The following is a 43,853-nucleotide window of genomic DNA, read 5'->3' on the forward strand; positions in this document are numbered from 1 at the left end:
GATGTTGCGGTTGGTGACGATTTCTGCCGTACCGGAAAGTGGGTTTGATTCTCGCGACCCTGACCTCAAAGGTGTCTAATCCGGAATGTTGCGCCTCCGCAGGCCGAACAGGCCCGCGGCGGCCAGCACCACGGCCACCCCGACCAGGGTGACCAGCGGTGTCGCCGAGACGTGCACGCCCGGCAGGTGCGGGACGTGGGTGAACGGGGAGATGTCCAGGAACCACTGGCTGAGCTGCAGGGTCGAGCCGACCAGCAGGATCAGCAGGCAGAGCGCCGGAGCCGCCCAGGCCGCCGGCGACCAGCGCGGCCACAGGCCGAACAGCAGCACGGTCACGCCGGAGAGCACCCAGACCGCGGGTAGCTGGATCACCGCGGCACCGACGATGCCGCCGAAACTGCCGTCCGGCGAGACCAGCGCGGTCACCACGCCCTCGGTGAGCAGCGCCACCGCCGGGCCCAGCAGCGAGAACAACAGATGGCTGGCCGCCCAGGCGAACCGCGAGGCGGACGTGGTCAGCACGATCTCGGCGTGGCCGCTCGTCTCCTCGTCGCGCATCCGCAGGGCCGCCTGCACCGCGTAGCAGGAGGCGATCAGCCCGACGATCCCGGCGATGCCGGCGAAATAGCTGTCCACCAACTGGTCGGAACCGCCGCCGAGCCGGGTGAAGATGTCACCCACGCTCTCGCTCTCCTGCGCGAGTTCGACGACGCTGCCGCCGACCCCGCCGAAGATCACGCCGAGCAGGGTGAGCCCCACCGTCCAGCCGATGAACAGGCCGCGGTGCAGCCGCCAGGCCAGCGCGAGCGGGCTGGTCAACGATGAGCTGGCGGCCGGGCCGAGGCGGGACGCGAAGATGCCGTCGCCGAGATCCCGCCGGGAGCGGAGCTCGACCGCCGCGGCCACCCCGGCCACCGCGAACAGGACCGACAGGACGACCGGCCACCAGTTGGTCGCGCCGTACGGGAAGATGTGCGTCGCCCAGCCGAGCGGGGAGATCCAGGAGAGCCAGCTCGGGCCGCCGCTGCCGAGGGCGGCGATGTCGCCGCCGACCCGCAGCGCGTAGGCAACACCCAGCGCCACCACCGCCAGCGACCGTGCACTTCGGGCGCTGCTGGTGAGCTGGGCGGTGATCGCCCCGACCGCCGCGAACATCAGGCCGCTGACCGCGAACTCGGCGCCGAACGCCAGCGAGCCCTCCGCGTCACCGCTCTTGCCCGCCATGCCGGCGAACGTCAGCAGGCCCACGACCAGCAGCGCGCCGCTCGTGGTGATCAGCGCGGCGGCCAGCTGGGCGTGCCGGCCGACCACGGTCGCGCCGATCAGCTCGGTGCGCCCGGCCTCCTCGTCGGTGCGGGTGTGCCGGATGACCGTGAGCAGCGCGGCCAGCCCGATCATGACCGGCACGAAGCCGGCCCGCCAGGTCGTCAGCGCCGCGAACGAATCGCCCTGGAGCAGGCCGTAGAGGGCCACGAACCCGGCATTGTCGGCGCTGACCGTGGCGTACTGAATGCGGTCCGCCTCGGTCGTGAAGAGACCCTCGAACGAGGAGTAGTAGCCGACCGGGAGCAACCCGAACACCAGCACCCAGAGCGGCAGGACGACGCGGTCGCGGCGCAGGATGAGCCGGATGAGCCGGCCGGTGCCGGTCATTCGTCGCCTCGCTGGTACTGCCGGAGGAACAGCTCCTCCAGCGACGGCGGCTGGCTGACCAGGCTGCGCACGCCCACCTTGACCAGGCTCTGCAGGGCCGGCTCGAGCGCGTCGGTGTCGACGTCGAAGCGCACCTTGCCGTTCTCGATGCGGAAGTCGTGCACGCCGGCCATGGTGGCCAGGCCGTCCGGCGGGCCGGTCAGCTCGGCGCGGATCGAGGTGCGGGTCAGGTGACGCATGTCGTCGAGGGTGCCGGTCTCCACCGCCCGGCCGTCCCGGATGATCGTGAGCCGGTCGCAGAGCGCCTCGACCTCGGCGAGGATGTGGCTGGAGAGCAGCACGGTGCGGTCACCGCGCCGTTTCTCCTGCAGGATCACCTCGCGGAAGACCTCCTCCATCAGCGGGTCGAGGCCACTGGTCGGCTCGTCCAGGATGAGCAGCTCCACATCGGAGGCCAGCGCCGCGACCAGCGCGACCTTCTGCCGGTTGCCCTTGGAGTAGGTGCGGCCCTTCTTGCGCGGGTCGAGCTGGAAACGCTCGAGCAGTTCCGCCTTGCGGGCCGGGTCGAGGCCGCCCCGCAGGCGGCCGAGCAGGTCGATGACCTCGCCACCGGTGAGGCTCGGCCACAGCGTGACGTCTCCCGGAACGTACGCCAAGCGCTTGTGCAGTTCGGTCGCTTGCGACCAGGGGTCGCCGCCGAGCAGGCGCACCGTGCCGCCGTCGTGCCGCATCAGGCCCAGCAGGATGCGGATGGTGGTGGTCTTCCCGGCGCCGTTGGGGCCGAGGAAGCCGTGCACCTCGCCGGTGTGGACCTGGAGGTCGAGCTCGTCCAGAGCGGTCACCTTGCCGAACCGCTTGATCAGTCCTTCGGCATCGATTGCCTCGGTCATGGTTGCTCCTCGGGGGTCTGGAACCGGGCAAGTGCACCGCGCAATTGCTCGGCCTGCTCGGGGGTGACCAGCGCGTGCGAGAAGATTTCGAGGGAGGCGGACAGCATCCGGGCCCAGCCCGCGGGCTCGGCGGTGTTGACGCCGAGGACGCGCGACAGCTGCTCACCCATGGTGAACATCGACATCTTCATGACGCAGAGCACCGCGGAGTAGGCCCGCGGGTCGGCCACCTTCAGATCGGTGCTGCGCACCCACTGCTCGCCGTAATCGACCAGCCGGTCGAAGAGGACCTGGGCGGTGGGTGAACCGTCGACCAGCGATCGGATCAGGTAGCGCTGCATGCGCAGCCACTCCGGTTGGATCCGCTCGAGGGACGGGAACTCCAGGAACCGGGTCTGGACGCCGGTGAGCTCGCTGACCACGAACTCGTCGCAGGCGTCGCGCAGACCCTCCTTGGAACCGAAGTGGTGCCGCAGCAGCCCGGAGGAGACGCCGGCCTTCATCGCGATGTCGCGGACGGTGGCACCGTCGATGCCGCGATCGGCGAAGAGCTCGATCGCGGCATCCCGGATGCGGGCTCGCGCGGTCAGATCGTTCGGGCTACTCACGCGTGTAGCGTACTACACACGCGTGTAGCGTCAATCCTGGATAGCGCCGTTGATCGATGCGGCCTTGACCGCGCCGCTGCTCAAATTCCAGCGTTGCAGCAGGTCGGTGTACGCGCCGCTGCTGATCACCCGATCCAGCGCACCCTTCACCGCGTCGCGAAGCTGACTGTTGCCCTTCGCGATCGGGATGCCGATCAGGCCGGGCTCGTACTGCGCGGTCGACGCCAGCTCGTAGTAGTTGCTGGTCCGGGTGTCGGTGGCGAGGAAGGTGGCGGCCGGGAAGTCGTTCAGCACCGCGACCGCCCGCCCGGTGCGCAACTGCAGCAGGGCGTCCGCGTTCGTCTTATACTCGTTGATCTTCATGGGCCGGTCGGCGCAGCCGCTCTGCGACCGGTGCAGCAGATCCGCCTGGATGGTGCCCTTCTCGATCGCCACCACGTTGCCGCACAGGTTGGTCAGGTCGGCGATCGCGTGCGGGTTGCCGCGCTGCACGATGATCGACGTGCCGGCCGAGAAGTAGTCGACGAAGTCGGCCTTCTTCTCCCGGTCCGGGGTGTCGGTCATCGCCGACAACACCCCCTCGTAGGTGCCGTCGGCCACCTTGTCCAGCGCGGTCTGGAACGGGCCGGTCACGATCTGAACCTTGATGCCGAGAACCTGGCCGATCGCGTCGGCAAGATCAGGTTCAAAGCCGATGATCGTACGGCCGTCGGCCGCGAACGACTCCATCGGCGCGTAACTGGCGTCGGTGACGAAGCGGACGTAACCACGATCGCGTACCGCCTGCGGCAGCGAGTCGTGCAGCGCCTGATCGAACGTCACCGTGCCGGTGCTGCTGGCCGTGCTGTCCTTCTTGTCGCCGCAACCCGCCAGCAGGGCGAGCGCGAGCGCCGAGACCATCAGCTTCTTCATCGGATCGCTTCCTCCGGCATCGGTACGGAAATTTGCGCCCACGGCATCGGCCGTGAGTAGTAGTAGCCCTGCGCCTCGTCACAGCCCGCCGCGGCGAGCCAGTCCGCGATCTCCGCGGACTCCACCCCCTCGGCGGTGACCCGGCAGCCGAGACCGCGCGACAGCGCGATCACCGCGTGCACGATCGCCTGGTTCTCCGGCTCGTCGAGCACCGTCGCCACGAACGTCCGGTCGATCTTCAACTCGACCAGCGGCACCCCGCGCAGCCGGTCCAGGCTGGTGTAACCGGTGCCGAAGTCGTCCACCGAGAAACCGACCCCGCCGTCGGCGAGCCGCCGGATCGCGGTCAGCGCGGTCACCTTGTCGTCGACCATCGCCGTCTCGGTGATCTCCAGAATCAGCCGGTCCGGAGCGGTGCCGAACTCGGCCAGCAGCGACTCCACCACCCCGGTAAAATCGGCGGCCTCCACGTTGCGGGCCGACACGTTCACCGACACCGTCCAGTCCCGGCCGGCCGCCGTCCACGCCGCCTGATCGGCCAGCGCCCGCCGCAACACCCACGCGGTCAACGGCTCGATCAGGCCCGACTGCTCGGCCGCCGGCAGGAACTCCGACGGCGGCAACAGCCCGCGCTCCGGGTGCTGCCAGCGCACCAGCGCCTCCACCCCACAGATCGTGCCGTCGGCCAGGCGCACCTTGGGCTGGTAGCACAGCACCAGCTCATCGCGTTCCAGGGCGTGCCGCAGCTCGGCCTGCACCACCAGCCACTGGGTCGGGTGCGCGGTCCGCTCGCCGGTGTAGACGACGATGTCGGCGGTGCCGCGCTTGCCCTGGTACATGGCCGCGTCGGCGTGCCGCAGCAACTCCTCGACGTCGTCACCATGCTCCGGGAAGAGCGCGATGCCGAAACTCGCCTCGATGGTCAACGGCACCCCGTCCAGAACCACCTCGCTGGTCAGCACCGCACGCAGCGACTCGAGCATCTCCCGTACCGCATCGGCGCCCAGCCCCGGCAGGATCAGAGCGAACTCGTCGCCGCCCAGCCGGGCCGCGGTGTCCTGCGGGCGCAGGCCGCCCCGCAACCGCGCGGTGATCACCCGCAGCAGCTCGTCGCCGGCGTGATGGCCCAGGGTGTCGTTGACCTCCTTGAACCGGTTGAGGTCGACGACCACCACCGCTCCGCCGCTCTGGTCCTGCACCGCCGCGGCCGCCCGCTGCCGGAACGCCACCCGGTTCGGCAGGCCGGTCAGCCCGTCGTGCAGGGCCTCGTGCTCCTGCCGCGCGGCGTACCGGCTCAGCGACCGGGTCGTCGACCAGGAGATCAGGCCGAGCGCCAGATAGAGCACGCCCAGGCCGCCACCGAGCCGCCAGTAGGTGACCACCATCTGCTCGTGCAGCCGCTGGTCGATCTTGTCATAGGGCAGGTACAGCTCCAGCACCCCGATCGCCTCACCGGACGCCCGGGCGAACACCGGCTGAAGCACCCGGATGACCTGCCCACCGGCCGCGGTGTCGTCCGCGATCAGGGTGGCCGCCGCCGACCCCACGGTCGCCGAGTGGAAAGCCGGATCCGACACCGGCACCCCACCCGAGGTGGACCCGTCGTCGGAGTAGACGACCTGCCCCGCGAAGTTGCGCAGCCGCATCCGCAGCACCGACCCGTGATACAGCGCCAGGTCGGTCGCCTTGGCCAGCGACTCCCGCTGGTCCTCGGTCAGCCCACGCCCCAGATCGGCATCGTCGAGCGCCGGCGCGACCGCCATCTCGGCGATCACCGCCGCCTGCGCCATGCCCTGGTCCTGCCCCTGCTTGGTGGCGTCGTCGTGCACGCCCTCGAGCAGCAGCGTGGCCAGCGCACCAAGCGGCAACAGACTGGCCACGAGGTACGTCGCGAACAGCCGCGACCCAGACCGCGCCACCCGTCGCCCACCGCCGCGTCCCCACACGGCCCGCTTATCGTCTCGGTTGCCATTCGGTTGAGGAAAAGCTCCCCAACATCCGCGTTCGGAAATCGCCCCTTCTCCGCCGACAGCGGAACAATCGAATTACCCGAACATCTGGCGACGGCCGATCCGGGCAGCTACCGCAGTGCAGCGAGTAGATCCCGGGCCAGCAACGACGTCGACAGAGCCACGGTCGCCGGATCGCCGATTCCCTCTTCAGCACGCCCGGCGGCCCTCATCGCCGCCTCCACACGCGGATCTTCGCCCAGCGTTCGCGGGTCTATCGCCAGGTCACTGTCCTTGGTCGCCTCCGCGAGGGCCACCTGGGCACTACCCGTCCGTAGATAGACCGCTTGCGCTCCGATGACGACCACCGCGGCACGGTGCTCTGCCAAGGCTTCGAGCGCGTCCAGCATCGCGGATCGCGATCTGACCAGCAGGTCCGCGGGACGGTTACCCGGCCCGCCAGGAATCCTCATTATTTCTCATCCATTCCAAGAGTTCCTCGGCCTCCTGAGGATTGCGGCCCGGTCCGGTCATCAGATCCACGACGACTTGTGAGGGGGCAGCAAGCCGAAGGCCAGCGGCATTCGTGACCGTTCGGACGAACGGAACGTCGACCTCGGGCTCCGCCAGCAGCACGTTGGCACCGGCGTCGGCGGCCCGTAGCCCCCAGCCGGCCGCGGCCGATTCGGCGTCCGTGGTGTAGATCGCGGCGGCCCTCGCCGGGGCGTATTCCGCCCATTCGGCCGCGGCAACGGTTCCGGTGATCGCGTAGTCCACCGGCGCGGTCTGCGCCATTCGTTTCAGAAGGGCATCGAGACCACGCGGGGCGATCCATCGGGTAACGCGGCTGTCGCCGGCGAAGCTGTAGTCCTCGCTCCACCTACGCAGGACCTTTTCCCAGTTCGGAACGGCTATCCGTCCGCGCTCTTCTCGAGTGGCGAGCCCGTCCCGCTCGAGGAAGTCGATGACGCGATAGCCGGTCCCGGTCGACACGCCGGCTACTCGGACCAACTCGCGAATGGTCCATTCGCGTGGGATGTCAGCGATCGCCCGCACGATCTGCGCGGCCGGAGCACCCTTGAGCGTGCCGCGTGGCCTGCCCGGTCCACGCCAAGGATCAGCATCCGCGCCGCGGTCGCCGAGATACAGGCCCGGCGTCGGCACCTCGACGCGGATGTTTCCCGTGGCGTCGACGAAAGACACACCGCCACCGACAAGCGCGGCTCGCACCTGAGGCGACAGATAGCGAGCAACGAGGACGCCGTAGCTGTTGTCCACCTGGCGGACATAGGCGGCCAGTTGCTGGACCACACTCTGCACGTCACGGACCTCCATGACGTTCTTCGCCTCGACAATCAGGACGGCGGACCGGCCGTCCGGAGCGGCAAGCTCGAAAACGGCGTCTGCCGCCCGGTCCACGGCGGCATCGGTGCGGGCCGGCCGCAGCGACCAGCCGGCCGGAAGGCGGGTGACCAGAGCGTCGAACGCGCGGCGGATCAGCTCGACGCCGCTGCTCGGCGGGTTGACTTCGATGGTCATCGGCATCCCCGTTCGGGAAAATGGCGTTCTCCGCTGACAGCGGAATACCAGAATAACCCGAACACCCACCAGATGGCGCGGCGTTCCGAAAGGCGTGTTTTCGGAAACTTCCCTGGTGGGACTAGGCACCGCGGGCAGCGCCGAGGGCAGCGATTTGATCCATTCATCCTCGCCGCATCCTGAGCCGGGGGACGAGCGTTAGCCCGGCGTGCGTATCTCACAGCATGTTCGCCGGGTCGCCATCGGCGGCACGGCGGCTCTCGCGGTCTGCGCCGTCGCGCAGCCCGCCGGGGCCGCGGTCGGTCAGACCGCCCGGATGACGCCCTCCTTCAACGGCTCGGTGTACGCGATCGCGTACCGCGGCGATACCGTCTACGTCGGCGGCTCCTTCACCAGCACCACGGTCGGTGGGCGTACCGCCGACCGGGAGCGGCTCGCCGCGTTCGATGTTCGCTCCGGCCGCCTCCTCGACTGGCAGCCGCGCGCCGACGGCATCGTCCGCGCGCTCGCCATCTCCGACAACTCCGTCTTCGCGGCCGGCGACTTCAGCCGGGTCTCCGGTCGCACCCGCGACTCGCTGGCCCGGATCGACGCCGGTTCCGGCGCGGTCAGCTCCTTCCAGCACGGCATCGACGGCAGCCCGCGGGCCCTCGCCGTCGGCAACGGCCGGCTCTACCTGGCCGGCACGATCAGCCGGGTGGACCGGCAGGAGCGGCAGCGACTGGCCGCGTTCTCGCTGGCCACCGGCGAACTCGACGACGACTGGACGCCGACCGCGGACAACACCGTCTACTCGCTCGCCTACCGCGACGCCAAGGTCTACCTGGGTGGCAGCTTCCACCGGGCCGACGACGCCCGGTCCACGCTGCGCCTCGCCGCGGTCGACGCCACCAGCGGCGAGCTGGATTCGTCGTTCCGGCCGTCGGCGCCGGCCGTGGTCTACTCGATCGCGGTCGACGGCAGCGGCGTCTACGCGGCCATGGGTGGGCAGGGCGGCCGGGCCGCCTCCTTCAGCAGCACCGGCCGCACCCGCTGGAGCCGCTCCTTCGACGGGGACGCCCAGGCCGTCGCCGTGCTCGACGGCACCGCGTACGTCGGTGGCCACTTCGACCGGGCCTGCACCACCACCTCGGTCGGCGCGCACGGCACCTGCAGGGAAGGCTCGGTGTCCCGGGTCAAGCTGGCCGCGGTCCGCGGCGACGGCGCTCTCAGCGACTGGGCACCGCAGGCCAACGGCATCGTCGGGGTGCGCACCATCGCGGTCGAAGGTCAGCACGGCACGGTCGCGGTCGGCGGTGACTTCACCACCATCGGCGGCCGCTCCCAGAGGCGATTCGCCTCGTTCGGCTGATGCGGCGCGCCATCCTCTTCGCGGTGGCGCTGGCGGCCGCCGGCATCGCCGGCCCGTCGGCCACCGCGACGACCATCCCGGACGACGTGGTCCGCTACACCTTCGACGGCGACAGCCCGCTGGCCGACGTGACCGGGCACGGGCACGACCTGAGCCCGGTGGCCCGGTACGGCGGCACGTTCAGAACCATCGCCCACGACGGCGGCAATGCCCTCACCTTTCCCCGTCCCTGCCACGACGAGCCGTGCCCGCGGATCGCCCTGCGCACGGGGACCTCGGACCAGCTGAACCCGGGCCGGCGTGACCTCCGGTTCGGGGCCTCGGTGCAGCTCGGCGCCAACGAGACCACCAAGGGCGAGAACGTGCTGCAGAAGGGCTACTCGGCCCGGGGCAGCCAGTACAAGCTGCAGATCGACGGTGCGGCCGGCCGGCCCAGCTGCGTGCTGGTGGACGACCTCAGCCCGGAGATCTACATGGCGATGGGCGCGGTTACCGTCGCCGACGACCGCTGGCACACCCTGGAGTGCCGGCGAGCCGGCCCGTCGCTGACCATCCTGGTCGATGGCAAGCGCTCGGGCCGCACCGCGATCCCGCCCGATCTGTCGATAGCCAACCGCATCCCGCTCAGCGTCGGCGGCAAGGGTTCGTTCACCGACAACGACCAGTTCCAGGGCACGCTGGACGAGGTGTGGGTGCGGATCGATCAGTGAAGGCTCCGCGCCAGGGCCGGAATCATCACCGCCGCGGCGAGGAGGTGCAGCCCCACGAGGGCGACGATGGTGGCGGTGTTCGCCCCGACGAGGAACGGCGGGACCAGCGAGATCGCGGTCAGCGACACCGCCGTCCACACGAATCGCTCGGCGGGGCGAGCGCTCCACCGGCGAAGGGCGACGGCGATGACGATGCCCACGACCGCGAAGAAGCCGGTTACCACGGCGAACCCGGCCAGTGAGATGGTCTCGCCGCCGTCCGGAATCTCGAAGTCCACGCCCACGGCGCGGGCCAGCGCGGCGGCAAGGGTGGTGGCCACTATCGTCGCAAGCGTGGCAAGGACGCGGTTCATGCGGCGGGCAGTCGGGCCGGCAGCCCGAGCCGCGGGAACTGGTCGTCGTGGAACGTGACGATCTCGGTGATCGCCCCGCCGGTGACGCGCAGGACGTCCAGAGTCAACGGCAGGTACGCACTCTCCTGCTCCCGCCAGAGATAGAAGGCGACGGCCGGCTGCCGGTTCACCGCGGTGGGGACCCCACGCAGCCGGCCCAGGTCCGGGAAGCCGTCGGAGATCCAGTCGTTCACCACCGTGTCGCGGCCGACGCACAGGCCCGGTGTGGGCGGCATCGAGCAGCGGACGTCGTCCCGCAGCAGGGCCGCGATCCCGTCGATGTCCTTGGCCACGCTCGCCTCGGTGAAGCGGCGTACCAGCTCGCGCGTCGCGGCGTCCTCCTCGTCGCCGGTCCAGTCCTGCCGTTCGGCGGGCAGGTGCTCCCGCATGCCGGCGCGGGCCCGCTGCAGCGCGCTGTTCACCGAGTTGACGGAGTCCCCGAGGAGTTCCGCGACGTCCTTCGCCGGCCAGCCGAGCACGTCCCGCAGGATCAGCACCGCCCGTGGGCGCGGGGCGAGGTGCTGGACCGCGATCAGGTAGGCCAGCTCGATCGTCTCCCGCGCGACGGCGACGGTCTCCGGCTCGTCCGCGTCGCCGGCCGGCAGTTCGTCGAGCAACCGGTCGGGGTAGGGCTGCAACCAGAGCACCTCACCGCCGGTCGCGGGCTCCGGGCGGCGCTTGGCCAGCAGGTCCAGGCAGGCGTTGGTGGCGATCCGGTACAGCCAGGCCCGGAACGTCGACCGCGCCTCGAAGGTCTCCCGCCGCCGCCAGGCCCGGAGGAACGTCTCCTGCACGGTGTCCTCGGCGTCCTCGAACGAACCGAGCATCCGATAGCAGTGCACATGCAGTTCCCGCCGGTGCCGCTCGGCCATCCCCGAGAAAGCCGGCTCATCCACCTGCGTGTCCGCGCTCATCACGTCATCCTTCCGTCCCGTCGTGTCCCGTCCTAGGTATGACGGGTCCGGGCCCGAGAACTCATCGCGGGCGGACGGAAACGGCTCAGTAGGGCAGCGAGCGCTTGCTGATCACCTGCACCTGGCCGAACCAGGTGGCGATGTCGACCCGGACCTCGGGTGTGCCCGGCACCCGCGGCACCGGCGCGAGCCGCAGGTCGTGACTGGAGAAGACGACGGCGCCGGTCAGGTCGACCTCGACACCCTCCGGCACGATGACGGTGACCTGGCCGAACACGCACAGGCCGCCGATCTCGATCGTGCTCTCGCTGGTCAGCACCTCGCGGAGGTCGAGCTCGGTGGCCCCGAAGAAGGTGCGCAGCCACAGCCGCGGCGACCGGAGCCGCCACCGCCCGCGCCGCTTGCTCTCACTGAAGATCGTGGTGACGCTGTCGATGCTCTGCGCCGACCCGACGATCGGCGTGACGGCCAGCCCCGACGTGGCTTTCTCCAGCTCCTGCCCGCTGTCGGCGGCCCACACGGCGCCGACCCGCACGCTGAACTCCTCGAGCGTCAGCCGCCCGTCCCCGCAGGCCCGCTGCAACAGCTCGGCGGCCCGCTCACGCTCGTTGTCGGACGGCGGCAAGGGTACGGGAGTGCTCACCGGCCCGACCCTAGTCCGGCGGGCAGGCGTTCACTGTCCCGCGAGGATCACGTGCAGGTTGCGGGGGCCGTGCACGCCCTCGACCCGGTTGAGCTCGATGTCACTGGTGGCCGACGGGCCGCTGATCCAGGTCAGCGGGCGGGTCGGGTCCAGCCGGGCCACCGCCTCCGGCACCGAGGCCACCACCTGGTCGGCCCGGAGCACGCAGATGTGCAGGTCGGGGAGCAGCGAGATGATCCGCCGGCCCTGGTCGGGCGAGGCGTCCAGCACGATCGTGCCGGTCTCGACGACGGCGACGGCCGCCGCCGTCACCACCCCGTCGGCGGCCGCGATGCGCTCCGCCGACAGCCCGTCGTCGACCAGCCCGTGGACCCCGTCGGGCAGCCATTCCAGCGGCAGACCCGGTGGCACGACAACGGTTCCGGCGCCGAGAATGCCCGCGATCGCCGCCCGCACGGCGGCCGCCTCGACACCCACCTGCGCGTTCGCCCGGCCCTCAGCCAGATGGTCGAGGTCGTCGAGCGGGCGCGCGCCGCCCACCCCGGCCTGCGGCCCGCTGCCTTCCACGCCGCCGCCGGCCACGGGTTCCCCGGTGTCGGGCTTTTCCGCCGTCAGGCGGTGAACCACCGCCTTGTAGTCGACCAACCTCTCGACCAGCAGGTCCAGGTCCACCTGGGCGGGGCCGCGCCGGTAGTCGCGCGGGATCTCCGGGGTTTCGGCACCGGCGCCGAGGGCCGCGCGTATCCGGTCGAGGATGACGTCCTTCGAGCTCATCGGTTCCGCCACCAGTCGCGGAACGTCTCCTTCGGCGGGGCGGGCAGGTCACGGCTGGCGGACCAGCCGTTCAGCGGCGGCGGCAACCCGCGGCCGCGCCGGCCGGCGATCCGGGACAGCTTGGCGGCACGCTGCGCGGACCGATAAAGGCGCGGATGGTCCATGGTGTACGCCGCGGCCGCCATCACCGCCGCCTCGGTGCGCGGGTGTGGGGCCTGATTGCGCAGGTGCACCAGGATCGACGGAATGTCGATCTTCACCGGGCAGGCGTCGAAGCAGGCACCGCACAGTGACGACGCGTACGGCAGGGACGCGTTGTCCGCCACCCCGGTGAGCTGCGGCGACAGGATCGCGCCGATCGGCCCGGGATAGACCGAGCCGTACGCATGGCCGCCGGTCCGTTCGTAGACCGGGCACACGTTGAGGCACGCCGAGCATCGGATGCAGTGCAGGGCCTGCCGTCCGACCTCGTCGGCGAGCACCGCGGTGCGCCCGTTGTCGAGCAGCACGAGATGGAAGTTCTGCGGGCCGTCGCCCGGCGTCACCCCGGTCCACATCGACGTGTACGGGTTCATCCGCTCCCCGGTCGACGCCCGCGGCAGCAACTGCAGGAACACTTCGAGGTCTTGCCAGGTCGGCACGAGCTTCTCGATGCCCATCACCGTGATCAGGGTTTCCGGCAGGGTCAGGCACATCCGCCCGTTCCCCTCGGACTCCACCACGGCGAGTGTCCCGGTGTCGGCGATCGCGAAGTTGGCGCCCGAGACCGCGACTTTCGTACTCAAAAAGGTTTCCCGGAGATAGCGCCGGGCCGCCCCGGCCAGCACCGGCGGGTCGTCGGTCAGTTTCGGATCGACGCCGGGCATGGCCCGGAGGAAGATCTCGCGGATCTCCGAGCGGTTCCGGTGGATGGCCGGCACCAGGATGTGGCTGGGCTTGTCGTTCCCGAGCTGCACGATCAGCTCGGCGAGGTCGGTCTCGACCGGGGTGATCCCGGCCGCCTCGAGTGCCTCGTTGAGCCCGATCTCCTGGGTGGCCATCGACTTCACCTTGATGACCCGCTGCTCGCCGGCCGCCCGGACGAGGTCGGTGACGATCCGGTCGGCCTCGTTGGCGTCGGCCGCCCAGTGCACCACCCCGCCGGCCGCGGTGACCTTCTCCTCGAGCTGTTCGAGCAGCTCAGGTAGGTGAGCCATGGTGTACGACTTGAGCGCCGACCCGGCCGACCGCAGCTCCTGCCAGTCCGGCAGTTCGGCGATGACCCGGCCGGACTTCCCGCGGATCGTGGTGGTCGCGTGCTGCAGGTTGCGGCGCAGTTGGGAGTCACCCAGCGCGGTCCGGGCGGCGTCCGGGAACGACTCGTCACCACGCAGGTGACCGACGCCGCGCGGCGCGTGGACCGGCATCCCCAGGAATGTGCTCATCAGGCCTCCGTCGATGCCAGGATCTCGGCGAGGTGAACGGTCCGCACTCCGGTGCGCAGCCGGGACAGGCCACCGCCGATGTGCATCAGGCAGGAGGCGTCGCCGGCCGTGCAGACGTCGGCGCCGGTGTCCAGGACGTGGCGCATCTTGTCGGCGAGCATCGCGGTGGACGTGTCGGCGTTCTTGACCGAGAACGTGCCGCCGAAGCCGCAGCATTGCTCGGCGGCCGGCAGCTCGACCAGGTCGAGGCCGCGCACGTTGCGCAGCAGGCGCACCGGCTTGTCGCCGACCCGCAGCACCCGCAACGAATGGCAGGTCGGGTGGTAGGTGACGCGATGCGGGTAGTAGGCGCCGACGTCCTCGACGCCGAGCACGTCGACCAGCAGCTCGGACAACTCGTAGGTGCGGGCGGCGACGGCCGAGGCGCGGGCGGCGAGACCCGCGTCAGCGCCGGCCACCATCGCATGCTGGTGCCGCACCGAACCGACGCAGCTGCCGGACGGCGCGACCACCACGTCGTACGGCTCGAAGGTCTTGACGTGCCGTTTGACCAGCGGCAGCGCGTCCTTCTGGTAACCGGTGTTGATGTGCATCTGGCCGCAGCACGTCTGCTCCTCGGGGAACACGACCTCGTGGCCGAGCCGCTCCAGCAGCAGCACGGTGGCCTTGGCCGCGGCCGGGAACATGGTGTCCGCCAGGCAGGTCACGAACAACGCGATCCGCACCCCACCGCCTCCTTAACCGGAGATCCGTTTGGCCGCCGCCCGCCACGCCGCCGGGTCGCCGCCCGGTTCGTACCGCACGATCTGCTGAGTCTCTCGCAGAACGGCGCGAAGCGCTGCAAGCTCGCCGTCGATCACTCCGGCGGCACGCGCCTGTACGAGCAGGTTACCGAGTGCGGTCGCCTCGACCGGGCCGGCCAGCACCGGCAGGCCGCAGGCGTCCGCGGTGAGCTGGCAGAGCAGCGCGTTGCGGGCGCCGCCGCCGACGATGTGCACGGCGTCGACCGCGCGCCCGGCCAGTTCCTGGGCCTGTTCGACCGCTCGGTGGTGGGCCAGGGCCAGGCTGTCCAGAATGCACCGGGTCAGTGCGGCCGGCTCGGCATCGCGGGACAGCCCGGCGGCCGTGGCGAGGCGCCCGACCATGTCACCCGGCGGCAGAAAGACCGGATCGTCCAAATCAACGACATGCTTCAGCGGTGACTCCCGAGCCGCCCGGCCCAGCAGACCGGAAATATCAGATATCTCCCACTCGCGCATGGCCTCCTGCAGTGGCCACAGCCCCATCACGTTCCGCAGGTAGCGGATGGTCCCGTCGACGCCACCCTCGTTGGTGAAGTTCGCCTTGCGGGACGCCTCGGACAGCACCGGCTGATCGAGTTCGAGCCCGACCAGCGACCACGTTCCACAGGAGATATAGGCGAATCGCTCCCCGGCCGCCGGCACACCCACGACCGCCGAGGCGGTGTCATGCGAGCCGACCGCCACCACCGGCGTACCGTCAAAAACGCCGATCTTCGCGCCGGGCGACCGAACCTCGGGAAAGAGCGAAGGCCGAAGGCCGAGTTCGGAAATCAAGGACGAAGACCAGTTCCGGGTACGCACATCGACGAGCCCCGTGGTCGACGCGTTGGTGTATTCCGCCCCGAGCTCGCCGGTCAGCCAATAGGCCAGCAGGTCGGGAATGAGCAGCAGGTGCTGCGCCGCCGCATATTGGGGCGTCTCCCGGGCCGCCATGAGCTGGTAGATCGTGTTGAACGGCAGCTTCTGCAGCCCGGCGATCTGGTAAAGACGGTCCTCCGGAACGGTGACCGAAACCCCGTCCGTCCGCCCGTCGCGGTAATGCACGGGATTGCCGAGCAGCGCACCCGAGGCGTCGAGAAATCCGTAGTCGACCGCCCACGAATCGATGCCGATGCTGTCCACCGGCCCGGCCTTCCGCAAGCCCTCCAGCACCCCGCGATAAAGGCGCAGGATGTCCCAGTAAAGGGTGCCGCCGGCCCGCACCGGCTCATTGCCGAACCGGTGCGCCTCGGACAGTTCGATCCGGGCGGGCCCGACCCGGCCGACCATGACGCGCCCACTGGACGCGCCGAGGTCGACCGCGGCGAAGGCCTTCATCTCAAGAAGGCCGCTGCGACCCCGGCGTCGACCGGGATGTGCAGGCCGGTGGTGTGGGTCAGGTCCCCGCCGGTCAGCGCGAAGACCGCGTTGGCGACATGCTCCGGCAGGACCTCCCGCTTGAGCAGGGTGCGCTGCGCGTAGTACTCGCCGAGCTTCTCCTCCGGCACGCCGTACACGGCGGCGCGCTTCGCGCCCCAGCCGCCGGCGAAGATCCCGGATCCGCGGACGACGCCGTCGGGGTTGATGCCATTGACGCGTACGCCGTGACCGCCGAGCTCCGCCGCCAGCAGCCGCACCTGATGGGCCTGGTCGGCCTTGGTGGCGCCGTAGGCGACGTTGTTCGGCCCCGCGAAGATCGAGTTCTTGCTGGAGATGTAGATGACGTCGCCACCCATCCCCTGCGGGATCATCACCCGGGCCGCCTCCCGCGACACCAGGAACGAGCCCTTCGCCATCACGTCGTGCTGGAGGTCCCAGTCGGCCTCGGTGGTTTCGAGGAGCGGCTTCGAAATGGACAGTCCGGCGTTGTTGACCACCAGGTCGATCCCGCCGAACGCGAGGACCGCCGCCCTGATCGACGCCGCGACCGCTTCCCCGCTGGTCACGTCGGCCTCGACCGCGATCGCCACGTCGGTGCCGCCGATCTCCGCCGCGACGCCCTCGGCCGCCTCGAAGTCGCGGTCGGCCACGATCACGCAGGCGCCCTCGGCCGCGAGCCGCAGCGCGATCGCCCGCCCGATCCCCGACCCGCCGCCGGTCACGTAGGCGATCCGGGTGGCGAGCGGCTTCGGCTTCGGCATCCGCTGGAGCTTGGCCTCCTCGAGCGCCCAGTACTCGATCCGAAACTTCTCCGACTCGTCGATCGGCGCGTAGGTCGAGACCGACTCGGCCCCACGCATCACGTTGATCGCGTTGACGTAGAACTCGCCGGCCACCCGCGCGGTCTGCTTGTTGGCCCCGAACGAGAACATGCCGACCCCCGGCACCAGCACGATCGCCGGGTCGGCGCCGCGCATCGCGGGTGAGTCGGCGGTCGCGTGCCGCTCGTAGTAGCCGCGGTAGTCGTCCCGGTAGGCCGCGTGCAGCTCCGTGAGCCGGGCCGCCACCTCCTCGATCGGCGCGTCCGGCGCGGTGTCCACGACCAGCGGCTTCACCTTGGTGCGCAGGAAGTGGTCGGGGCAGGAGGTGCCGAGCGCGGCCAGCTCGGGCAGCCGCGCGCTGTTCACGAAGTCGAGCACGACCTCGGAGTCGGTGTAGTGCCCGACCTGCGCCCGGTCGGTGGAGGCGAGCCCGCGCAGGATCGGGAAAAGCTCGGCCGCCCTGGTCTTGCGGGCCTGGTCGTCGAGGGTGCGGTGCACGGCGGCACCGAACGGCTCCGGGCGACCGTGCGCGGCCAGGTAGTCGGCGGCCAGCGAGATGATCTCGCGCGAGTTGGCCTCGGACTCCGCGCTGGTCGCGCCCCAGGCGGTGATCCCGTGCCCGCCCAGGATGACGCCGATGGCCTGCGGGTTGGCGCGCTGCACCGCCGCGATGTCGAGCCCGAGCTGGAAACCCGGCCGCCGCCAGGGCACCCACAGCACCCGGTCGCCGAAGATCTCCTTGGTCAGCGCCGGACCGTCCGCGGCCGTGGCGATCGCGATGCCCGAGTCGGGATGCAGGTGGTCGACGTGCGCGACGTCGACGAGCCCGTGCATGGCGGTGTCGATGCTCGGCGCCGCCCCACCCCGCCCGTGCAGGCAGAAGTCGAACGCGGCGACCATCTCGTCCTCACGGTCCACCCCCGGGTAGACCCCGGTGAGCGCCCGCAGCCGATCGAGCCGCAGCACCGCGAGGCCCTTCTCGGTCAGGGTGCCGAGGTCGCCACCGGACCCCTTGACCCAGAGCAGCTCGGCCGGCTCGCCGGTGACCGGGTCGGTCTCGGTGCCCTTGGCCGAGGTGTTGCCCCCGGCGTAGTTGGTGTTGCGCGCATCGGCACCGAGCCGGTTGCTGCGCTCCAGAAGCTCACGCACTGCGGGGTTAGTCATGGCGTCCTTCAGGCTTCAAGATCTCATGAAACGTTTCACACGTTGCAGGCAGATTACGGTGACGGCCGTTCACGGTCAAGATGCCGATCCTGGGGTTACCACTCGGTAAGTCCATCCGGCGGCCCGATGATCTCGGCGACCGATCGCCCGACCCCCTCCGGGGTCGATCGCCCAGAGGATGTCGATCTTCGGCCTGACCTGCTCCGATTCCGCACTGCTTTCGGCTGCGATTAATTTCGCCGTGGCATCGTGGTCGCCGATCAAGGAGGACACGTGGCGAACATCGAGACGTCCCTGAAGGAAGCCATGACGATCGAGGGCGCCATCGGCGTCGCGCTCGTCGACCACACCAGTGGACTCACCCTCGGCACGATGGGTGGCGGAGCCACCATGGACATGAACATCGCGGCCGCCGGCAACACCGACGTGGTCCGCGCCAAGCTGCGCACCCTCGACATGCTCGGCTTCAGCGACGGCATCGAGGACATCCTTATCACCCTCGACACCCAGTACCACCTGATCCGGCCGCTGAGCGGCGAGTCGCTCTTTCTCTACCTGTCGCTCAACAAGGACCGGGCCAACCTCGGCCTCGCTCGATACCAGCTCCGAAAGATCGAGGCGGACCTCGAGGTATGACGGTGCTCGGCTCCGACCCCGTTCTCGACGAGATGGCGGCCCTGCGACATGAGGTGACCGGCGTGAGCGGCAGCGTCATCGCCGGGGTGGACGGGCTGCTGATCCTGCACGACACGCTGCCGGGCGTAGAGCCGAACGACATCGCGGCGCTGGCCGCCGGCGCGTGCGGGATCAGCCGAACCACCGGCGCTGTCCTCCAGCAGGGCCCGTTCCGCGAGGTGACGATCGGCAACCAGAACGGCTACCTCGCCGTCTACGCGGTCGGCGACCTCGCACTGCTGGCCGTGATCGGCGACGGCGGGCTGAACATCGCCCGCCTGCACCTGGCCGCCCGCCCGGTAACCCAGCGGCTGGCCGCGCTGCTGACGTTCGACCCGACGCACCCCTTCGATCGGCGTTAGATCTTTCCGGTACGGCGGACAACGCCCACAACCGCACCGGCACCCGACCGCCGAGCAGGCGCGATCGGCGTGCAACACCGGCACGTGCCGCGACTCTCGCGCAACCGGGCCGCCCGCCGGAACGCCGCCCGGTTGAAGGCCGGCTTCCTTGATGCGGGGTGCTCCCGCGGCTTTCGGTCGCGTCGATCCACGAAGACCTAGCGCCCTCCGGGCGAATTGCCCTCACCCACCCGCATTCGGGAAACCACGCCCGCTCCTGAACTCCACCCGCGCCGGACCCGACATGCCGCTTATATCCGCGGCGGGACCCTCAGCTCACGGCGAAGTTGTCGATTTGACTCCCCGCCAGTTGACGCGCCTTTCCAAGATCTGCGAGTCGTGGGTGAGACGAGCTTGGGCTCCCTCCGGCCAACACCGGCACGTGCCGCGACTCTCGCGCACCCGGGCCGGCCCGCCCACGGCAGGTGAGTCACACCCGTCGAGGCGCGGTTGAGGGCCGGCCAAGAGTGAGTGTCGCGTTGCGCGAGAGGCGCGGCACGTGCCGGTGTTGCACGCCGCTCGCGCCGGGTAGGCGGTCGGGTGCTGGTGCGGTTGTGGAGGTTGTCCGCCGTACCGGAAAGTCTTTAGCGCGCCCGCGAAGATGCCCGGGCGACCAGCTCGGGGGTGAAGAACAGCTGCTGGTGCTCGTGGTCGGGGTTGGTCGCCTCGTCCAGCACCAGCTGCGCCGCGGCCCGGCCCAGCTCTTGCCGGGGCTGGCGCACCGAGGACAGTGGGACGGCGGCCGCGGCGGCGAACTCGATGTCGTCGAAACCGACGATCGCCAGGTCGTCCGGCACCCGCAGGCCGGCGCCGATGCTCTGCTGCAGCAGGCCCAGCGCGAGCAGGTCGTTGGCGCAGAAGGCGGCGGTGGGGCGCCGGCGCGCGGGCAGGCCGGCCAGCCGCTCGCCGGCCGAGCGGCCCTCGGCGACGGTCAGCGCCTCGGTCGGCAGGTAGACCAGGTCGTCGGCGGGCAGGCCCAGCTCGGCCCACACCTCGCGGGAGCCCTGCAGTCGCTCGCGCACCTGGCCGATCGACTCGGGGCCGCCGATGAACGCGACGCGGCGGTGGCCCTGCTCGGCCAGGTGCTCGATCGCCACCCGGCCGCCGTGCACGTCGTCGACCGCGACCGAGCAGCAGCTCTCGTCGTCGCGGCGGCGGTCGACGATCACCAGTGGAACGCCGCGGCGGGTCAGGTCGTAGAGGTAGGGCGCCTCGGAATTCACCGGGGTGATCAGGATGCCCTGGACGCGCTGCTGGAGCAGGCGGTCGAGGTGCGCTTCCTCGCGCTCGGCCCGGCTGTTGCTGTTGCAGATGAAGAGGGAGAGATCGGCGTCCTCGGCGGCCAGCTCGATGCCCTGGGCCACGTCGTGGAAGAACGGGTTGGTGCCGTCCAGCATCACGTAGGCCAGGGTGCGGCTGGTGCCGGCCCGCAGCTGCCGGGCCGACTCGTTGCGCACGAAGCCGAGCTCGGCCATCGCCCGCTCGACCCGCTCGCGGGTGCGGGCGCTGACGACCTCGGGACGGTTCATCACGTTGGAGACCGTGCCGAGCGAGACGCCGGCGGCCGCGGCCACGTCCTTCACGGAGGGCGTCCTGCTGTTGAGCACCGCCAAGTCCTCCCGTTGAAACGTTGAAGCAGCATCTTACGGTACCTGCCACCTGCGCAACGGCCGTGTTTCCGCCGCGTTTCCATCCAACGCTTGACATGTGTGATTGGCGCCACCTACGTTTGTGAAACATTTCAACCCACGACCGGGAGGTGGCTCGTGGCGGAGGCAACGGCTCTGCTCGAGGTCCACGACGTGACGAAATCCTTCGGCGCGGTCGCGGCAGTGCAGGGCGTCAGCTTCCCGCTGTACGGCGGTGAGGCCCACGCCCTCGTCGGGGAGAACGGTGCCGGTAAGTCCACGATCGTGAAGATGCTGGCCGGCGTGCACCGCCCCGACACCGGCACGCTCCGGATGGACGGCACCGACGTCGACTTCGCCGGCCCCGCCGACGCCAAGGCCGCCGGGATCGCGGTGATCTACCAGGAGCCCACCCTCTTCCCCGACCTGTCCGTCGCGGAGAACATCGCGATGGGCAACCAGCCGCTGACCCGGCTCCGGCAGATCGACCGCAAGGCCATGCACGCGAACGCCGAGCGGCTGTTCCGCCGCCTGGGCGTGCAGCTCGACCCGACCCGCCCGGCCCGCGGCCTGTCGATCGCCGACCAGCAACTCGTCGAGATCGCCAAGGCGCTGTCCAGCGAGGCCCGCATCCTGATCATGGACGAGCCGACGGCCGCGCTGTCGGCGGTCGAGGTCGAGCGGCTGTTCTCGGTGGTCCGGTCGCTGCGCGACGAGGGCGCGGCGATCCTGTTCATCTCGCACCGGTTCGAGGAGATCACCGCGCTCTGCGAGCGGGTGACGATCATGCGGGACGGCAAGCACGTCGCCACCGAGCTGGTCGCCGACCTCACCGTCGACGACATGATCCGCCGGATGGTCGGCCGCGATCTGAGCGCGCTCTTCCCCAAGCAGACGGTCGAGCCGGGCGAGGTGATGCTCGAGGTCTCCGCGCTGAGCCGGGAGGGCGTGTTCCGCGACATCTCGTTCACGGTCCGGGCCGGCGAGATCGTGGCCCTGGCCGGTCTGGTCGGCGCGGGCCGGTCCGAGGTGATGCAGGCCGTGTTCGGCGTCGACCCGTACGACTCGGGCACCGTCAAGGTGAAGGGCAAGCGCCTCAAGCCCGGCTCGCCGCGCGCCGCGATGGCCGCCGGCCTGGCGCTGGTCCCGGAGGACCGCCGTCAGCAGGGCCTGGTCATGGAGCTGTCGATCGAGCGCAACGTGACCCTGCCCCGGGCTCGCAAGCTGGCCCGGCTCGGCCTGCTGTTCGGCGGCGCCGAACGGGAGGCGGCGGCGACCTGGACGAGCAAGCTGCAGACCAAGCTGGGCTCGCTCTCCGACGCGGTCGGCACCCTCTCCGGCGGCAACCAGCAGAAAGTCGTGCTGGCCAAGTGGCTCTCCACCAGCCCGCAGTTGCTGATCGTCGACGAACCGACCCGGGGCATCGACGTCGGCACCAAGGCCGAGGTGCACCGGCTGATGTCGTCGCTGGCCGCGGACGGTCTCGCAGTCGTCATGGTGTCGTCCGAGTTGCCCGAGGTGCTGGGCATGGCCGATCGGGTCGTGGTGCTGCGCGAGGGCCGCGTCGCCGCGATCCTGAGCCGCGACGAAGCAACTGGAGAGTCCGTCATGTACGCCGCGATGGGTCAGGAGGCGGCATGACGCCCGCTGCGGCTCGGCCGCCGATCAAGTTCGACATCCTGAAGACCCGGGAGCTGGGCATCGTGCTCGCGCTCGCGGCCCTGGTCCTCTACACGACGATCAACAATCCGCGCTTCCTGTCCGGGCAGAGCGTCCGCGACAACCTGCTGAACACCGCGATCCTCGCGGTGATGGCCACCGGCCAGGCGGTCGTCGTGATCACCCGGAACATCGACCTGAGCGTGGGCTCGGTGCTCGGCATCTCGGCCTTCGCGGTCGCCACCGTGATGAGCGACCACCCGGGCCTGCCGATGATCATCGCCATCCTCGTCGGCCTCGCCGTCGGCGCCGCGGCGGGCCTGCTCAACGGCGTGCTGGTCCGCTACGGCAAGGTCCCGGCGCTGGTCGTGACCCTGGGCACGCTCTACATGTACCGCGGCATCACCTACTCGTGGGCCGGCGGCTCGCAGGTGAACGCGGACGAGCTGCCCGCGCACTTCCTCAACTTCGCCAACGACAACCTGCTCGGGGTGCCGTGGCTGGTGCTGATCGCGCTGCTCGTGGTGGGTGCGACCACCTGGGTGATGCGCAACTACCGGGTCGGCCGCGAGCTGTACGCGATGGGTTCCAGCCCGCCGGCCGCCGAGCTGGCCGGCATCAAGGTAGCCCGCAACCTGCTCGGCGCGTTCGTCCTCAGTGGTGCCCTCGCGGGCCTTGCCGGGGTGCTGTTCGCGGCCCGGTTCGGCACGGTCGACGCGTCGGCCGGCACGGGCTACGAGCTGAACGTGGTGGCCGCGGTCGTGGTCGGCGGGGTCGCGGTGTTCGGCGGCAGCGGCACGGTCTGGGGCGCCGGCCTCGGCGCGCTGCTGCTCACGGTGATCAGCAGCGCCCTCGCGGTGCTCGACATCAACCAGTTCTGGCAGCAGGCCATCGTCGGCGCCCTGATCGTCCTGGCCATCGGCGCCGACCGCCTGGTCGCGGTCCGGATCGCCCGCTCGCTGCGAAAGAGGGACGCGCATGTCTAGGAAGTTCGCCACCTGGGACACCGCGATCATCGCGCTCACCGTGCTGGTGCTGATCATCGCGTCCCTGGTCGTGGACAACTTCGGGACCAGCCGGAACTTCACCTTCATGGTGCTCGACCTGCTGCCGATCATCCTGGTCGCGCTGCCGATGACGTTCATCATCGTGACCGGCGAGATCGATCTGTCGGTGGCCAGCACCCTGGGCCTGACCAGCTCGCTGATGGGCTGGTTCTGGAACCACGGCCTCTCGATCGAGACGATCATCCCGCTCTGCATCGTGATCGGCGCGGTGGCCGGTGTACTCAACGGGTTCTTGATCACGGGTTTGGGGTTGCCGTCCCTGGCCGTCACGATCGGCACCCTCGCGCTCTACCGCGGCCTCGCCCTGGTGGTGCTGGGCGACGGCGCGGTGGCCGACTTCCCGTTCAACTACACCGGCTGGGTGACCGGCACGATCGGCGGCGGAGCCGTACCCAATGTTCTGATCTTGATTGTGGTCCTGGCTTTGATCTTCGGGGTCATCCTGCACGCCACCCCGGTCGGCCGCTCGCTCTACGCGATCGGCGCGAACGCCCAGGCCGCGCACTTCGCCGGCATCCGGGTGGCCCGGACCAAATTCTGGCTGTACGTCGTGAGCGGTGCCGTCGCCGGCCTGGTCGGCGTGCTGTGGACGCTGCGCTACTCCAGCGCCCGGGCCGACAACGGCGCCGGACTCGAACTCGCCGTGGTCGCGGCCGTCCTGCTGGGCGGCGTCTCGATCTTCGGCGGCAAGGGCAGCCTGCCCGGCGTCCTCGCCGGCGTGGTGCTGCTGACCGCGCTGCAGAACGCGCTGCGCCTGGAGGACGTCTCCGGGCAGGCGCTGAACATCGTCACGGGCGCCCTGCTCGTGCTGTCCGTCCTGCTTCCCAACCTGATCAGCTCGATCCGCGGCAACTGGCAGCGCCGCAAACTGCGCCAGTCCGCCGCTTGACGGCGCTCCCCCTCCCCCGTTTTGAAAGTTGAAAGAAGGAGCAAGCATGTCGCGACACCGCTTGGCCGCTGTTCTTGCGGCGACGCTCCTGGTCGCCGCCGGTTGTGGTGGCACCACCAAGGACAACCAGTCGGATTCCGCCGGCACCCAGGCTTCGGCCACCGCCGACCCGAACGCGAAGCTCAAAGAGGGCCTCAAGATCGCGTACCTGCCCAAACAGCTCAACAACCCCTACTCCGACGTCGAGACCAGCGGCGGCGAAGAGGCGGTCAAGGAGCTCAAGGGCGAGTACAAGAAGGTCGGCCCGAACGACGCGGCCGCCTCGTCGCAGGTCTCCTACATCAACACCCTGATCCAGCAGCAGCAGGACGTGATCGTGGTGGCCGCGAACGACCCCAACGCGGTCTGCCCGTCGCTCAACCAGGCCCGGACCGCGAAGATCAAGGTCGTCACGTTCGACTCGGACGCCTCCAAGGACTGCCGGGACGCGTTCATCAACCAGGCCACCACCCAGGGCATCGGTGAGTCCCTGGCGAAGATGGCGCTCGAGCAGGCCGGCGGTTCCGGTGACATCGCGGTGCTGTCCGCGACCCCGAACGCCACCAACCAGAACGCCTGGATCGAGGTGATGAAGACCGAGCTGGCCAAGCCGGAATACAGCAAGCTGAAGCTCGTCAAGATCGCCTACGGCAACGACGACGACCAGAAGTCGTTCCAGGAGGCCCAGGGCCTGCTCCAGTCGTACCCGAACCTGAAGGTCATCGTCGCCCCGACCACGGTGGGCATCGCGGCGGCCGCGCGGTACATCTCGTCCTCGTCCTACAAGGGCAAGGTGCAGGTCACCGGCCTGGGCCTGCCGAACCAGATGCGCCAGTACGTCAAGGACGGCACGGTCAAGAAGTTCGCGCTGTGGAACCCGGCCGACATCGGCTACCTCGCCGCCTACGCCGGTGCCGCGCTCGCGTCCGGGCAGATCTCCGGAGCCGAGGGCGACAAGTTCACCGCCGGCAAGCTCGGTGAATACACGATCGGCAAGGACGGCGAGATCGTGCTCGGCCCGCCGACCGAGTTCACCACCGAAAACATCGACAAGTTCAACTTCTGAGGCAGGACGACCATGCCTCGCTACTGCTTCCAGCTTCAGATCCGCCCCGAGCGGCTCGCGGAGTACGTGGAGCGGCACCAGTCCGTGTGGCCCGAGATGCAGGACGCACTTCGGGCCACCGGCTGGCGCAATTACTCCCTGTTCCTCCGCCCCGACGGTCTCTTGATCGGTTACGTGGAAGCGGACGACCTTTCGACGTCCCAGGCGGCAATGGAGGCGCTGGACGTCAACACCCGATGGCAGGCCGAGATGGCGCCGTTCTTTGCCGATGCCGGCCCGAACGACGGCTTCCCGCTCCTGACCGAGGTGTTTCACCTGGAGGAGAACCACTGATGACCGACCTCGCCGCAGTCAAACGCGCGCTCACCGCGCAGCGCATCGAGACCCCGTCCTGGGCGTACGGGAACTCGGGCACCCGTTTCAAGGTGTTCACCCAGCCCGGGGTGCCCCGCAACCCGGAGGAGAAGATCGCCGACGCGGCGGTCGTGCACCGGTTCACCGGGGTCGCGCCGACGGTGGCGCTGCACATTCCCTGGGACTCCGTCGATGACTACGCCGCCCTCACGCGGTACGCCACCGACCTGGGCGTGGGCATCGGTGCGATCAACACCAACGTCTTCCAGGACGACGACTACAAGCTCGGCTCGGTCACCAACCCCGACGCCGGCGTGCGGCGAAAGGCCACCGATCACCTGCTCGAGGCGATCGACATCATGGATCAGACCGGTTCGCAGGACCTCAAGCTGTGGTTCTCCGACGGCATCAACTACCCCGGCCAGGACGACCTGCGCACCCGGCAGGACCGGCTGGCCACGGCGCTGCGCGAGACGTACGACCGGCTCGGCGCCGAGCAGCGCATCCTGCTCGAGTACAAGCTGTTCGAGCCGGCCTTCTACGCGACCGACGTGCCCGACTGGGGAACGTCGTACGCCCACTGCATCGAGCTGGGCGAGCGCGCGACGGTCTGCATCGACACCGGCCACCACGCCCCCGGCACCAACATCGAGTTCATCGTCGCGTTCCTGCTCCGCCAGGGGAGGCTCGGCGCCTTCGACTTCAACAGCCGGTTCTACGCCGACGACGACCTGATGGTCGGGGCCGCCGACCCGTTCCAGCTGTTCCGGATCATGTACGAGATCGTCCGCGCCGGTGCGCTCGACCCTTCGTACGGCATCGCGTTCATGCTCGACCAGTGCCACAACATCGAGCGCAAGATCCCGGCGATCATTCGCTCGGTGATGAACGTGCAGGAGGCCACCGCCAAGGCCCTGCTGGTCGACCGGGACGCCCTGTTCGCCGCCCAGCAGTCCGGCGACGTCCTGGAGTCGAACGCGGTCTTCATGGACGCCTACAACACCGACGTGCGCCCGCTGCTGGCCGAGGTCCGCGCGGACAGCGGCCTGGACCCCGACCCGATCGCCGCCTACAAGCGCAGCGGTTACGACGAGAAGATCATCGCCGACCGGGTGGGCGGCAACCAGGCGGGATGGGGTGCGTAAAAGCTAAGCCACCACCGCCGGCAACCGATTCTTGCGGCCGTCCCCGACAACGAGGAGCGACCGATGGACGAGATGTTGGCCAAGGCCTATACCGTGACCAGCAATCTGTTCGGTCCGGAGTCGGGCATCCCGTGGTGGGCCTGGATGGCTGTGCTGCTCTGCGTCTTCTGGAAGGTGGCCATCCCCGAACAGAAGACCGCCCAGCAGCGAGCCGGCGAACGGGACGAACAGATGCTCGCCGAGCTTTTCGCCGGGGAAGGCGGAAAGAAGGGCAAAAAGAAGAAGTGACCCCCCGCCGCCCCGAGGATGCCCCCGCGTCCTCGGGGCGAGGTCTTTTCCCGTCACCCGTGGCGATACCGTGGCGGCCATGCCGGAGCGCTTGCTGGGCGCCGACGGGATCGACTGGGCGGCGCTGATGCCGGCCGGGCCACCCGCCGAGATCCCCGCCTGCCTCCGTGTGCTCCGCTCGGCGAAACACCCGCTCCGCTCGGCGAAGGCGGAGTCGAAGCGGCGTCGCGCCGCCTACGAGCGCCTGAGCGAGATCCTCGTCCACCAGGGCTCGCGGTCCCCGGCCAGTGCGGCGGCGGTGCCGTTCCTGGTCGCGATCGTGACCGATCCGGCCATCCCGGACCGGTTCGCGGCGCTCGATGTGCTCCGGGCGATCGCCACCGGCGACGAGAGTTACTGGCTGATCGAACAGCCCGACGCCGCGGCCGAGCGGGTCGAGGTGGCCCGGTTGTCGACGCTGACCGTCGAGCAACTGGAGGCCGAGCAGGACGCCTGGATCGAGGCCGCCCCCGACGAGGAGGAGCGCCAGGCCCGGGCGCGCCGCGCTCTCTTCGCCGACGTCGAGGACGACCGGCGGGCCCGGCAGTGGGACATCGCGGCGTACGACGCGGTGCGGGCGCACGCCCCGGCCTATGCGGCCCTCCTGGACGCGGAACCGCCGGCCGACCGCATCTACGCCGCCTACCTGCTCGCCTGGTTCCCCGAGGAGCGGGCCACGGCCCTGCCCGGGTTACGCCGGATGATCGAGGCCGATCCCGATCCGATCGCCGCGTCGGTCGCCTGCGTTGCGGCCGGCCTCTGCGCCCCGGGCACCGAGGACGAGACCCTGGTCGCGGCGCTGGCCGATCGGCACCGGCGGGCCGAGAACCGGGCCGAACGATGGTCGGCGGCGATCGGCCTCGCCCGGGTGACCGCCGCGATCGACCCGGACGTCCGAGCCGACCTGGCGGCGGCCGCCGAAGCACCGGCCCCGGTGCCGCACTGGCCTTTCCTGGACGGCGACATCGCCGAGGTGGCCGCCCTGACCCTGCTACGGGCGCCGGAACACCAGTAGGTTGCTGGTCTCGAACTGTGGACCGTCGTCGAGTGTGGACAGGGCCGCGGTGATCCTCGCGAAGCCGGCCTCCGCGGCCTCCTCGTCCATCAGCTCGAAGGCCGAGACCGATCGCAGTCTCAGCCGCTCGACATCCTCGGCCAAGCCGGCCGATCGGAGCCAGGTGACCTGGTCGTGCGCGACGAGCGTCCACCCGGCGGAGGTGAAGTCGTTCTTGACCTCTTCCTCGGAGCCGAACTGGGCCCGGTCGGTCTCCAGCCACTCCGGCAAGACCCGGAACCACCAGACGTCGGGCATCCGGTCGGCGAAGTTGGCCTGCACGAACAGCGTGCCGCCCGGCCGGACCACTCGGAGCAGCTCGCGAGCAGCACTTTCCTGGTCGTCCACGTGGTGCCAGACGAAGAACAGCAGGGCCGCGTCGCACGAGGCATCCGGCAGCGGGATCCGCTCGGCCGACCCGGACGCGTAGGTGACGGCCGGGTGTGCGACGGCCTGGGCCCGCATCCGGTCCGACGGCTCGACCCCGTGCACCGGGCCACCGAAGGCCCCGGCCAGGGACGGGGTCATCCGGCCGGTGCCCGAACCCAGGTCCAACCAGGTCAGTGGCCGGGTCGGCGGCAGGTGCCGGGCGAAGGCCGCCATCCACGTGGCCAGCGCGTCGGGCGACATCCGCCGGCCGGCGGCGTAAACGGCATGCAGGCGTTCGTCGTAGTCGATTTTCTCCATATCGCATTCTCGACCGGACCGCGCGCGGGTGCCGCCCCCTCGGGCGGCACCGCGCGGGCGGTCAGGCCGCGGCCTCGGGTGGTGGCTCGGCGGCGCCGGTCATGATGGCCACCGCCTCGGACATCGAGTGGGACTTCGGGGTGATCACCGTGGCTCGCCGGCCCAGGCGCTGGATGTGGATGCGGTCGGCCACCTCGAAGACGTGTGGCATGTTGTGGCTGATCAGGATTACCGGCAGGCCCCGGTCGCGGACGTCGCGGATCAGCTGGAGCACCCGGTTGCCCTCCTTGACGCCGAGCGCGGCGGTCGGCTCGTCGAGGATCACCACCTTGCTGCCGAACGCGGCCGACCTGGCCACCGCCACCGCTTGGCGCTGGCCGCCGGAGAGCGACTCCACCGCCTGGCCGATGTTCTGCAGGGTGGCGACGCCCAGTTCGCTCATGTGCCGTTTCGCCTCGGCGCGCATGTGACCGCGGTCGAGCATCCGGAAGACCGAGCCGAGCACGCCCGGCTTGCGTTCCTCGCGGCCGAGGAACAGGTTGTCGGCGATGTCCAGGCCGGGGGCCACCGCCAGGGTCTGGTAGACGGTCTCGATGCCGGCGGAGCGGGCGTCCATCGGCGTACGGAAATGGACCTGTTTTCCGTCCAGGAAGATCTCGCCCTGGTCCGGGATCAGGGCGCCGGAGAGCGCCTTGATCAGGCTGGACTTGCCGGCGCCGTTGTCGCCGATGACCGCGAGGATCTCGCCGGGGTAGAGCTCGAGATCGCTGCCGTCGATCGCGACGACCCGGCCGTACCGTTTGGTCAGGCCTTTCGCTTGGAGCACTGGAGTCGTCACGTCTTCACCTTCCTGATCCACTGGTCCAGGGAGACCGCGACCAGCACCAGCAGGCCGATGGCGAAGCCCTGCCAGACGACCTCGACACCGCCCAGTTGCAGGCCGTTGCGGAAGACGCCGACGATGAGGGCGCCGATCAGGGTGCCGATGACGCTTCCCCGGCCGCCGAAGAGACTGGTGCCGCCGAGCACGACCGCGGTGATCGAGTCGAGGTTGTATTCGACGCCCACGTTCGGGCTGGCCGAGGCGAGCCGTCCGATCAGGATCCAGCCGCCGACCGCGTAGAGCAGGCCGGCCACGGTGTAGACGGAGAACAGCACCCGGCTGGTCCGGATGCCGGCGAGCCGGGCCGACTCGACGTCGTCACCGGTCGCGTAGACGTGTTTGCCCCAGGCGGTGCGGCCCAGCGCGTAGTAGAAGTAGGCGAACAGCAGCAGCATGATGATCGAGCCGTAGGTGAGCCGGAAGTTCCCGATCGGGATCGAGTTGCCGGTCCAGGTCATCAGGCCGGGCATGTCGGTGCCGCGCACGGTTTCGCTGTTGCTGACCACCGAGTTCAGCGAGAAGAAGATGGTCAGCGTGCCGAGGGTGACGATGAACGGCGGCAGTTTGATCCGGGTGACGAGGAAGCCGTTGGCCGCGCCCATCGCGGTGCCGCAGGCGAGCCCGAGCACCAGCGCGATGATCCCGGGCATCCCGGCCTTGGTGCAGAAGTTCGCCATCAGGATCGAGGAGAAGACGGCGATGGCGCCGGCGGACAGGTCGATGCCGGCGGTCAGGATGATCAGCGTCTGCCCGAGGGCGAGGACCGCGATCACGGTGACCTGCTGAAGTACGAGGGAGAGGTTGGTCGCCGTGAGGAACCGGCCGTTGACGATCGAGAACGCGATGATCGCGACGATCAGGACGGCCAGCGGTCCGAGGACCGGGTTGGCGTGCAGGGCGTGTTGCAGGCGCAGGCCGAACGAGTCGTTCCGGCGCACGTCGAAGTCAGTTGCGGAAGCAGTGGCCATGCGTGTTCACCCCCAACAGTTCTGCTTGCCCCACGCGGAGTCCTTGGCCTCCACGCCGGCCTGCGGGTCGTCGGTGATCAGTTGGGTTCCGGTGTCGTAGAAGTCCTTGCCCGGCGTCACCTGCGGCTTGGTGCCGTCCTTGGCGTACGCCGCGATGGCGTCGATGCCGAGCTGCGCCATCTTCAGCGGGAACTGCATCGACGTGGCGCCGATGACGCCCTTGGACACGTTGTCCACACCCGGGCAGCCGCCGTCGATCGAGACGATGACCGTGTCTTTGTCCCGGCCGGCCGACTTGAGCGCCTGGTAGGCGCCGGCCGCCGCGGGTTCGTTGATGGTGTAGACGAGGTTGATCGACGGATCCTTCTGGAGCAGGTTCTCCATCGCGGTCCGGCCGCCGTCCTCGGCGCCGTCGGTGACGTCGTGCCCGGCGATCCGCGGATCGTTCTCGTCGCCGATCCGGTTGGCGTCGCCGACCTGGATGCCGAAGCCGTCCAGGAATCCCTGGTCCCGCTTGACGTCGACGGAGACCTGGTTGGCGTTGAGGTCGAGCATGGCGATCTTCGCCTGCTTGCCCTCCTTCTCGAACTTCGCCTTGGCCCACTGCCCGATGAGCTTGCCGGCCTGGTAGTTGTCGGTGGCGAAGGTGGCGTCCGCCGCGTCGGGCGGATCGACCGGGGTGTCCAGGGCGATCACCAGCATGTCCTGCTCGTGCGCCTTGTCGATCGAGGGGACGATCGCCTTGGAGTCGTTCGGGGTGATCAGGAAGCCCTTGGCGCCGTACGACATCAGGTTCTCGATCGCCTGCACCTGGGCCTCGTTGTCACCGTCCTGTTTACCGGCGAAGCTCTGCAGTTCGACGCCCTGCGCCTTCGCGGCGTCCTGCGCACCCTTTCGCATCTGTACGAAGAACGGGTTCGTGTCGGTCTTGGTGATCAGTCCGACGACCTCTTCGCCGGAACCGCGGTTGCAAGCGGCTGCTGTGCCGAGGGCCAGCAGCAGCGCGCAGATCGCGGCTGAGGATTTGGTGGGATCCCGCATACCTCCTCCAAATCGATTGAGCGATATCGCTGCCTCAGTCAACGGCCGTGTTCACAACATGTCAACGATGTGTTTCGATTGCGTAGCGCTCGGTGTTTGGAGGTCGGCATGGCCCTTCAGTTGCGGACCCGCACGATCGGCGTTCTGCTGGAAAATCCGGCTCTTCACCGGGCCGTCGCGGCCGAGTGCCGGGCGCGCGGTTTCCACGTGCTCGCCGGGCATCTCGACGGACTGATCACCGATGGACCCGATCCCGGCGGACTCCCGGTGGTGTTCGTGGATCACGCCGGGGACCGCGACTCGGTGATGTCGACGAACGTGGCCGGTGCCGCCGGTGCCGTCCGCCATCTCGTGTCCCACGGCCATACCCGGATCGCGTACCTCGGAGGAATGCGCACGCTGACCACTCAGCGGGAGCGGCATCGGGGTTATCTGCGGGCGATCGGCCGGCGGGCCGGCCCGGCGGTGCACGACCTGCACGACGAGGCGGCGGCGGAACGGGCGACGATCGCGGTGCTGCGCGGCCCGCAGGCACCGACGGCGATCTTCGCGGCCCAGCCGACGATCACGATCGGCGTGGTCCGGGCGCTGCGTCGTGCGCACCAGGCCGTCGCGCTGGTCGGCTTCGACTTCCCCGGCGCTGACCTGCTCGAACCGGCGGTCACCGTGGTGGCGCAGGACCCGGTCCGGATGGGACGAACAGCCGTCGATGCGCTCGTGGAGCGCATCGACGGCTTCGACGGGCCGCCACGCGAGATCAGGATCCCGACGACTCTGATCTCGCGCGGCAGCGGCGAGCTGGCGATTTAGGGGAAATTGGTCACCGTGCGCGGGACCACCGCGTCGGCCGTGGCCGCGTCGCCGATGTTGTTGACGACGTGGTCGATCGTGCCGGAGGCGAGCGAGATGGTGAAGATGTTGTGCAGCTTCACCCCGCCGTTGACCGGCGCCTGGAACCCGTTCGCCGAGTGCACGGCCGGGTTGTTCTGGAAGAAGGCGTAACTGCCCATGCCCCAGGCCTCGTGGCTGGTCACGCTGTCGGCCACCTTGTAGGCCGGGTAGCCGACACCGTCACTGCGCCACGCGGCGTTCGACGGCGGGTCGTACGGCTGCTCGTTCTGCAGGAAGTACGTACGGCCGCCGTTGCCGTTCCAGAGCACCTCGGTCTTCTGGTAGTGCTCGACGAACAGGCCGTACGCCGTGACGTTCTGGCCGTTCACGATCAGGCCGGTGTCCGCGGTGTTGACGGTCCAGCCGTAGGTGCCGGCGTTGCCGTGGTCGGCCCGCCACGCCCAGATGTGGTCGATGATCACGTTGTTGCTGTTGACCAGCAGGCTGTTGGTGGCCTTGCCCGCGACGTAGCCACCGATCCGGAAGAAGACGTCCTGGATGGTGGTGGGGTTGCCGGCGTGGTTCCCGTTCGAGCCGGACGGCCCGACCACCAGCAGGTTCGGCGAGTTGGTGGTGCCCGCGTCGAAGAGCACGCCGGCGATCTTCACGCCGTCCACGTCGGCCACCTGCATCGCGGTGACGCCGTTGTCCGGAATGATGGTCGCGTAGCCGAGGCCGAGCACCACGGTGTTCGCCCGGGTCACGTTGATCGTCTGGTTGACGTGGTAGATACCCGGCTGGAAGATCAGGTTCAGGCCCTGCGCGAGCGCCTGGTTGATCGTCGCCGCCGAGTCACCCGGCTTGGCCACGTAGAACTGCGACAGCGGCAGCGAGGTACCGGGCGTGTTGCCGTTGACCCAGGTCGCGCCGGACGCGTTGGTCTGCAGGTTGGGGACGAAGACCGCGTAGTTGCCGCCGGTCTGGTAGAGGTACGGCTTCTCCCGGATCACCGGTGCCGACCCGATCGTGGTGTACGGCGGGTTGGGGAAGCTGGTCGCCGGAGCGCCCTGCACACCCACGAACACCTGGTTCCAGACCGCGTTCGAGTTCGACCCGATCTGGCTGTTCCGGGTGAACCACTGCTGCTGGGAGTACTGACCCTCGACCCCGCTGATCCGCGAGTCGGCGATGTAGCCGCCGGACGCCCAGCCGTAGCCGTTGGGGGCCAGGTTCACGCCGCCGTGGATGTCCATCCGCCGGAACGGCGCGGCCTGCGAGACGGCCCACCGGTCGTCACCGGACACCGGGTACAGCGACAGGTTCTCCACCGACCGCCAGAAGTTCTGGGTGGCGTTGCCGTTGAACCAGCCCGCGTCCACGGTGACGTCACCGTTGATCCGGGTGTCCTGCGGGTTCTGCCCAAGACCGACCACCGAGGTGTAGAAGCCGACCTGGATGTTCAGCCCGTTGTAGGTGCCCGGCTTGAACGCCAGAACGTACCGCTGGGTGCCGAACTGGTTCGACTCCTGCTGCCGGAAGATCGCGTCGGCCTGGCTCTGGATCGACGCACTCGACTGGCTCGGGTCGAAGACGATCACGTTGGCGCCCAGGGAACCGCCCGCCGGAACGGTCGGCCCGGTGGGCGGCGTCGTGGTCGGGGGTGTCGTCGGGGTGCCGCCGTAGACCTTGAACTCCCAGAGTGAATAGCCGTAGCCGGTGGTCCGCTGGGTGCCGTACATCCGAACATAGCGCCCGGTGCCGCTCACGGTCAGCGACTGGTTGCCACCGGTCGAGGTCGTGGTCGAGTAGATCGAGGTCCAGGTCGAGGCGTTGTCGGACACCTGGATCTGGAACGCCTTGCCGGCCGCGGTCTCCCAGTTCAACTCGACCCGGGTGATCGCTTGCGAACTGCCGAGGTCGACCTGCAACCACTGCGGGTCGGAGAACGCCGACGCCCAGCGGGTGCCGAGGTTCCCGTCGACGGCCTCGGACGCGAGGTAGGCGCCGGCCGCCTCGGTGGACGATGCGGTGGCCGGTTTGCCCTGCGAGAGCAGGGTCTCCGCGGCGCTGGCGCCGACGGTGGTGAAGGCGGCGTACCCGGCGATGACGGCGGCCACGAGGCCGCCGATCGCACCGAGGCGCCAGGGGGAGCGCCTCCGCGGAGGTGCGGAGCTACTGGGGATGGTCATTGCTTCTCCTAGGGCGGGGAATTGCAAGGGGGACTGCTTGCACCCTCGGGGAGGCGGAACTCTCCACATTTACCGGGAGAGCGCTCCCCCGCCATCGAAGCTAGGTAGGGGTGCTCATTCGTGTCCAGAGGTTGCCGAGGTTCCGGAACCGATCGATAACCGTGCGGTGCTTGTGGATGTCACAACCGTGCGGGATACGTCTTTGCCCGATCGGGCAAACAAGCAGGTCGGAGCAAGTTCACAATTGCCCGTTCACGCCCTGCGACGGCGGCCCGCTGGGCCGATAACGCAGACCCCGGAACCGGTTCCGGCGCTGATCAGCAAAAGCACCATCGCGGGCAATCTCCGCGATCTACTCCAGGAAGCGCTCTCTCGTCGTGGGCCACTATCGTGGGAACGTGCGGTTAGTTCTGACCAGCGACACCCACCTGCCGAAGCGAGCGCGAGACCTGCCGCCGCGTCTCTGGGCGGCGATCGACGCCGCTGACGTCGTCATCCACGCCGGCGACTGGGTGGACGTGGCCACGCTCGACGCCATCTCTGCCCGCGCGACCCGCCTCATCGCCTGCTACGGCAACAATGACGGCCCGCAACTGCGGTCCCGCCTCCCCGAGATCGCCCGCGCCGAGCTCGACGGCCTGCGCCTGGCGGTGATCCATGAGACCGGCCAGTCGGCGGGTCGCACCGAACGCTGCGCCGCCCGGTTCCCCGACGCCGACCTGCTGGTCTTCGGCCACTCGCACATCCCGTGGGACACGACTGCCGAGACGGGTCTGCGCCTGCTGAACCCCGGTTCCCCGACCGACCGCCGCCGCCAGCCGACCGCCACGTTCATGACCGCGACGATCTCGGACGGCCGCTTGGCCGGCGTGACGCTGCACGAGCTGCCGCCGCGCTGACCTCGCGCCTTTGGCCGACCTTTGGCGCCGGGTGGTGGGCTGGGTCTCCAGAGGCGGTCGGCCGCCTCTCGGAGCTGACGAGGTGGACGGATGCGGGTTCGACCGGTTCTGGTGTGGGCAGGTCTGGCGGCGGTTCTCGCGCTGACCGGGTGCAAGGCGTCGGCCACTGACGAAGCGGCCCCGGCGGCCCCGGCGGCCGCCCAGGCCGACGCGCCGATCTCGGCGGAGGCGCTGTGCGCGCACCTGAAGAAGGAAGCGCCGCGGATCGAGGCGGTCGGCTCCGAGGTGGGCGCGATGGCGCAGCTGACCGTGAGCATCGCCAACCTCTACGGCGACCACGTGGACCAGCTCGACGGCGACGTGGTCGATGCGCAGGCCCTGAAGACCTGCCCCGACGTCCGGGCGGAACTCACCAAGGCGGCCGGGATCAAGAGCTTGGCGGAACTCTGATCCGAGCGCGAAGAAGCGCCCCGCGTCCGCGGGGCGCTTCCACGACGAATCAGCCCAGGTCGACGCTCGGGTAGAGCGGGAACGGGGCCAGCAGCTCGGTGGCCTGCTTGCTCACCCGGTCAGCCAGGGCCGGGTCGAGGTTGTACTTGGCCTTGGAACCCTCGGCCGACGTGGTGTTGACCAGGACCGTGTGGATCAGGTCGGCGATCTGGTCCATCTCGGCCGTGCCGAGACCGCGCGAGGTCAGCGCGGGGGTGCCGATCCGGATGCCGGAGGTGTACCAGGCGCCGTTCGGGTCCTGCGGAATCGCGTTGCGGTTGGTCACCACGCCCGAGTCGAGCAGGGCCTGCTCGGCCTGGCGGCCGGTGAGGCCGAACGGGTGCACGTCGAGCAGCACCAGGTGGTTGTCGGTGCCGCCGCTGACCAGCTGGACGCCGCGCTTCAGCAGTCCCTCGGCGAGCGCCTGACTGTTCGTGACGATCTGCTGGGCGTAGTCGGCGAACTCGGGCCGGCGCGCCTCGGCGAACGCGATCGCCTTGGCCGCCATCACGTGGCTGAGCGGGCCACCCAGCACCATCGGGCAGCCACGGTCGACCTGGTCGGCCAGCTCCGGCTGGGCCAGCACCGCGCCACCGCGCGGGCCGCGCAGGCTCTTGTGGGTCGTGGTGGTGACGATGTGAGCGTGCTCGACCGGGTTGAAATCGCCGGTGAAGACCTTGCCCGCGACCAGGCCGGCGAAGTGCGCCATGTCGACCATGAAGGTGGCGCCGACCTCGTCGGCAATCTCGCGCATGGTCGCGAAGTTCACCTTGCGGGGGTACGCCGAGTAGCCGCCCACGATGATCAGCGGCTTGAACTCGCGCGCCGTCTCGCGCAGCGCCGCGTAGTCGATCTGGCCGGTGGCCCGGTCGACGCCGTACGACCGCTGGTCGAACATCTTGCCGGAGATGTTCGGCCGGAAACCGTGGGTCAGGTGACCGCCGGCGTCCAGCGACATGCCGAGCATGCGCTGGTTGCCGAAGGCCCGCCGCAGCTCGGCCCACTCGGCGTCGTTGAGGTCGTTGATCTGCCGCTTTTCAAAGCGGCGAAGGGCCGGCACCTCGACCCGGTCGGCCAGGATGGCCCAGTAGGCGACCAGGTTGGCGTCGATGCCGGAATGCGGCTGAACGTACGCGTACGGGGCGTTGAACAGGGCTTTCGCGTGCTCGACGGCGACCGCCTCGACGGTGTCGACATTTTGGCAGCCCGCGTAGAAGCGGCGGCCGATGGTGCCCTCGGCGTACTTGTCGGAGAGCCAGTTCCCCATCGCCAGCAGCACGGCCGGCGAGGCGTAGTTCTCACTGGCGATCAGTTTCAGCGATTCGCGCTGATCATGCAGTTCCTTGGCGATCGCGTCGGCGATGCGCGGCTCGACGGAGCGCACGACCTCGAGCGCGGAGCGGAAGGCTGCGGATTCAGCATTGAGCTCGGACATAGGACCTCCCTATCACGATGCAGAGGCCCAGGCGCACGGCAGGTCGTCAGGCGACGGGACCGCTCCCCGATGGTTTCCCCATCCGAACGCGCCAGTCACGGCCCGCCGGGAAGCATACCCCGGTCAGCTGCTCGGAGGCGTCCGACAACCGCTCGCCGGCGAGGCCTGGACCAGCACCGGCCACGCCCTGTGCGCAACCACCGACCAACTACATAGTTTCTCAAGGGCGCCCCTAGCCACGGGACCCGCGCGTTCGCCCCGCTGAGCGAAGCGAAGCCAGAAGCTCAGTAGCCTGATCAAGTGAATGGTGTCCAACTCCTGATCGTCATCGGCGCGGGGATCGCCATCTCCGCGATCGCCCGCAAGCGGCACATCGAGCCCGGCGTGATCATCGTGGTGCTGGCCGCCGCGGCGTCGTTCATTCCCGGCGTGCCGCGGCTGGAGCTGGACAGCGAGATGATCCTCGCGATCGTGGTGCCGCCGCTGCTCTACTCCGCCACCCGCAACGCGTCGTTCTCCTCGTTCGGCGCGAACATGAACGCGATCATCACGCTCGGCCTGATGCTGGTGCTGTTCACCGCCGGGGTGCTCGGCCTGGTCGCGACGTGGCTGCTGCCGACGATCGGCGGGGCCGCCGCGTTCCTGCTCGGCTCGGTGCTGGCGCCGCCCGACACGATCACCACGGTCTCCCACGGTGACGAGATCGGCCTGCCGAAACGGGTCACCTCGATCCTCACCGGAGAGAGCCTGGTCAACGACGCCACGGCGCTGACGCTGTTCGCCATCGCGCTGGGCGCCGCCAACGGTGAGCACGCCTCGTTCGGATCGGGCGCTCTGGAGCTGGTGCGCAACGCCGGGATCGGCATGGCGATCGGTGCGGCACTGTCCGTGCCCACGCTCTGGCTGCGCAAGCGGCTCGGCAACCCGACGCTGGAGACCACGCTGGTCCTGCTGCTCCCGTTCACCGCTTTCCTGCTGGCCGAGGAGGCACATGCGTCCGGCATCCTCGCCGTGGTGGCGGCCGCATTCGCGGTGAGCCTCAACCTGGCCCTGGATCCGAAGCATCAGTACCCGGGCGGGTATCGGACCCGGCTCCAGGAGGAGTCCTTCTGGCCGGTGGTGGATTTCCTGCTCGAGACGTTCGTCTTCGCGTACATCGGCCTGCAGTTGCGGTTCGTCCTCGAGGACCTCGCCGAATCGGACGACCCGGGCCTGGTCCGCACGCTGGTGGCGGCCGGGGTGCTGCTGGTCGTCGCGATCGCGTTCCGGCTGCTCGGCGTGTGGGTGCTGTTCGGCCGGTGGCGGCGCAAGGACGAGCGGGTCAAGCGCCGGATCGAGCAGGACGTCCACTTCCGCCAGCGGGTGCGCCGTCTCGAGGAGCGGCGGAACCGCCGGGGCGGCAAGCCACTCGATCCGCCCACGAGGAAGGAGACGCTGCTGGTCGGCTGGACCGGCATGCGCGGCATCCTCACCCTGGCGGCGGCCGCGGCCATCCCGGCGACCATCGAGCACGGCACCAAGCCGTTCCCCGGCCGGGACGCGATCCAGGCCATCGCCCTGATCGTCACGCTGGGCACGCTGCTCGTCCAGGGCACCACGATCGGCTGGCTGGCTCGGAAGCTGAAGTTCGACCTCACCGCCGAGCAGGCCGAGACGGCGGAGTTGCGCGCACAGGCGAGGCAGATCGTGATGGCGGTCGACACCGACCAGGACACCGACATCGACGCCCACTACGACGCGCAGCGGGCCGCGCTCGGCAAGGCGGTCGCGGAGCGCCGGCTGACCGAGGACATCGCCCGCAAGGCGATCGAGGACCTCGACCTGCGCCAGGCGGCCCAGCACACCGGCGAGAAGTGGGGTGGCCGGGGGTAACGACGGGGTGGCGCACGGCAGCCAGGGACAAGTTGTCCGTGGATAGATCCGGCCTTCATCAGATTTCCCTTTCGGGCCAAGCTTGTCGTGTCGAACAAGGGAGGCTGGTTCGCATGGACCGGGCACAGCTCGCCGATTTCCTCCGGGCTCGCCGCGAGGCGCTGCAGCCGGAGGACGTGGGTCTGCCGCGTGGGCAGCGCCGCCGCACCGGCGGCCTGCGACGCGAGGAGGTGGCGGCGCTCGCCGGGATGTCGGCCGACTACTACGGCCGGATCGAGCAGCAGCGCGGGCCGGTCCCCTCCGAGCAGATGCTCGCCGCCCTCGCCCGGGCACTGCACCTCAACCTCGAGGAGCGGGACCACCTGTTCCGGCTGGGCGGGCACGCGACGCCGCAGCGGGTGCTCCGGGAGGACCACATCAGCCCCGGCATGATGCGGATCCTGGACCGCCTCGCGGACACCCCGGCCATGATCATGTCCCGCTTCGGCGAGACGCTGCTCCAGACCCGGCCGGCGGTGGCGCTGCTCGGGGACGAGACGCGGTGGACCGGGATGGCCCGCTACATGGTCTACCGGTGGTTCACCGAGCCGTCGGCACGGCTGATCTACCCGGCCGACGACTACCCGCTGCACGGGCGCATCTTCACGGCCCAGCTGCGGGAGGCGTACGCGGCGGCACCCGACAGCCGGGCCGGCGAGATCGTCGACGAGCTGCTCGCGATCAGTCCCGAGTTCGCCGAGATCTGGCGGTCGCACGAGATCGGGCTCACCCATCTCGACCGCAAGCGTTTCCAGCACGCTGAATTGGGTGAGTTGGAGCTTTACTGCCAGACCCTGTTGGACCCCGACCAGTCGCAGGTGCTGCTGGTCTTCACCGCGGTACCCAGCTCACCGAGCTACGAGAAGCTCCAGCTGCTCGCGGCCGTCTGACTCCGTTTCCGAGAAGAAGCACGAAAGTCCGAGAAGAAGCACGAAAGAAGGCAGGACCATGTCCAAAATCGCACTGATCACCGGCGGCAACCGCGGTCTCGGCCGGGCCACCGCCGAGGCTCTCATCGCCGACGGTGTCGAGGTCATCTACACGTACCGGGACGACCCGGGCGAGAAGATCGACGCGGTGGCGCTGAGGCTGACCGTCGGCGACCTCGACTCGTACCCGGCATTCGTCGAGGAACTGCGCGGGGTGCTGCGCGACCGGTTCGGCCGCGAGGACTTCGACTTCCTGATCAACAACGCCGGCGTCGGCAAGGCCGGCAAGGTCGCCGACTTCTCGGTCGAGGATTTCGACGAACTGGTGAACGTGCACTTCCGCGGGGTGTTCTTCCTGACCCAGAAGCTGCTGCCGGTGATCAAGGACGGCGGCCGGATCATCAACCTCTCCACCGGCCTGGCCCGCTTCACCGGTGACGGCATCTACGCCGCGTACGGCTCGGTCAAGGGCGCGATCGAGGTGTTCACCCGCTACCTGGCCAAGGAACTCGGCCCGCGCCGGATCAGCGTCAACGTGGTGGCCCCCGGCGCGACCGGCACCGACTTCGGCGGCGGCGCGCTGCGCGACAACGAGGCGGTCCGTTCCCACATCAGCGGCCAGATCGCCTTCGGCCGGCTGGGTGAGCCGGAGGACATCGCCGGCGTGATGGTCGCGATGCTCGCCGACAACACCAAGTGGATCACCGGCCAGCGCATCGAGGCCTCCGGCGGCATGCTGCTGTGAATCTCCTGGAGGTTCCGTAACTCAGATTTCTTGCATGTTACGAGATGCATCGACAAGACTGACTGAGTCGGACGCACCCCGCCGCCGATCCCCCACCGGATCACCCCGGTCGTTCCCCGAACCGGTCCCGGCGCGGCGGCGGAGGTGCGTTCCTAACCTCCCGTGATCCGCAGCGACACCCATAGCGCCAGCACGCCCGCCACCAGCGCGAACGGCACGGACAGCAGGCCCAGGCGGAGGAAGTCGCCGGCGTCCGGCGGGTGCTCGCGGGTGTGCAGGATCTGCCGCCACAGCAGGGTCGCCAGCGAACCCACGTAGGTCAGGTTCGGCCCGACGTTCACCCCGATCAGCACCGCGAGCAGCAGCGCCGGCCGGGCCTGCACCGCCGGGACCAGCACCAGCGTGGCCGGCAGGTTGTTCACCAGATTGGCCAGCAGCGCCGCGATCCCGGCCACGGCCAGCAGCTGCATCAGCCCGTTCCGCTCCGGCACCACCTTTTCCACCAGCGCGTCCAGCCCGTGCTGCCGGACGGTCAGCACCACCACGCCGAGCGCCAGCACGAACGCGCAGAACGGCAGATTCGCTTCGCGAAGCAGAACGCGAGGTCCGACCCGGTGCGGCACGGCCAGGGCGACCGCGCCGGCCGCGGCAACCCATCCGGGGTGTACGCCGAAGGGCTGGGCAACCGCGAAACCGGCCAGCGTCAGGGCCAGCACGATCAGTGCGTACCGGGGTGCCGGCGGATCGTCACCGTCCTCGACCGGGTCCGCCGACGCCCCCAGGTCGGCCCGGAAGAACCAGCGGAAGACCAGGTACTCGGCGACGATCACGGCGACCCAGGGCAGGGCCATCACCGCCGCGAACCCGAGAAAGGTCAGCCCGCTCGCCGCGAAGGCCAGCAGGTTGGTCAGGTTGGACACCGGCAGCAGCAGCGACGCCGAGTTGGCCAGGTGGGCCGAGGCGTAGGCGGCCGGGCGGGCTCGGGCCCCGGTGCGCGCGGCGGTGGCCAGCACCACCGGGGTGAGCAGCACCACCGTGGCGTCCAGGCTGAGCACCGCGGTGGTCAGCGACGCGGCCACGAAGACCGCCGCGAGCAACCGGGTCGGCCGGTGACCGCTGATCCGGGCGGTCAGCGCGCCGGCGTACCGGAAGACGCCGTGCTCGCCCGCGAGGTACGCGAGGAGCAGGACCGCCGCGAGGAAGCCGACCGTCGGCCCGAGTTCGCGGATCTCGGCCACCGCGTCCGGCGCGGGCAGCAGGCCGACCGCGACGACGAGCAGCGCAACCGGCACCGCGACGACCGCCTCGGGTAACCCTCGTGGGCGGCCCACGGCAAACGCGAGCACACCGGCCAGCAGCGCCCCGGAGATGAAGAAGGGCATCCGTCAGGCGCCGAACAGCGCCAGGGCGCCCGACACCTCGAGTACCCGGGCGACCAGGCCACGCGGGTTGATCACCCGAAACCCGGCCGAACGCAGAAGAGCCTCGTTGTAGCCGTCGATCAGTGCGGCGAGGGCTTCCGAGTCCAGAAACGTCACGTCGGCGAGGTCGACCACGACGTCGCCCACGTCGAGCGCGGCCACGATGGTGCCGCGCAGCTCATCTCGCGTCGTAATGTCCAGTTCGCCGCTGATATGCAGGAAGGTCGCGGTCCCGTCGGCCGCGCGCTCCTGACCGATCTTGAAAGAGTCCGCCACGGGAGAATTTTTACCAGCACCCGGCGCATTCAGCTCGGGAAGCTGGCCCAGACATGTTTGGCGACGTCCGTGGCGTACCACCCGACGTCCAGCGCGAAGGTCTGGGTGAGCTGCAGTCCGAGCCCGCCGGCACCGAGCGGCCGGCCCGCGTCGACCGCCGGTTCGGCGTACCGATCGTGGTCGGCGACGTCGATGATCAGGCGATCACCCTCGCGGAGCAGGCGCACCACGGCGGGCGGCAGGCCGTGCCGCAACGCGTTGGTCGCCAGCTCGGTGACGACCAGGGTCATCCGCTCGATGGCGTCACCCGTAGCGGTGGTCATCGTGCCGGCCACGGCCCGGCGCAGCGCGGCCCGCAGGTCGCGCAGGTCGCCGAACGCTCCCAGCTCCCAGCGGCATATCTCGGCGGCGCTGGGGTATGGAACCGTCGTCATGCTGTCCATCTTGCCTGGACAGTGCGGATCGAAATACCGACCGACCAGCCCGCACGGGTTCCCCCGGCCGGACATCCGACAGCCGTTGATCACTCCGTATTACTTGCCATCACGCAAAGTGACTCATACTTTCGGCTAGTCTTTTCTCCCCCTCTCGGTTAAGGTCGACTCACCGAACGGCCTACTTGGCAGTTGTCGACGAAGTCGTATCGACCGCCGTCGACCACTGTTAGAACCCCGACCGAATCGGGTCCAGCACGAACGGACCGGCTCTCCGGTTAGGTAATAGGGAGGACCACGCATGACCGTCACCCAGACGTCGTCGCAGATCTCGACGGCCACCAAGGCCGGCGCCGAGGCGCCGGTCGACAGCGCCGCCGAGTTGCTCAACGCGATGGCGGCGATGCCCGTCGGGCACCCGTCCCGGCCGGCCCTGCGGGACAAGGCGATCGAGGCCTGGCTGCCCCTGGCGCGCCACCTCGCGAATCGTTACTCCGGGCGTGGT

43 protein-coding genes, 1 pseudogene and 1 riboswitch are annotated in these 43,853 nt (G+C 69.6%); of the genes and pseudogenes, 19 read left to right on the forward strand and 25 right to left on the reverse strand.

Annotation, left to right across the window (positions count from 1 at the left end; genetic code table 11):
* Positions 1-75 precede the first annotated feature (75 nt).
* From Ato02nite_RS21155 to Ato02nite_RS21185, 7 genes are all read right to left on the reverse strand, one after another.
* Positions 76-1,653, reverse strand: coding sequence for an ABC transporter permease (locus Ato02nite_RS21155; protein WP_213008330.1), 1,578 nt, complete (start codon positions 1,651-1,653; stop codon positions 76-78).
* Positions 1,650-2,543: an ABC transporter ATP-binding protein gene (locus Ato02nite_RS21160; RefSeq protein WP_213008331.1), complete on the reverse strand. Its 894-nt coding sequence runs from the start codon at positions 2,541-2,543 to the stop codon at positions 1,650-1,652. Before Ato02nite_RS21160 ends, Ato02nite_RS21155 begins: the two co-directional genes overlap by 4 nt.
* Entirely contained in the window at positions 2,540-3,151 is a 612-nt protein-coding gene (locus Ato02nite_RS52555; RefSeq protein ID WP_213008332.1) for a TetR/AcrR family transcriptional regulator, read from the reverse strand. Before Ato02nite_RS52555 ends, Ato02nite_RS21160 begins: the two co-directional genes overlap by 4 nt.
* Positions 3,152-3,181: 30 nt before the next feature.
* Positions 3,182-4,063 (reverse strand): ABC transporter substrate-binding protein, encoded by an 882-nt coding sequence (locus tag Ato02nite_RS21170; RefSeq protein ID WP_213008333.1) that lies wholly within the window; start codon positions 4,061-4,063, stop codon positions 3,182-3,184.
* Positions 4,060-5,982, reverse strand: coding sequence for a putative bifunctional diguanylate cyclase/phosphodiesterase (locus Ato02nite_RS21175; RefSeq protein WP_246607278.1), 1,923 nt, complete (start codon positions 5,980-5,982; stop codon positions 4,060-4,062). Before Ato02nite_RS21175 ends, Ato02nite_RS21170 begins: the two co-directional genes overlap by 4 nt.
* 161 nt (positions 5,983-6,143) lie before the next feature.
* Positions 6,144-6,422, reverse strand: coding sequence for a hypothetical protein (locus Ato02nite_RS21180; RefSeq protein WP_213008335.1), 279 nt, complete (start codon positions 6,420-6,422; stop codon positions 6,144-6,146).
* Between the two features lie 37 nt (positions 6,423-6,459).
* The gene (locus Ato02nite_RS21185) at positions 6,460-7,551 is read right to left on the reverse strand and encodes a hypothetical protein (protein WP_213008336.1); all 1,092 of its coding nucleotides are present in this window, start codon (positions 7,549-7,551) and stop codon (positions 6,460-6,462) included.
* A gap of 208 nt (positions 7,552-7,759) precedes the next feature.
* Here Ato02nite_RS21185 and Ato02nite_RS21190 point away from each other — a divergent pair, with 208 nt between their 5' ends.
* Together Ato02nite_RS21190 and Ato02nite_RS21195 are read left to right on the forward strand one after the other, a co-directional pair.
* Positions 7,760-8,902 (forward strand): NHL repeat-containing protein, encoded by a 1,143-nt coding sequence (locus Ato02nite_RS21190; protein WP_213008337.1) that lies wholly within the window; start codon positions 7,760-7,762, stop codon positions 8,900-8,902.
* On the forward strand, positions 8,902-9,612 hold the full coding sequence (locus Ato02nite_RS21195) for a LamG-like jellyroll fold domain-containing protein (protein WP_213008338.1): 711 nt from the start codon (positions 8,902-8,904) through the stop codon (positions 9,610-9,612). Before Ato02nite_RS21190 ends, Ato02nite_RS21195 begins: the two co-directional genes overlap by 1 nt.
* Here Ato02nite_RS21195 and Ato02nite_RS21200 read toward each other — a convergent pair.
* From Ato02nite_RS21200 to Ato02nite_RS21235, 8 genes are all read right to left on the reverse strand, one after another.
* A complete protein-coding gene (locus tag Ato02nite_RS21200) occupies positions 9,606-9,932 on the reverse strand; it encodes a DUF6069 family protein (RefSeq protein ID WP_246607279.1) in 327 nt (108 codons plus the stop codon). The genes Ato02nite_RS21195 and Ato02nite_RS21200 overlap by 7 nt on opposite strands.
* 29 nt (positions 9,933-9,961) lie before the next feature.
* Complete coding sequence (locus tag Ato02nite_RS21205; RefSeq protein WP_213008340.1) at positions 9,962-10,918, reverse strand: RNA polymerase subunit sigma-70; 957 nt, start codon at positions 10,916-10,918, stop codon at positions 9,962-9,964.
* An 85-nt stretch (positions 10,919-11,003) separates the two neighbouring features.
* Entirely contained in the window at positions 11,004-11,561 is a 558-nt protein-coding gene (locus Ato02nite_RS21210; RefSeq protein WP_213008341.1) for a DUF1707 SHOCT-like domain-containing protein, read from the reverse strand.
* Positions 11,562-11,591: 30 nt separating this feature from the next.
* On the reverse strand, positions 11,592-12,335 hold the full coding sequence (locus tag Ato02nite_RS21215) for a LutC/YkgG family protein (protein WP_246607280.1): 744 nt from the start codon (positions 12,333-12,335) through the stop codon (positions 11,592-11,594).
* Complete coding sequence (locus tag Ato02nite_RS21220) at positions 12,332-13,759, reverse strand: lactate utilization protein B (protein WP_213008342.1); 1,428 nt, start codon at positions 13,757-13,759, stop codon at positions 12,332-12,334. The genes Ato02nite_RS21215 and Ato02nite_RS21220 overlap by 4 nt, the downstream gene beginning before the upstream one ends.
* On the reverse strand, positions 13,759-14,484 hold the full coding sequence (locus tag Ato02nite_RS21225; RefSeq protein ID WP_213008343.1) for a (Fe-S)-binding protein: 726 nt from the start codon (positions 14,482-14,484) through the stop codon (positions 13,759-13,761). Before Ato02nite_RS21225 ends, Ato02nite_RS21220 begins: the two co-directional genes overlap by 1 nt.
* A gap of 12 nt (positions 14,485-14,496) precedes the next feature.
* Positions 14,497-15,879, reverse strand: a complete 1,383-nt coding sequence (locus Ato02nite_RS21230) for a rhamnulokinase (protein ID WP_213008344.1) — start codon at positions 15,877-15,879, stop codon at positions 14,497-14,499.
* Positions 15,876-17,906, reverse strand: coding sequence for a bifunctional aldolase/short-chain dehydrogenase (locus tag Ato02nite_RS21235; protein ID WP_213008345.1), 2,031 nt, complete (start codon positions 17,904-17,906; stop codon positions 15,876-15,878). Before Ato02nite_RS21235 ends, Ato02nite_RS21230 begins: the two co-directional genes overlap by 4 nt.
* Before the next feature lie 273 nt (positions 17,907-18,179).
* Between Ato02nite_RS21235 and Ato02nite_RS21240 the strand changes: the two genes are divergently transcribed.
* Positions 18,180-18,542 carry a hypothetical protein gene (locus Ato02nite_RS21240; RefSeq protein ID WP_213008346.1) on the forward strand — a complete coding sequence of 121 codons (363 nt, stop codon included), beginning with the start codon at positions 18,180-18,182 and terminating at the stop codon, positions 18,540-18,542.
* Positions 18,539-18,943 carry a roadblock/LC7 domain-containing protein gene (locus Ato02nite_RS21245; RefSeq protein ID WP_213008347.1) on the forward strand — a complete coding sequence of 135 codons (405 nt, stop codon included), beginning with the start codon at positions 18,539-18,541 and terminating at the stop codon, positions 18,941-18,943. The genes Ato02nite_RS21240 and Ato02nite_RS21245 overlap by 4 nt, the downstream gene beginning before the upstream one ends.
* 623 nt (positions 18,944-19,566) lie before the next feature.
* Here the strand turns inward: Ato02nite_RS21245 and Ato02nite_RS21250 are convergent.
* Positions 19,567-20,565 (reverse strand): LacI family DNA-binding transcriptional regulator, encoded by a 999-nt coding sequence (locus Ato02nite_RS21250; RefSeq protein WP_246607281.1) that lies wholly within the window; start codon positions 20,563-20,565, stop codon positions 19,567-19,569.
* Between the two features lie 183 nt (positions 20,566-20,748).
* Here Ato02nite_RS21250 and Ato02nite_RS21255 point away from each other — a divergent pair, with 183 nt between their 5' ends.
* The 8 genes from Ato02nite_RS21255 to Ato02nite_RS21290 all read left to right on the forward strand — a co-directional run bounded on the left by Ato02nite_RS21255 (position 20,749) and on the right by Ato02nite_RS21290 (position 28,171).
* Positions 20,749-22,251, forward strand: coding sequence for a sugar ABC transporter ATP-binding protein (locus Ato02nite_RS21255; protein WP_213008349.1), 1,503 nt, complete (start codon positions 20,749-20,751; stop codon positions 22,249-22,251).
* Positions 22,248-23,255 (forward strand): ABC transporter permease, encoded by a 1,008-nt coding sequence (locus Ato02nite_RS21260; protein ID WP_213008350.1) that lies wholly within the window; start codon positions 22,248-22,250, stop codon positions 23,253-23,255. Before Ato02nite_RS21255 ends, Ato02nite_RS21260 begins: the two co-directional genes overlap by 4 nt.
* Positions 23,248-24,225, forward strand: a complete 978-nt coding sequence (locus tag Ato02nite_RS21265) for an ABC transporter permease (RefSeq protein ID WP_213008351.1) — start codon at positions 23,248-23,250, stop codon at positions 24,223-24,225. The genes Ato02nite_RS21260 and Ato02nite_RS21265 overlap by 8 nt, the downstream gene beginning before the upstream one ends.
* A 46-nt stretch (positions 24,226-24,271) precedes the next feature.
* Entirely contained in the window at positions 24,272-25,330 is a 1,059-nt protein-coding gene (rhaS, locus tag Ato02nite_RS21270) for a rhamnose ABC transporter substrate-binding protein (RefSeq protein WP_213008352.1), read from the forward strand.
* A gap of 12 nt (positions 25,331-25,342) precedes the next feature.
* Positions 25,343-25,663, forward strand: a complete 321-nt coding sequence (locus tag Ato02nite_RS21275) for an L-rhamnose mutarotase (RefSeq protein WP_213008353.1) — start codon at positions 25,343-25,345, stop codon at positions 25,661-25,663.
* On the forward strand, positions 25,663-26,829 hold the full coding sequence (gene rhaI, locus Ato02nite_RS21280) for an L-rhamnose isomerase (RefSeq protein WP_213008354.1): 1,167 nt from the start codon (positions 25,663-25,665) through the stop codon (positions 26,827-26,829). Before Ato02nite_RS21275 ends, rhaI begins: the two co-directional genes overlap by 1 nt.
* Before the next feature lie 63 nt (positions 26,830-26,892).
* The gene (locus Ato02nite_RS21285; protein WP_213008355.1) at positions 26,893-27,117 is read left to right on the forward strand and encodes a hypothetical protein; all 225 of its coding nucleotides are present in this window, start codon (positions 26,893-26,895) and stop codon (positions 27,115-27,117) included.
* Between the two features lie 79 nt (positions 27,118-27,196).
* Positions 27,197-28,171: a hypothetical protein gene (locus Ato02nite_RS21290; RefSeq protein WP_213008356.1), complete on the forward strand. Its 975-nt coding sequence runs from the start codon at positions 27,197-27,199 to the stop codon at positions 28,169-28,171.
* On the opposite strand, the gene Ato02nite_RS21295 is transcribed toward Ato02nite_RS21290, so the two are convergent.
* The 4 genes from Ato02nite_RS21295 to Ato02nite_RS21310 all read right to left on the reverse strand — a co-directional run bounded on the left by Ato02nite_RS21295 (position 28,148) and on the right by Ato02nite_RS21310 (position 31,789).
* Entirely contained in the window at positions 28,148-28,897 is a 750-nt protein-coding gene (locus tag Ato02nite_RS21295) for a class I SAM-dependent methyltransferase (RefSeq protein ID WP_213008357.1), read from the reverse strand. The genes Ato02nite_RS21290 and Ato02nite_RS21295 overlap by 24 nt on opposite strands.
* Positions 28,898-28,958: 61 nt before the next feature.
* On the reverse strand, positions 28,959-29,735 hold the full coding sequence (locus Ato02nite_RS21300) for an ATP-binding cassette domain-containing protein (RefSeq protein WP_213008358.1): 777 nt from the start codon (positions 29,733-29,735) through the stop codon (positions 28,959-28,961).
* Entirely contained in the window at positions 29,732-30,748 is a 1,017-nt protein-coding gene (locus tag Ato02nite_RS21305; protein ID WP_213008359.1) for an ABC transporter permease, read from the reverse strand. The genes Ato02nite_RS21300 and Ato02nite_RS21305 overlap by 4 nt, the downstream gene beginning before the upstream one ends.
* Positions 30,749-30,754: 6 nt before the next feature.
* Entirely contained in the window at positions 30,755-31,789 is a 1,035-nt protein-coding gene (locus tag Ato02nite_RS21310) for a sugar ABC transporter substrate-binding protein (protein ID WP_213008360.1), read from the reverse strand.
* 108 nt (positions 31,790-31,897) lie between these two features.
* Between Ato02nite_RS21310 and Ato02nite_RS21315 the strand changes: the two genes are divergently transcribed.
* Positions 31,898-32,599, forward strand: a complete 702-nt coding sequence (locus Ato02nite_RS21315) for a substrate-binding domain-containing protein (protein ID WP_213008361.1) — start codon at positions 31,898-31,900, stop codon at positions 32,597-32,599.
* Here Ato02nite_RS21315 and Ato02nite_RS21320 read toward each other — a convergent pair.
* Positions 32,596-34,809: a discoidin domain-containing protein gene (locus Ato02nite_RS21320; RefSeq protein WP_213008362.1), complete on the reverse strand. Its 2,214-nt coding sequence runs from the start codon at positions 34,807-34,809 to the stop codon at positions 32,596-32,598. The two genes, Ato02nite_RS21315 and Ato02nite_RS21320, sit on opposite strands and share 4 nt — an antisense overlap.
* Positions 34,810-35,207: 398 nt before the next feature.
* On the opposite strand from Ato02nite_RS21320, the gene Ato02nite_RS21325 reads away from it, so the two are divergent.
* Together Ato02nite_RS21325 and Ato02nite_RS21330 are read left to right on the forward strand one after the other, a co-directional pair.
* A complete protein-coding gene (locus Ato02nite_RS21325; protein ID WP_213008363.1) occupies positions 35,208-35,708 on the forward strand; it encodes a metallophosphoesterase family protein in 501 nt (166 codons plus the stop codon).
* Between the two features lie 90 nt (positions 35,709-35,798).
* Positions 35,799-36,158: a hypothetical protein gene (locus Ato02nite_RS21330; RefSeq protein ID WP_213008364.1), complete on the forward strand. Its 360-nt coding sequence runs from the start codon at positions 35,799-35,801 to the stop codon at positions 36,156-36,158.
* 49 nt (positions 36,159-36,207) lie between these two features.
* Here the strand turns inward: Ato02nite_RS21330 and Ato02nite_RS21335 are convergent, their stop codons facing one another.
* The gene (locus Ato02nite_RS21335; RefSeq protein ID WP_213008365.1) at positions 36,208-37,632 is read right to left on the reverse strand and encodes a glycine hydroxymethyltransferase; all 1,425 of its coding nucleotides are present in this window, start codon (positions 37,630-37,632) and stop codon (positions 36,208-36,210) included.
* 18 nt (positions 37,633-37,650) lie between these two features.
* Positions 37,651-37,741: riboswitch (ZMP/ZTP riboswitch) on the reverse strand.
* 191 nt (positions 37,742-37,932) lie between these two features.
* Between Ato02nite_RS21335 and Ato02nite_RS21340 the strand changes: the two genes are divergently transcribed.
* From Ato02nite_RS21340 to Ato02nite_RS21350, 3 genes are all read left to right on the forward strand, one after another.
* Positions 37,933-39,504, forward strand: coding sequence for a cation:proton antiporter (locus tag Ato02nite_RS21340; protein ID WP_213008366.1), 1,572 nt, complete (start codon positions 37,933-37,935; stop codon positions 39,502-39,504).
* Between the two features lie 113 nt (positions 39,505-39,617).
* Complete coding sequence (locus tag Ato02nite_RS21345; protein ID WP_213008367.1) at positions 39,618-40,433, forward strand: helix-turn-helix transcriptional regulator; 816 nt, start codon at positions 39,618-39,620, stop codon at positions 40,431-40,433.
* 58 nt (positions 40,434-40,491) lie between these two features.
* On the forward strand, positions 40,492-41,217 hold the full coding sequence (locus Ato02nite_RS21350; RefSeq protein WP_213008368.1) for an SDR family NAD(P)-dependent oxidoreductase: 726 nt from the start codon (positions 40,492-40,494) through the stop codon (positions 41,215-41,217).
* Positions 41,218-41,369: 152 nt separating this feature from the next.
* Here Ato02nite_RS21350 and Ato02nite_RS21355 read toward each other — a convergent pair whose 3' ends face one another.
* Genes Ato02nite_RS21355 through Ato02nite_RS21365 form a run of 3 tightly spaced genes read right to left on the reverse strand, consistent with a single transcriptional unit; the run spans position 41,370 to position 43,348 of the window.
* Positions 41,370-42,599, reverse strand: coding sequence for an SLC13 family permease (locus Ato02nite_RS21355; RefSeq protein WP_213008369.1), 1,230 nt, complete (start codon positions 42,597-42,599; stop codon positions 41,370-41,372).
* Positions 42,600-42,602: 3 nt separating this feature from the next.
* Complete coding sequence (locus Ato02nite_RS21360; RefSeq protein ID WP_213008370.1) at positions 42,603-42,914, reverse strand: STAS domain-containing protein; 312 nt, start codon at positions 42,912-42,914, stop codon at positions 42,603-42,605.
* Between the two features lie 29 nt (positions 42,915-42,943).
* Positions 42,944-43,348, reverse strand: coding sequence for an ATP-binding protein (locus Ato02nite_RS21365; RefSeq protein WP_246607282.1), 405 nt, complete (start codon positions 43,346-43,348; stop codon positions 42,944-42,946).
* 301 nt (positions 43,349-43,649) lie between these two features.
* Between Ato02nite_RS21365 and Ato02nite_RS21370 the strand changes: the two are divergent.
* Positions 43,650-43,853, forward strand: a pseudogene (locus Ato02nite_RS21370) (RNA polymerase sigma factor SigF); the annotation flags it as partial.

Origin of the sequence: Paractinoplanes toevensis, assembly GCF_018332695.1 — a bacterium.
Lineage (GTDB): Bacteria > Actinomycetota > Actinomycetes > Mycobacteriales > Micromonosporaceae > Actinoplanes > Actinoplanes toevensis.

Bases quoted from the DNA above. Each gene is read 5' to 3' on its own strand.
- Ato02nite_RS21160 (WP_213008331.1), bottom strand. From the start codon at position 2,543: ATGACCGAGGCAATCGATGCCGAAGGACTGATCAAGCGGTTCGGCAAG.
- Ato02nite_RS21195 (WP_213008338.1), top strand. From the start codon at position 8,902: ATGCGGCGCGCCATCCTCTTCGCGGTGGCGCTGGCGGCCGCCGGCATC.
- Ato02nite_RS21320 (WP_213008362.1), bottom strand. From the start codon at position 34,809: ATGACCATCCCCAGTAGCTCCGCACCTCCGCGGAGGCGCTCCCCCTGG.
- Ato02nite_RS21350 (WP_213008368.1), top strand. From the start codon at position 40,492: ATGTCCAAAATCGCACTGATCACCGGCGGCAACCGCGGTCTCGGCCGG.
- Ato02nite_RS21230 (WP_213008344.1), bottom strand. From the start codon at position 15,879: ATGAAGGCCTTCGCCGCGGTCGACCTCGGCGCGTCCAGTGGGCGCGTC.
- Ato02nite_RS21205 (WP_213008340.1), bottom strand. From the start codon at position 10,918: ATGAGCGCGGACACGCAGGTGGATGAGCCGGCTTTCTCGGGGATGGCC.
- Ato02nite_RS21275 (WP_213008353.1), top strand. From the start codon at position 25,343: ATGCCTCGCTACTGCTTCCAGCTTCAGATCCGCCCCGAGCGGCTCGCG.
- Ato02nite_RS21295 (WP_213008357.1), bottom strand. From the start codon at position 28,897: ATGGAGAAAATCGACTACGACGAACGCCTGCATGCCGTTTACGCCGCC.
- Ato02nite_RS21265 (WP_213008351.1), top strand. From the start codon at position 23,248: ATGTCTAGGAAGTTCGCCACCTGGGACACCGCGATCATCGCGCTCACC.
- Ato02nite_RS21310 (WP_213008360.1), bottom strand. From the start codon at position 31,789: ATGCGGGATCCCACCAAATCCTCAGCCGCGATCTGCGCGCTGCTGCTG.
- Ato02nite_RS21305 (WP_213008359.1), bottom strand. From the start codon at position 30,748: ATGGCCACTGCTTCCGCAACTGACTTCGACGTGCGCCGGAACGACTCG.
- Ato02nite_RS21345 (WP_213008367.1), top strand. From the start codon at position 39,618: ATGGACCGGGCACAGCTCGCCGATTTCCTCCGGGCTCGCCGCGAGGCG.
- Ato02nite_RS21365 (WP_246607282.1), bottom strand. From the start codon at position 43,348: ATGACGACGGTTCCATACCCCAGCGCCGCCGAGATATGCCGCTGGGAG.
- Ato02nite_RS21260 (WP_213008350.1), top strand. From the start codon at position 22,248: ATGACGCCCGCTGCGGCTCGGCCGCCGATCAAGTTCGACATCCTGAAG.
- Ato02nite_RS21185 (WP_213008336.1), bottom strand. From the start codon at position 7,551: ATGACCATCGAAGTCAACCCGCCGAGCAGCGGCGTCGAGCTGATCCGC.
- Ato02nite_RS21180 (WP_213008335.1), bottom strand. From the start codon at position 6,422: ATGCTGGACGCGCTCGAAGCCTTGGCAGAGCACCGTGCCGCGGTGGTC.
- Ato02nite_RS21155 (WP_213008330.1), bottom strand. From the start codon at position 1,653: ATGACCGGCACCGGCCGGCTCATCCGGCTCATCCTGCGCCGCGACCGC.
- Ato02nite_RS21245 (WP_213008347.1), top strand. From the start codon at position 18,539: ATGACGGTGCTCGGCTCCGACCCCGTTCTCGACGAGATGGCGGCCCTG.
- Ato02nite_RS21315 (WP_213008361.1), top strand. From the start codon at position 31,898: ATGGCCCTTCAGTTGCGGACCCGCACGATCGGCGTTCTGCTGGAAAAT.
- Ato02nite_RS21235 (WP_213008345.1), bottom strand. From the start codon at position 17,906: ATGACTAACCCCGCAGTGCGTGAGCTTCTGGAGCGCAGCAACCGGCTC.
- Ato02nite_RS21290 (WP_213008356.1), top strand. From the start codon at position 27,197: ATGCCGGAGCGCTTGCTGGGCGCCGACGGGATCGACTGGGCGGCGCTG.
- rhaI (WP_213008354.1), top strand. From the start codon at position 25,663: ATGACCGACCTCGCCGCAGTCAAACGCGCGCTCACCGCGCAGCGCATC.
- Ato02nite_RS21330 (WP_213008364.1), top strand. From the start codon at position 35,799: ATGCGGGTTCGACCGGTTCTGGTGTGGGCAGGTCTGGCGGCGGTTCTC.
- Ato02nite_RS21285 (WP_213008355.1), top strand. From the start codon at position 26,893: ATGGACGAGATGTTGGCCAAGGCCTATACCGTGACCAGCAATCTGTTC.
- Ato02nite_RS21220 (WP_213008342.1), bottom strand. From the start codon at position 13,759: ATGAGCACATTCCTGGGGATGCCGGTCCACGCGCCGCGCGGCGTCGGT.
- Ato02nite_RS21355 (WP_213008369.1), bottom strand. From the start codon at position 42,599: ATGCCCTTCTTCATCTCCGGGGCGCTGCTGGCCGGTGTGCTCGCGTTT.
- Ato02nite_RS21335 (WP_213008365.1), bottom strand. From the start codon at position 37,632: ATGTCCGAGCTCAATGCTGAATCCGCAGCCTTCCGCTCCGCGCTCGAG.
- Ato02nite_RS21215 (WP_246607280.1), bottom strand. From the start codon at position 12,335: ATGAGCTCGAAGGACGTCATCCTCGACCGGATACGCGCGGCCCTCGGC.
- rhaS (WP_213008352.1), top strand. From the start codon at position 24,272: ATGTCGCGACACCGCTTGGCCGCTGTTCTTGCGGCGACGCTCCTGGTC.
- Ato02nite_RS21170 (WP_213008333.1), bottom strand. From the start codon at position 4,063: ATGAAGAAGCTGATGGTCTCGGCGCTCGCGCTCGCCCTGCTGGCGGGT.